This window comes from Ercella succinigenes, from assembly GCF_900002895.1.
Window position 1 is genome coordinate 1 of the sequence record NZ_CDHP01000013.1, and the last position, 54353, is coordinate 54353.

Sequence of the window (54353 nt, forward strand, 5' to 3'; positions counted from 1 at the left end):
GACAAAGAATGAGTGATAGCAGAATTTATCACCACAACGGTAGTTTGAGTAATACGTATAGTCGTGATGCAGAAACGAAGCTTTACCACACTTGGGACAGCTTGGATATTTTCTTTTGCCAGACCTATGTCCGGTTACGGGATTGTCTGGAGCAAACTGCCTTTTACAAACAAGGCAACGATACTTCTGGAAACCTTGCTGATCCTTGCCAAAATAGTAAAATTTTTTCGAATGGCATCGCGGACATACGACGTTTGATGGTACAATTTTCATGAGACTTGATTCCGTCCTTTCTGGGAGAAATTGGTTTTGTGACGATTCCATTGTACCAGAGGCGTTTCAAGTCTCTTTTTTAGTTTTAAGTTAACAGACCATTATTTCTCAATTGGAGAGAAATATGACTTCACCTTCTATTGCAACATTATGCGATATTCTGGAATGTTTAGGTACTGATCTACCAAGATTTTTCCAGGAACAGGCCGAAGACAAAGTTGTTTTTACCCATGATGATTTTGCTATCAAAGAAGACTCTGAGACCGGTAGTTCAATTTGTTGGCTGATACCAAATGCTCAAAAAAATGAGATGGAGCCTATTCTTGTACAAATTAGCCCAGGAGGACAAACTTATCCGGACAATCCTCATGAAGGAGAAGAATTTGGTTACATCCTTGAGGGCGCAATTACAATTGTTCTTGGGCAGCGGCGCATCAAAGCAAAAAAAGGCGAAAGTTTTATGATAAATCCAAGCGTGCCGCATTATCTTGAAAATAAAGGAAAGAAAACAGCCAAAATTTTATGGATTTCAACACCACCAAGTTTTTAGGCTTAATCGGAGGGGAAAATGGTCAGCTTATTTAAAACTAACAGCTCTGTGAAACCTGTATCAGCTAGTAATTCTGTTCAACAATTATCAGACTCGACAGGGTCTTCACATATAATCGAAATGATTAATGTAAATAAATCATTTGGTGATAATCAGGTTTTGGATAATACTACATTTTATATTCGTAATAATGAATTTATTACTCTTCTGGGACCAAGCGGTTGCGGTAAAACCACAACGCTTAGAATTCTTGCGGGTTTTGAGCAACCAGATTCAGGTCAGGTTACTTTTGAAGGTAGTGATCTGCTTAAGCTTCAGCCGTTCCAACGCAAAGTAAATACTGTTTTTCAGCGCTATGCACTTTTCCCTCATCTTAATGTCAGAGACAATATCGCATTTGGCCTTAATCTCAAAAAACTTCCAGCCAAAGAAATTACAACCAGAATAGATCAGGCACTTAAGATGGTAGATCTAAAAGGTTATGAAAACCGCTGGATTGACCAGCTTTCAGGTGGGCAGATGCAGCGAATTGCAATTGCCAGAGCAATTGTAAACAAACCTCAGGTGCTTTTATTGGATGAGCCTCTTGGTGCTCTTGATCTTAAAATGCGAAAAGAAATGCAGATAGAACTCAAAGAAATGCAACAATCCTTGGGAATTACTTTTGTATATGTAACTCATGATCAGGAAGAAGCATTAACCATGTCTGATACTATCATTGTTATGAAACAAGGTGTTATTCAGCAAATCGGTACACCTATAGATATTTATAATGAACCTAAAAATGCCTTTGTTGCAGATTTTATCGGAGAAAGCAATATAATACCAGGTCAAATGAGCCAGGATTATAAGGTTGAATTTTGCCAAACTGTTTTTGATTGTGTAGACAAACGGTTTGCAGACAATTCTGTAGATGTTGTTATAAGACCTGAGGATATACAGATTGTAGATCCTGAAAAAGGGTTGCTGACAGGCAAGGTCACTTCTGTTGTTTTCAAAGGAGTTCATTATGAGATGGTCATAGAATCAGAATTTTTTGATTGGACAGTTCAAAGCACCGATCCTGTGACTGCTGGGGAAAAAGTTGGTTTATTCTTTGATCCCGACGAAATTCATGTAATGGAAAAATCAGATTATTCGCCAGACAGAAGAACAGCTTCTGAAAAGGCAGAAGATGACATAGAATCTTCGGAGGACAACTGGTAATGCGAATGAACAAGCTAGCATATCCTTATATTCTCTGGATGGCTGTTTTTACAATAGCCCCTCTTTTGCTTGTAGCATTTTTTGCTTTTACAACATATGACCAAATGGGTAATTTATATTTCACGACCGAAGGCTTCAGAAATATTTTTATGACAAAAGATACTGTTGCACTTGATTTCTTTTGGCTAAACAGTATTTTTTCAGTGGATTTACAGGTTCCGATATATATTAATGTTTTTGCCAAATCATTAAATCTTGCAATTATAAGCACCGTAATATGTCTTTTACTTGGTTATCCTGCTGCATATATTATGTCTCAAAAAACTCGTCAAAACAGAGGTAAAAATTTTCTCCTTTTCCTTCTTATACTCCCAATGTGGATGAATGCACTATTAAGAACATATGCATGGCTTGCTTTGCTTGAGCCAATGGGCATAATAAACAGTTTTCTGGGATTATTTGATATCGGGCCAATTCAATTTCTTTATAATGATTTCGGAATTGGTCTTGGTATGGTTTATAATTATCTGCCCTTTATGGTATTGCCAATACATTCTGTGCTGGTAAAGATAAACAGCAGTGTCATTGAAGCAGCCGAGGATCTGGGAGCAAACAAAATACAAACTTTCCGTAAAGTTATATTCCCTCTCAGTATGCCAGGAATATTCTCAGGCATTAATATGGTTTTTATGCCGGCAATGACTACTTTCCTTATCCCTGATCTTTTGGGAGGTGGCAGATACCTTCTTATTGGTAACGCGATAGAAAGACAGTACATGGTTTCAAGGGACTACACTACCGGCTCTGCCTTGTCTATTCTTCTTCTTATTTTTGTTTTGGCAAGTATGCGTGTGCTTACAAGATATGAGCAGGACAATTCTGAAGGAGGTGTATTTAAGTGAAAAAAGCATTTAAGAATTTCTATATGATTTTAATTTTTGCTTTTTTATATGCACCGGTAATAGTGCTGATTGTATTTTCTTTTAATGATGCGAAATCAAGGGCAGTATGGGGTGGCTTTACGCTGGACTGGTATCGTAAACTTTTTCAAAACTCTGATATCTTAAATGCGTTGAGAGTAACATTGGTAATTGCTCTTTTGTCTGCAGTTATTTCTACTTTTATTGCAGCTATAACATGTCTTGGTATGCAGGCAATGAGAAGAAAATTCAGAAATATTATTATGCAGATAACATTTATACCGAATATCAGTCCGGATCTGGTTACAGGCATTTCTTTAATGCTTCTGTTTTACTTTATAGGTCTGAGTACGGGCTTTTCTACATTATTGATGGCTCATATTGCTTTCAATATCCCTTATGCCATATTATCAATAGCACCCAAATTTAAACAGATCGATAGCAATCTCTATGAAGCTGCTCTCGATCTGGGCTGCCGTCCTCGACAGGCAATAATCAAAGTCATTCTTCCAGAAATTATGCCAGGAATAATCACTGCATTGATACTTACCTTTACTTTATCAATTGATGATTTTGTAATAAGTTATTTTACTGCGGGAAATCAGATTTCTACATTGGCAATTACTATTTACTCAATGGCAAGAAAAAGTGTTAATCCTCAGATAAATGCTCTTTCAGCTATTATGTTTATGACTGTACTTGTACTGCTAATAATTGTCAATATTCGCTCAGATAAAGATAACAGAACACAAAGAAAGAAAGCCAGGAGGAAGTTTTTGTGAAACGAAATTTTTTATTTTTAATTGTAATGGTAATCATCATGTCCGTTTTTATGACATCATGTGCCAAAAAAGACAGATCTAAAACCCTTGTTATTTATAACTGGGGTGAGTATATGTCAAGAGAGTCCGATACTTATACTTTGTATGGGCAGGAATATGAAATCACCGATGTAATTGCCGATTTTAAATTAGCATATCCTGAATATGATGTTGTTTACAGCACATATGATGATAATGAAAAAATGTACCCTATGATAGACAAGGAATCTTTTGACATAATAATTCCTTCTGAGTATATGGTTGTTCGCTTGATTGAGGAAGAGAAACTGCAGACTCTTGATATGAGCAAGTTGCCAAATGTAACAAAATACATCGATCCAAGACTTGAAGATATCAGATTTGATAAAGACGAGGCAATAAGCAATCAGGTTTACGATTATGCTGCTCCCTATATGTACTGTACTGTTGGTCTAATTTATAACCGCGATGAAATTGGTATGCTAAGTGATAATAATCCTGAGCAAGTATGGTCAATTTTATTTGATAATCAGTGGGAAAATAGAATCGGTATGTACAACAGTATGCGTGAATCTATCGGAACGGCTCTAAATTATCTCGGCTATAGCCTGAACACAATCGCTGCGTCTGAACTAGATCAAGCCAGACAATTATTGATAGAACAACGGCAGAGCGTAAAACCGCTAGTAGGAATTGATGACTTAAAAGATAAATACGTCTCTGGTGAACTGGTTGCCGGTGTTGCCTGGTCAGGAGATCATATTGTCTGTCAGCAAAAATTGGAGGACGGTGGAGAAGATCCTCAAATGCTACAGTTTATTTTGCCTGAAGGCTCGAATATGTCTATTGATATGATGTGCATACCGGCAAATGCTCAGAACACAGAAGCAGCACATGCTTTTATAAATTTTATGTACGATCCTGAAATAGCCTTGAAAAATGCTGTTTATGTCGGTTTTTCCAGTCCTCATACAGAAGTTTTAAAGCAGCTGCCTTCAGAAATAACAGAAAATCCAAATTACTATCCTGACGAAGACACAATGGAAAAGCTGGAAATCTATTACTCCAGTCAGGAAATAGACTCAACCTATGATCGAATCTGGCAGGCAGTATTAGCCAACTGATAATATACTTTTATAATCTTTGTACCATTGCAAAACAAAAAACTTATCTATAAAATACAATTAGAAAGAGGAATTTTGATGCAAATTAAGCTGTCATAGTTCCTCTTTTTCTGTCTTTGCTACTTTTACATTTGAAGTACATTGAAACTTTAATCTGTGCAGCAGCTTATCAAACTCCATATGTCTCCAGCCAATTATTGATTTAAGCTGATTGATTTCATTTTCGATTTTTGTTATATCACTGATAGGCTTTAACACAAATATTTTCTCATTCTTGGTTTTATCCATTGTCTCTTCATCAAGGTATAATTCTTCGTACATCTTTTCACCTGGACGCAGACCTGTATAGACAATAGGAATATCAACCTCTGGTTCAAGGCCGGATAATCTTATAAGATCTTTTGCCAGATCCAGAATTTTCACTGGTTTGCCCATATCAAGCACAAAAATTTCACCACCATCAGCAAAAACACCTGCTTGAATAACAAGTCTGGAAGCCTCCGGTATAGTCATAAAATATCTTGTTATTTCAGGATGCGTCACTTTGACACAACCTTCTTCTTTTATTTGCCTTTTAAAAAGTGGTATTACACTGCCATTGCTACCCAGAACATTGCCAAATCTAACAGCAGCGAATCTGGTTTCAGAAAATTCACAGGCCATATGTTGAATGACCATTTCTGCCAAACGCTTGCTTGCACCCATAACATTAGTAGGGTTGACAGCCTTATCTGTTGATATAAGTACAAATCTCTTAACTTTATTTCTGGCAGCCGTCAAAGCAGCATTATATGTTCCAAAAACATTGTTTTTAACAGCTTCTCCAGGGCTATCCTCCATGAGCGGCACATGTTTATGAGCAGCAGCATGAAAAACCACAGAAGGCTGGTATTCAGCAAATATTCTTTCAAGTCTTGTTCTGTCCCTGACTGATCCAATCAAAACCAGCAAATTCAAATTTTTATATTTGGATAAAAGTTGCTGTTGCAATTCATAAGCATTGTTTTCGTATATATCAAAAACAATTAGTAGTTTAGGTTTAAAAGCTGCAACTTGCCTGCAAATCTCAGACCCTATTGAACCGCCACCGCCAGTAATCAGAATGACCTGATTCTCGAGTGTTTTTGATATTTCACAATTGTCCAGTACAACCTGATCCCTGCCCAGCAAATCAGCAATATCAACATTTCTGATATCACTTATACTTACTCTGCCGTCAATCAGATCACTTAGTAAAGGAACCTGTTTAAGTTCACAGCCTGTTCTTGCACAGATGTCGATGATTTCCTTGATCTCATGATTACTTGCACTAGGAATTGCTATGACTATTTCATCTACCCTGTATTCCTTGGCAACACTAATAATTTGATTTCTATCCCCTATAACCGGAACCCCGCGTATTTTAAAACTATGTTTATCGGGATTATCATCTATGGCGGCTACTGGTATTCTATTTCCAGGATGCTCTTGTAATTCTCTAATTATCTGACTGCCTGCATATCCGACACCTACAATCATAATGCGAATCATCTCAATTTTATTTTCAGCGTACATATTATCGGCAGAACCAATATCCTCATCCATTTTTTGATCACCGGCTTGCTGATTATAATTATCAGGATGTTCTTGTTCTGAATGCCGTTGTCTGTATCTTCTGCCATAATATCTGTAGATATTTGTTTTTTTATACACCCTGTTCATCAGCAGTCTGTAAATTATCCTGATTCCTGTTACCGACAAAAAAATAATCATCCAATATATAATGAAAACAGAGCCGGGGAAAACGAAACCTCTCCAATTCAGCATGGAGGCAATCAATACTCCTTGAATCAAAGTTCCGCCAAATAAAATCAAATATTGATTTATACTGGCATAACGCCAAATATGATCATAAAAGCCGCAAAGATAAAAAACGGCCAGTGAAAGAAGTATCATGAATGCTATAATCTCAGGCGAATTGAAAAATTCTCCTATGTGATCGTTGTGATCGCTATAGTCATATTTAATAAAAAAAGCAACCCATAAAGACAAAAAAGCAAACAGGCCATCCACAAAAGCCATTAATATTTTTCTTTTGCTTATTTTTAGTCTTACTGATTTCATTCCCCGCCTCCTGAAAATCTTTTCAGATAACCTTATTATCAAGTGCTTTTTCAGCATTATTTTTCAAAAGTTGATCTGCTTTGGCCTGACCATACATTTTTTTGATTTCATGCCATGCAAGCAGATTCTGTGGTGGTCGAGAAAAATCATTATGAGCATCTGATGAAATAAAATGAACCAAGTCAGCATCTAAAAGTTGTTGTACATATTCTTTGCGCCTACTGTATCTTATTTGTTTCTCTCTAGGAATACGGGAGTCAAATACAATACTACTGGCATTAATCTGTAATAACAGTCTATCTTGTTCAACCCATTGCAACAAGGTTTCAAACATACCTTCCTGAGACATTGCACGCTCAGGATGTGCCAAAACCGGTATATAGCCGGAAAGCTGCAAATTAAATAAAAGTCTATCAAGAAGCTTATACCCTCCGCTGAGAAACCTAGGCAACTCTACCAGCAGATAATCTGTTCCAGCCATTGTGAGTTTTAATGATTTACCATGTCTTTCTAAAACATTAAGACAGTCAGCCGAAAGAATTACTTCTGCTCCTGCAAACAGTTCAATATTATATTTTTTTTGGCAAACCAAATTTTTCAGAATATTTAATTGCAACTGCCGTTTTTCAAGGTATCTTTGCAACACCTCCTGAGAACTATAATGAACAGGTTCAAAATGCGGCGTACAGACGATTTTTTTTACACCCTGTTTTGCGTAATCCTTCAACATGTTTTCAGCTACTGTCAAATTGGCAGCACCGTCATCTATGCCTGGCAGAATATGACTATGTATCTCAATCATCTTCTGATCTTAATCCTCCGGACTCATTTTTTAAGTTTACAGGAGGTTTTCTGATTATATTTGCCGTTTGCCCAGATTCACCTGTTCGGTTACCTCTGGCTTGCTCTTTTTCTCTATTGATTGAATTTTGCTGCTTTCCATTGTCTAAACGCGTAGCAACAGCAGGTTGCGGATTTCGATTAACAAAAGATTTTTGCTGTTTGGGTTTAGTATTTTTTTTGCCCCTTTGACGGGCATTTGCTTCAGCAGTATAACTTTGCGAATAATAGTAATAGTAATAATCGTCAGTTTTATCATTTACACCATTAAGGATATAACCAAGAACTTTGGCATTTATTTGTTTTAGCATCGCAGAAGCACGTTTTAACTGGGATTTATCCACCTTACCAGCCCTGACAACAAATAAGGTAGCATCTACCTTGGTTGACACAATAGCAGCATCAGTAACAGCCCCAACAGGAGCACAGTCAATCATGACAAGATCATATTCCGTCTTTGCCATATCAATTAAACTCGTCATGGTATTTGACATCAAAAGCTCAGCCGGATTTGGCGGCACCGGACCTGCAGTTAAAATATTGAGATTCTCAGTAAGTGTTTCATGTACGAAGTCTTGGTAAACACCTTGATTTAGCAAGGCGTTTGTAAGACCTCGCCGGTTTGGCAATCCAAATAATCTATGAACTGATGGTCTGCGCAAATCGGCATCAATCAACAATATTTTCCTGCCTATCTGTGCATATGAAATCGCAAGATTTGCCAAGGTTACGGATTTGCCCTCAGACTGATTTGAGCTTGTGACGACAATAGCACGCAGCTTCTGATCAATCGAAGAAAACTCAATATTTGTTCTCGCCATTTTGAAAGCTTCTGATATAAGTGAAAGCGGCTCATGATGAGTAGTAAGATCCTGATCATAACGAATCCCTCTATGCTCCATTATCTTCGCCTCCCTTCAGCTTCTGCCGGATCTTTGGCAAATTCCGGGATAACGCCCAACATAGTAAAACCGGTTATAGCCTCAACATCTTCACTCGTTTTTACTGTGGTATCAAGAAATTCAACTAAAAAAACAAGTCCCACACCAAGCATCATGCCAATTATAAGACCTATAGCAAGATTCATAGTTTTATTAGGAAAACTAGGTTTTACAGGAGGTACTGCATCATCTATGATTTGCACATTGGCGGCTCCCATTTTATCAACAACAACATCAGAAAAAACTTCTGCCACCTTATTTGCCACTATAGCAGCAAATCCGGGATCTCTATCTGTAACAGTAATAGTCAGATGACGTGTATTGTCCTTTGTTCCCACATTAATCATATCTGCCAGATTATTTCTGGTATCAGAGTCTAATCCAAGCTGTTCAGCAACAGTATTGGTAACAAGTCTGCTTTTGCAAAGCACCTGATAATCATTTACCAGCTGTGAATACAGCATAAGATCATTGTACTGCACAGAACCTGATTCCCCATCCTGACTATCCTGCCAGATATATAGTAGAACATCAGCACTATAAAGCTCGTCAACCACAAAAAATGTATAAAAACCGCTGACACCAATACTAAGAGAAGCCACAACAAGTATCAGCCATAGGCGGCGCTTTAGAATGCGCAGAATGCGCATCAGATCAATTGATTCTGTTTCCAAAAATAGTTCCTCGCTTTCAGCAATCATGCCTGATAATCTGATTACTTTATTCATATTAGATTATAAAGCATCCCCTTGATGTGTCAACCAGATTAAGCTTTAATAACAAATACAATTATAAGCATTTTAGATATACTAATTCATATACAAGTCACATTTCTTCATAATTAATCAATAATACGGACATAATAAACTGTTAGAATTTAATCATAGCAAGCAAGCTTTTCATATTACTCCTCCTCTTCATACCCTCCTTTGAAAATAGAAATCCCTTGAGTGTGGTGGCTCAAGGGATTTTCTTGTTGTATAATAGATGTATTGTGCCATGAGGCAAAAATGAAACTTATAATATGAGGTTATAAATATATGCTTCCTTTCAAAAAACTTACACTAGAAGACATTCCTGCAGTAGCCGAGTGTCTAAAATGGCAGGATTATCGTACCAGCGATTACTCTGTAGCTGGTATTTACATGTGGGAAAAATACCTTAACACTGAATATTGTATAGTAAAGAACATGCTTTATGTTAAGATGATTTCTCAAACACAAACCCCTTATTTTTGCATGCCTGTCGGCTCTGGGAAAATAGATGAAGCAATACAAGAGCTGAGAAAACATTGTCAGGAAACAGGACATGATCTTTTGTTTGCGGCTGTTCCTGAACAAGCCGTTACAATTATCGAAGAAAAACTAGGCAAACCCGCTTCCATAGATGCTAACAGAGACTGGTTCGATTATTTGTATCTTGCAGAAGATCTGGCCGCAATTAAAGGCAAAAAATTCCGTACCCAAAGGAATCATATAAATAAATTTATTCGCTCATATAGTGATTTTAATTTTGTGAAAATAGATCATAGCAACATTTCAAGGGTTCGTGATTTCTATGCCAAATATGTTCAAGATAATCCTCCTGAAAGCAGACTCTCGCAATTTGAAAGTGAGGCTGTTATTAAATATTTAAACGAATATTATGATAAATTTGCTTCATTAGGATATTATCTCGAAGTCCATAGTCAGATAATCGGGTTCTGTTTGGGTGAAATCGTAAATGACACTCTTTTTGTTCACATTGAAAAAGCATCACTTGACTGGCATGGGAGCTACCAGATGCTGGTAAATCAGTTCGCTCTTAAAGCGCCAGAAGGAATTAAGTACTTTAACCGTGAAGAGGATGTTGGCATAGAGGGTCTTAGACAATCAAAAATGTCTTATAACCCTCTTTGCCTTTTGAAAAAACATACTATGAAATATCCATTGGATGTATTGTAGTTTAATCCCAGTAACCCATCGCCAACAGAACTTTATCGATCGTTCTGGCATTCAATAATGTAAAATCATTGCTAACATAAGGCAAGTCACCATTTTCTATGCATCTTCCCAGCTGCTCTACTTCTAAAGTATAGTTGTCAGGTGTATCGACATAGCGTCTGGTGATTTTGTCACCTTGCCAAATTTCAAAATGCAATCTGCCCTCAGCATTATAAGGTACAGGTGCAAAAATAGAACCTTCAGTACCGTGAATGAAAAACCTATCAGACCTTTGCGGTGAACACATCCCTGAAATCGCACTTGCCCGGCAGCCACCGGGGAACTCAAAATAAACAGCAGCAAAGTCATCTATTTTCTGTTCTGTGAAATTGGCCAAAGCCTTAACTTTGACAGGCTCTTCTTCCAGCAAAGTCAGTATCAGACTTATATTATAACAACCAAGATCATACAGCCCGCCACCCAGAGTCTCTCTTTGAACACGAATATTGTCAGGAGTGTGAAAAGGAGTTAAAAAGGTAGTTTCAATAAATTGCGGCTTGCCTATAACGCCACTATCAAGCGTCTTTTTAATTTCTTTTATTATTGGACTATGCAAATAGGCAAAAGCCTCCATCAAGAATACATTATTATCTTTACATACCTGTATCATTTCCAAAGAATCTTTCTCATTAGCAGCAAAAGGTTTTTCACATAAAATATGTTTTCCTTTCTTAGCAGCCTTTATAGTCCATTCTTTGTGAAGATCATTTGGCAAAGGTATATAAACAGCCTCAATTTCAGGATCATCCAGCATTGAATCAAGGCTGTTATAGCCTTTTACAAAAGAGAATTCCTTACGAAAACTCTCAACTTTTTCAGCATTTTTACCTGCAATCCCGTACAGCTCACAATTTTCAGCCTTTTTCATCGCTGGTATTACATGTTTTTTGGCTATCCCGGCAGTACCCAAAACACCCCATTTAATTTTACGCATTTTATGTCCTCCATTTTATATTTCAGCTTTAAAACTAGACTTCATTTATAAATCAACAGATTATATTCATGCTATGAATTATATCACTCTTATGCATCATTATCACTTGAAAATTATTTTTTTCTCCTTCTTCTTTTCACTAAAAAGCGTAACAAAATCACCTTTATGCTTTTTAACAAAAAGATTCTGATAACTTTATACACTTTTCACAAAGATTTGCATTTTAACTTATCATGGCTATTTTTTTTAAGCTTTTAGTTTTTTGCTTGACTTATATGTGTTAGAATCTATGCTGGTATTAATTGGCGAATAGATTAAGCGACAGGGAGAAAGTCATGAACCGGGCATTTACAAAAAAAGAGCGTACTCTTCCACCATAATTCGAATCCGTTCAGCCTGAAGATCACATCCTGAAATGATGCTGATCGTTTAATACAGGCATTTTTGAATTTTGTCTGCTTGATTATTCAGCCTTTAATCAATAATTATCAGGGAGGGACTTCATAACGTGTTATACGCATTTATTATTCCTATTTTGATAGCAGTAGTCATTACCTTAGGGTTTGCTGCATACAATTTCTTTCGTATCAAAAAAATGTCTACCGGAACAGAATTGATGGGTGAAATCGCCGAAGCAATTCAGGAAGGATCAGACTCATTTATTGCACATGAGTACAAAATTATTGCAATTGCTGCAGTTATAATAGCTGTTCTCCTTGGTGTAGTAATAGACTGGTATGTTGCAGTAGCCTTCATAATCGGTACTTTTATGAGTGCAACTGCAGGTTATATCGGTATGAAAATCGCCACTTTGGCAAATGTTCGTGTTTCAAATGAAGCCCGTACAACACTTGATCTTGGCAAAACAATGAAAGTTGCACTGCGAGGGGGCAGTGTTATGGGTCTTTCAGTGGCAGGCCTTGGTCTTCTTGGTTTATTAATTGTTTATGTAATTTTCGGATTAATTATGGGGCAAGCAAGACCTGAGCAGGTGGAAGTTGTTGAAAACTGGATCGGAATTCCTTTTATCCCTTTTACAATGACAGTTACCGGCTATTCATTAGGCTGTTCAGTAGTTGCTTTGTTTGACCGTGTCGGTGGTGGTATATACACAAAAGCAGCTGACATGGGCGCTGACCTTGTTGGTAAAACAGAAGCTCATATACCTGAAGATGACCCACGCAATCCGGCTACAATTGCAGATAATGTTGGTGACAATGTCGGCGATGTTGCCGGTCTTGGCAGTGACTTGCTGGAAAGCTATATCGGAGCCATTATCTCCTGTATTGTTCTTTCAGCTTATATGTTTTTTACCAGCCTGCACGGAAGCAATCCTATAAGCACTGAGCTTTTGACAAAAATGCTGATATATCCTATCTTGTTCTCAGCAATAGGTCTGGCCGCATGTGTTATAGGAATAGCTTATGTTTTGCTGAGAAAGTCAAGCCAGAACCCACATCGTGAACTGAATATTTCTCTTTGGTCAAGTGCATTTCTGATTATTGTCGGCAGTGCTGTTTTCACATTCTTCTTTTTCGAAGGAATGGACGTAAAGACTGCAGGCTTTACACTCGGAGTAATGTCCCCCTGGATATCATCCGTTGTAGGAATTATCTCAGGAATTGCAATTGGTTATTTTGCAGAAAGATATACCAGTTATGATTACAAACACACTCAAAAAATTTCTTTCGCTTCTAAAGGCGGAACGGCTTTGACTATAACTAATGGTCTTGCAGTCGGTATGAAATCAGTATTCCTGCCGGTTGCTACACTGGCACTGGCTGTTATAATAGCAAATGCAATATCCGGCATATATGGTGTTGCAATGGCAGCTATCGGAATGCTTTCATTCCTGGCAGCAACTGTTTCAGTAGATACTTATGGTCCTATTGCAGACAATGCCGGTGGTATTTCTGAAATGAGCAAGCTTGATCCTAAAGTTCGTGAAATCACAGATAAGCTGGATTCTGTCGGAAATACAACAGCAGCTATCGGTAAAGGATTTGCCATTGGTTCAGCCGCTCTGGCTTCTTTGTCTTTGCTCGTATCGTTTATGTACGCACAGGTTGGAATCAACGATACTGTTGTTGAAGTTTCACTTAATATTATCAATTCTTATGTTCTGGCAGGCGCATTTGTTGGTGCTGCAATGCCTTTCCTTTTCTCAAGCCTTCTGATTGACGCAGTTGCCAAAAGTGCTGGTGATATGGTAAATGAGGTAAGACGTCAGTTTAGAGAAATGCCAGGAATTTTAACAGGCGAGCAAAAACCTGATTACAAACGTTGCATAACCATCTCAGCAGCTGGTGCACTTAGAGAAATGAAACTGCCTGTTGTTCTTGCAGTTGGTGTTCCTATTGTAAGTGGATTCATCTTCGGTCCAAGTTTTGCCGGCGGTCTATTGATAGGTGCAACAATTTCAGCAGTTATGCTAGCTTTGTTCTCTGCCAATAGTGGTGGTGCCTGGGACAATGCCAAAAAATTTGTTGAAGCTGGCGGTGTAGATGGCGAAGGCAAAGGAACGCCTACACATGATGCAACAGTTATCGGTGATACAGTTGGTGATCCTTTGAAAGATACTGTAGGACCATCTCTTGATATCCTGATAAAAATCATGTCTACTATCTCTTTGATAGCAGTTAGTATTTACAGTCATTTCAATCTCTTTGACTTGTTCTGAGAAAGCTGTTATTCATTTTTAATAATCTATTAAATGCCACAAACGGATAATTATGACTGTTTACAGAGTCGTCTTGCAAAAGACGGCTCTGTTTATTTGTAGGATAAGACCTGCAAAGAAATGTGCTCAAGCAAATACTAATCTATTATTTCAGCTTTCGCATAACGTATCAGCCAGATAATTTTCTTGAAAACTTTTTTGCCGGTTGCTTTCTCTATCGCAGCAGCATAGCTTTTAAGCTGCAGTGAATATCTATTTGTTAATTCCCTATTGAACAGGTCTTGTTCGCAGCTTAGGTAATCAGATTTATAATCTATAAGAATCACACCGTTATCGGTTTCAAACCAGCAATCTATCATTCCCTGTATAAGTGTTAAGTCATTGCCTTCGAAACCGCTATCCTCTTTCGAATCGTACAAAGAAGATTGCAAAAACGCGGCGTAAGATTCGCTGCCTGTCAAAGATTGTGCTTTTTCTAAAGCCTCTGCTTTTACAGCCATCGTAAAAGGCATTTCTCTATAGACTCTTTTTCCAAAACTTTGATCAGCTTTTCGCAAATCAGCAGCCAGTTCGGATTGCGCATATTTCAATAAGGCATCACTCCATTCAAGAGCCTGTGACAGATGTTCCGGATTAATCTTTCTTTGCATTGACATTTCTTTGATTTGCTGTTCAACATCGATTATCCTTGGCTTTTCTCCTAGTTTTACCAGATCAATAAATTGGAACAGGCTATGTAGTAAAGTGCCCAAAGCAGATCCTTTTAATCTTTTATCTTTTTTCTCAGACAGGATAGACTTTTTGAGAGTCAGATTTATTTCTGAAATCTGATTGCTATCATTTGCAAAAGCATTTTGACCTTCCTGCGCATGGTCTTTCAGATTTTCATCTTGCTGCTCTATCTGATCCTGCATTCTTTTCAATTCACTAACAGTTATTTTGCCGGGAAGTTCAGCAAATCTTCTATATTTATACTCAGAAAAAAGCCGTTTCTCCCAACTATCAATCAAATCAGGTTGAGAATCTATTTCAATCAAAGAAAAAAGATCAGCTTCTGAATTTTTGGTTTCATACTTTTCTGAAAAACTATTTTCCCCATCTGAATAATTGTCTGCCAAAATTGACATAGTAGGATAAAGTTCATCACGTAAAAAATCAAGGTCTATACAAGAGACTTTTACATATCTACCAGACCATTCTTTTAGATTCGAAGTTTCATTATTTTTCTCAAACCAATGTTTTATATCCATATTTTCACTATAAATGAGAGACATCAGGATAATATCCAGCCATGATGAAACCGATCGAAGTAGAGATACCGGCAAAAAGTTTGAAAATGATTTCATCTCCTCAGCCAAATTTAACATCTGGAATTTGGTTTTGGAACCAGTTTCAGGACTAATTTTAACCCTGCCGGTTAAATAAAGTCTGTCTTCTGCTCTGGTCATGCCTACATAAAGCAATCTGTAAGATTCAGATCTATCTGCTCTTTGCGAGTCTAATTCATGCCAGTAATGGATTGCAGTCAAGTGCTTTTCATTATGCAAAGGATCCGCTGACAGAGAAGATATTCCACCATGTTCACTTGCCATCAGCAGATTGGTATTGTTATTTCTGTTTATTCCCTGTGCCGTACCAGCCAGAAAAACAACTGGAAATTCCAGACCTTTACTTCCGTGTATTGTCATTATCTTAACTGCATTATCTGTGCTTTTCACCTGATCAAAACCAATATTTTTGAGCGAGTTTTCTTTTATTTTTCTTATATAGGCAGCAAAGCTAAATAAACCTTTTTGTCTGCTGCGTTCAAAACTATCCGCCCATTCACGAAACCTTTCCAAATCTTCTATACGCGAATCGGCCATAGGCAATTTGCTTACTCTTTCTATATAAGCACTTTCTGCATATATATGGCCTAGTAACTCAGACACACTCATAAACTGCTCATATTCGCGCCAGCGGTTAATAGTATTCAAAAAAGAGTTTACCTTGATCTTTAAATTATCATCCATACCTGTTTGCCGATATTCTTCAACAGCAGCAAAAAAATACTTATTAGGCCTTGTCGAATCATTTTTTTTCAACATATTAATCTTGTGGTTTTTAATAGTTATAAGTTCATTTTCAGAAAAAAACTCACCTGTAAGACCAGATCTCATTATTGTTGCTAAAGGAATATCCTGCTGCATATTATCCAAAATCTGTACTAAAGCTTCCAGTAGGCGTAATTCAGGCGAATCAAGAAATTCTCTTTCTCCAGTTGCAGTAACAGGGACGTTAAATAATTTAAGCTGCTGATAGCAAGATGAGCAAATTACGTGTGTTCGCCCTAAAACTGCGATATCTTTATAAGTATACTTACCTTCTTTTATTATATCTTTGATCTGCCGGACAATGGCAAGCGCTTCCTTTTCACCACCATCTTCTTCTAAAGCCTGATCTGTGAAATTTGATTTTCCTTTTTCATATGCATTAACCATTATGAGATTAATAGCAGGTGCATCTTCTTTTTTATCTCTTGAGGGAGTTAAAGCATGTCCCTGCGAATATTCTATCTCCCCACTTTCTTTGGTTAGAAAAGCTGTAAAAATTTGATTTATACCTTCTAAAATACCGGGAACACTACGGAAATTTTGATTTAGCAGGATCAAACTACCGCTTTTGGGATCAGAAAAAAACAATTCTGTTTTTTGCGAAAAAAGCGTTGGGTTAGCATGGCGAAAGCGGTAAATACTTTGTTTAATATCTCCAACCATAAAAACATTTTTATCTGAAATTTCTTTGATTATGGCCTCTTGTATATTATTAGTGTCCTGATACTCATCAAGATATATTTCCTTAATCTGTTCACGATAATAATCCCTTATTTCCTCAATTCTGAGCAAGCGCAAAGCAAAATGCTCAAAATCACTAAAATCTACAGCCTGTTCATCTATTTTCAGTCTTAAATAAGCTCGGTCAATTAGAATAACAAGTTCAAAAAATCTGGCAATCACAGGAAGCATTGTTTTTATATCCTGTTCTATCATTTCTATATCTGCTGCAAAGATATATACGGGCTTTTCAATAAGAGCTTCCCATGCTTTACTTAAATCGGGTTTACCGGTAAGCATGAACAGTACAGGCACCAGAAAAGAATTATAAATCTCTACGAATTCTTTTTTATCTTCACCGCGTCTTGAAAGTAAAACTACGTCTTCTATTTTTGACGCATTAAGGTAAATTCGATTCCACTTATCTCCAAAACTATCATCTAAGATTGAACGTATTTTTTTAAGATATTCAATCTGATTTTGCAATAAAGGTCTGAAATTCAGATCTTCTTTAGCTTTGTTCTTTGGTGACATTAATTTTTCATAAAAAGCACAATTTTTAAGCATATCAAGACCCTTTTCTGCAAGCTGCAGATTTTCATCCAGCATATTTAGAAAAAGGTTATATTCTTTGCACGCAGCAAAATTTTCAGACTTAATTCTTAAAATCTCAAGCTGATCTTGCAACCAGATATCGTAATCCGCCAGACTTCTTACATTATTAAGCTGCTTTATGAGCTCCTGGCGCAAAGACGAATCACTTGTACGATCAGAAAAAATATCGCAAACCTGTTGAAAATTTGCAATCCACTGACCTAAATTAATTTCTGAGCCAATAAAATTAAAAGGCTTTATCATATCCTCATGCGTAGGTATAAGATTGGAAACCTTTTTTTCGAGAATCTCTTTGCTTAATTTTGCTTGCTCAAAATCAGAAGAAAGATTGTAGAATATATTCAGAACCTCATCTACAGCCTGGTCAAGCAAAATCTGTTTCCTTGTTTCTTCCAGAACACCAAAACCGGATTCAAAAACAGGTTCATTGCTGCTGTTAACAAGCTCACTTGAATATGTTTGCAAAACCTGCCAGCAAAAAGAATGTATCGTCGATATTCTAGCTTGCCGAAGCTGCAAAAGCTGATTATTAAGAAGTTCTCTTTCTTCAGGACTGCCTCCCTTGTCAATATTGTCCTGCAGAGCATTTCTAAACCTTTGCTCAATTTTCTCACGCATATTCTGGGCTGCATAATCAGTAAAAGTCATCACAAGAATATCTGCTATCTCTACTTTTCCACTCATTGCTCTATGTCTGATACGTTCAGTCATAACAGCGGTCTTACCTGACCCCGCGGCAGCTGAAACCAGCAAATCATTCTTCTGATCAAAGTCTATTATCTTTTGCTGATCGGCTGTCCATTTCATTTAATTTTCTCCTTCATCAATTTCTCTATATAGATTAATCTTTCTTCCTTTTTTTGATTAGCGTTCATTTCTTTGATCCCAGGATAATCAGCAGGCAAATCTATTTTCTCTAAAATACGAGTCCTTCTACCGATAGTTCTATTGTCATAGCTACATAGTGATTTATAATCGCACCATTCACACAAAGTTGATTCTTTTGACATGCAGACGGGATTCGCACCTATTTTACCGTCAAAAATATCTTCTATACTTTCTGCCACTTTAGCAAATGCATATTTACCAACTAGCTCCATACTCTCATCTGGTCTTGATGATTCCTGCAGCCAATCTTTTGCAGCAATTGCTTTTTTTATCTCATCAGCAGAAGGGGCAGCAAGATGATCGGCTTTAATTATTTCAGGATTATCAAATCTGAAATAAGCTAGGGAATTGGCTTTAAGTTCAGGGTGATTTTTAAGCCAGGCGTGCATATATACCGGCAGCTGCAGAGCAAGCCCATGATATATCTTGTCATAATCAATTTTTTGCCGGCCGCTTTTATAGTCTAATATCCTGCTATGCTGACTATCTGCATGAATATCCACACGGTCTATTACTCCTCTGAAAATAAGTTCGCGATCTTTAATTACCAGTCTTAGAGGCTGTGCTTCTTCACCAGGGAATTGCCATTCCTGCACATAAGGCATATACTCCAAAGGATTTATCTGGCTTGCAGCGGCTTGTAGTGAAGCCACTGCCATTACTCTCAGCCTGCGCCCGCTGCTGGCATAAATATCCGGCTCATTATATAAAAGTAAATCCGAATTAAGGATAGCCTTCTGATAAAGGTTATCAACATACTTTTGATTAATGTTTTCACACCATTTATCATAAATATTCTGAGCTTCTTTGATATCATAAATCCCGGACTCTTTGAGATTTTGAATTTTTGCCGTTAAATCTGAAAATGCTGCCTCAGCTAAGGCATGCAGTATTGTGCCGCTATGCCTGGAATCTAATCTACCAAGATTTCTTTCCTGAAGTTCAAGCAAGCCATATGCAAAGTAAGCATATGGACATTCTCTGAATTTTTGTATACCAGAAACACTCATCATTAGCTGCTTAGGATATCTTTCCAAAACCTGCAGTGTGTCTATGGAAATATTGTCCACTGAATCCGGATGCATAGGTTCATATGCATTTGCTTTAAGATCAGTTTCATCATAACTGCAGTTATTCAAAACAGCTTTGATCAAGCTTCTTTTTTCTAAAGAAATATTGCAGCCTTCCTCTGAAAAAGTCTGATTTAAAATGGACAAATATCTCTTTGCTTTAACAAAAGAATTCCAACGCATATCTATTTCAGAATCATCAGATTTCAATATCCGCTGATTTATGCCAAGAGAATGTAATCTTTGCTGATAAACAGAACTACTATCCTGCAAACTGGGACATGAAATATAAATCATCTCCGAGGGCATTGTCAAAAGAGTATAAATTTTGAAAGCCTCGGCAGCCAAATGTTGCCTGCCTAGATTGGGAAAAGTTTTTCCGCTTACAGTTTCTATGCTTTCACGTTCATTATTTCTCAGCAAACCTTCACTAAAGCTGGAAACAGGAAAAGTCGTTTGCTGCGCACCTACGACAAACAGGATTTTTTTTGATATCTGATGTACCTGGTTGATATCTCCAGTCATAATTCTGTCTATACCAGAAGGTATTATTTTGCTAACAGACCCTGATATGCCCGAATAAAGAATATTGGTAAAGGTATCTACCGACATTTTCTGATTTTCAAAAATCAGAGCCATTTCATCCATTAATTCTATTAACGTATTCCAAGCCTGGGCAAGAGTTGAAGCAGCATGATGCTCACTGCGCTTCACCCAATTTTCTATTCTCTTTTCAATATGACTTAAAACCCCTGATTTATCAGTAAGATATTCAACCAAAAAAGCGCAGCGTTTATGAACAGTATCCAAGGCATTAAAATCATTGCAAAAATCCAATAAAGGATCGATAAAATTTCTCTTAAAATCAAGAATATTTTTAGTATCATCATTCTTTGCAGAATAATACTTCTCTAATCTGTATTTATTATACTTATTTAAGGAAAATGCCAGGCAATAGTTTTCGAATTGATCAATTTGTTCAAAACTGGCTTCAGTTAAGCCCGTTCGTAAAAGAGACATCAAACTTTCAAAGCTTTCTCTTTTACGGCACATCATCATCAGGCCTGTTACATACCTCATAAGAGAAGTTCCGCTAAGAGCACTTTGAACATCAATAAAACTATCAAGACCGTATTCTCTAAAAACAGTCTGCAGCATATACTGATATGACTCAAGATCACATACGGCTATAGCTATATCACGGTAACGATAATTTTCCTCGACAAGCAGCCTTCTTATTTCGCCCGCAACGTAAGACAATTCCTCTTTTTTGTCCTGTGCCCTTATAAGCCTTATATTGTTTTCAATCAAATCCTTATCGACCTTTTTATCTCTCGATATCATTTGTGCAAGTTGTTCAAAACTGTCATTTCGGCAGCTTTTTATATAATTTATAGTGGGACTGTATCTATTATTAATGTGCCAGGCGGTGTAACGTCCATGCCTGAAAACTACAGACCCTTTATTAACTGTTTTTTTGTCTTTAGGTATAGTATCAGCACATACTGTAATAGTTATCGAAGGGCAATAATTAATCAGCCTGTCCAGCACGCTATATTCTTGTTCAGTAAAATCCCTGGTTTCTCCAAATCCATATATCCAGATAGAAGTGTCATTCAAAAAATCAAGACGCTCAGGATTATCTGCCAGCAGAGCTTCTAGTCTGATCAAATCCTGATCACGATCGGTCAAACCTTTCTCTTTTAGATTTTTTTCACATAATTCATATAACAAGGAAAAATCATATAATTTCTGCTTTAAGGCAGTATTATCAATCATGTCTGCTGCAGATATAATATCTGCAGGCAAAAGATTGTATCGGCGGAAATCACCAATCACGGAATCAATTTCAGCTGCATATCCAGGTTTATCTGCTAAATATGCAAATTTATGAAATTTTTTCTTGTTTTTGCGAAGCAGACTTTGAATCAACATAGTTCGACCAGATGTACTTATATAATCAACTGCCAAGCCTCCTGCTTCAGCAAAAAGACGATATGCAAGTCTACGAAAAGACAGGATATCAGCCATCATCAGCCCGCCTTTACCGAAGTTTTCAATGTATCTTCTTTCCGTATCCGCTTTTAACGATTCAGGCACAATGAAAAAAGCTCGTTTATCCGGCCAATAATCGGTATGTTCAGCTATTTGTGACAAACAGGCATCAAGCAAAGCCTCTTTATGCTCACCTAAAAGCAGATTTATTTTCATAATTGATAAAGTTCTTATCTTAAAACTAAGTTATAAAAATAGAACTTTATTACACCACCTTCCTCTTCTCGTAGCTATAACCGTCATTTTATCATTTGCAAACAAATGTTTGCAAATTGATTTACTTACCAACAGAGGTTATACTGAAATATAATCTTGTAAAATATTATTACTTATTCCCAAGGAGAATAGATATGCTGCAATATAATAGATATGTATCAGTTTTTAAGGCACTCTCTGATGAAACTCGTTTGAAAATTATTGATTTATTGTCAGGCGGTGAATATTGCGCCTGTGAGCTTCTTACAGCTTTTGAAATTACACAGCCAACTTTATCCTATCATATGAAAATTCTTAACGAAAGCGGATTAATTAATTCAAGACGAAGCGGTGCATGGACAAAATATTCGTTAAAACCGGAAAATATCGAGGATCTTAAATTATTTATTGATGAACTCATGATTCAACCGACAAATCATGTTATAGCCAGATCAGAAAACAGTGGTTGTGACTAATCAAATTGTTTTCCCTAATGTTTATAGATAATCATCAAAAAACAATCGGTTCTTTGATTTTTACAATAAAAAATACACCTCTGGATGCTAGACTCTTAATCTAGTATTCAGAGGTGTTATTTAAATCAGGAAAACTGATTTTATAATATCAGTCTGCTTATTTCACATCATAAATTTCCTATAAATAGGGACTTCAAAATCATGAAACCTGTGATTGCTCAGAAATTTTTCTTCTGGAATTTATTTTGCCTCGACCGGAATAATTACTGGCTTTGCCCGCTGGACGTCTATCACCAGATGCCGCACGTTTTGAGCCATAGTTATCTCTGCTTTTCCCCGCAGCTTGACTCTTTCCTGAAGATCGTCTGCCATAGCTTCTGGAAGAATCTGAAGATCCCGCTCTGTTATCTGTTGTTGAACGCCTGTTATAACCACCCTGACGACGCATTGGTCTATTATTGGATCTGCTTATTTTACTGAGCTTATCATAGGGAACAACAGGTTCAATCTCTTTTGCCTGTAAAACACTGTCACCCATTGATTGTCTTAACAAAGCTGCAGTAATTTCTGCAAGTTCGATTTCAGGGTTATCCAAAAGATATTCCATAATTAATTCTTTATATGTTTCAAGAGCCTGGCTTTTTTTAGCACTAACCTTGGCAGCTCTGCTAAGCATGCCGGCGGCTCTTGTATTGATAAGTTCTTTTAGGCTTGGAATCTCCATTGTACTTATGGTTGATTGTGTTCTATGTGCAAAGTTACGTAAAAGTACAAGTTCATGTCCCACAACAAAAGTAATAGCTGTACCATCACGTCCGGCACGACCTGTTCTGCCTATTCTATGAACGTAATACTCCTCATCTTGAGGAAGATCATAATTGACAACAATCTCAATATCATCAACATCTATTCCTCTGGCAGCAACATCTGTGGCAACCAGAAATTTCACATCGCCTGTTTTAAAACGGTTCATAACACGGGTACGAGACATTTGTTTCATATCGCCATGCAAAGCTTCAGCAGATAAACCTCTTTTTTGCAAAACAGCATAGACTTCATCCACACGCTTTTTTGTATTACAGAAAATCAGACCCAGTTTAGACTGCTGAGACTCTAATAGTCTTATCATTACTTCCTGCTTTTGATTTTCTCTTACCTCGATATAACGTTGTTCAATATTAAGAACAGTACGTTGTTTGGGTTCAATCTGAACATGAACGGCATCATTCAGATATTCATTTGTGATTTTCATAATGCCAGCCGGCATTGTCGCTGAAAAACATATTCTTTGAATATGTTCAGGTGTAGCTTGTAAAACCATATCAATATCTTCTTTGAAACCCATATTAAGCATTTCATCAGCTTCATCAAGGATCAAACCACGCAAATTGCCAAGGCGAATTGTTTTTCTTCGCATATGATCAAGAACTCTGCCAGGAGTACCCACAACAATTTGCGGTCTTCTCTTTAGAGCAAGTATTTGTCTTTCTATAGGCTGTCCGCCATAAACAGAAAGAACTCTTAATCCCTCTTTATATTTTGCAAGCTCATGCAGTTCATCTGTTATCTGCATAGCAAGTTCGCGGGTAGGAGATAAAATCAAGTACTGCACATGTGTATCTTCTATATCTACCTGTTCAATTACAGGAATTCCAAAAGCACATGTTTTACCTGTACCTGTTTGCGCCTGACCGAGAAGATCGTTTCCATTCATAAGTGGAGGTATTGACTGTGACTGTATCGGGGTTGCTTTCTCAAAGCCCATATCCTGCAAAGCACGCAGAATTTCGGCTGATAGTGATAATTCTGAAAAGGATAAATTATTCAATTTGCACCAAACTTTCTTTTTTTCGTAAAATAGACAATCGGTTGATTGTAACACGGATCAGCAGCTCTTGCAATAACTTTTTTTCTAAATGTTATTAATCAGTGATAATGTCATGGTATAACTTTAGCGGGATAAATAAATTAACTCTGTGATTTTATATTTCTGACCAAACCTTAATTAATCTTTGAGCCGCCTCCTCTATTTCTTCGATATTTAAATGGGCAAATCCCAGAATAATAATAGGTTCTTTTGCTGGCGAATCTTTAAAATCTGCATAATAGTATTTTGACAACCCATAAACCCCTATTTCATGCCTGGCGGCAGCATCAATAAATTCTTTTTCAGAATGTCCCGAAATAATTTTTAGAAGAACATGCAAGCCGGCCTTGCTCTGAATAATCTCGCAAAATGCACTTGCTCTTTGACTTCTGAACAGATTAGTAAGTTTTTCCTTTCTCTGCCTGTAAATAAGGCGCATGCGGTTAAGATGACGCTCAAAGTAGCCATGATCTATAAATCTGCTAATAGTAAGTTGTTCGAAACCGGAAACCGTCGAAGAATAAAATCCCAAACTATTTTTAAACCGGGATAATAAGGCAGGTGGTAAAACCATATAACTCAGACGCAAAGAAGGCGCCATGCTTTTTGAAAAAGTACTTATATATATGACTTTTCCCTGTTGATCAAGTCCTTGTAATGCAGGAATAGGCCGGCCGTGAAATCTAAATTCAGAGTCAAAATCATCCTCGATGATATAGTGTTTATAGCTTTTATTTGTCCAATTCAGCAATTGATGCCTTCTTGTTGCTGTCATTACAGTGCCTAACGGGAAATGATGTGAAGGAGTAACATATACTATATTGGCATTGCAACTTTCCAGATCATTTATAGATATCCCCTGATCATCAAGTTTGATTAATTCGCATTGAGTTTTTAAACAGCTTAATATCTTATATGGTTTGCTATAACCAGGATATTCAAGAGCATATACATTATCATTTCCAAGAAGCTGCACAAGAAGACCAAATAAATACTCTGTTCCTGCTCCGACAACAATTTGCTCAGGATTACACTTAACATGCCGATAATCATTAAGATATTTAGCAATACTGCATCTTAACCCGTAATCACCTTGCGTTTCTGTCATATTAAGCAAAGCAGTTCCCTCGGTTCTTAATATCGCCCTTGAAAGCTTGCTCCAAACAGAAAAAGGAAACTCTGAAGTATCAACTGCATCGGTTCTAAAATCATATTTAAAAGCCTTTGTTTTATTAACAGATTCAGGAACTGTGCATAAAACAGAATTCACCGAATCTTGTGATATAGGTTCAGCAAAAGGATCTATCTCACAGATATAATACCCAGAACGCGGTTTTGCATAAATATAGCCTTCCGAAACCAGCTGATCATAAGCGGTTTCTACTGTATTTACACTTATTTTCAGATGATTTGCCAATGCTCTTTTGGAAGGCATTTTTGTATTGCTGTTCCATCCATTTGATTTAATTTTATTTTTTATATAATTGTAAAGTTGTTCATACAAAGGTTCATTCTCGGTAAAATCTATCGTAAACATATTAAACACAAACCTGCCACTTTTACGTGGGCTCTAATTCTCCTGTAACCCATCCTGCAACCTCGCTCAAAGCTGGGTGAATTATCATTGATTGATCTATTGCTGCTGTTGTATTTGCATCCGGACACAAACCTGGCCGCAATCTTTTATTAGTATCAAAAATTTGACCGTCAACGACCTGTCCATGTGGCATATCAGTTTCCTGCTCCTGACATCCTGCTCCCGCGTTCATCAGATATACATATGGCTGGATTAAAATAGCTGCATGAGAACCTATTATATGAACCCCGAGAATTTTATAATTTTCATCAGTAATTAACTTTACAAAACCGTCCTCGTCATTCCGTTCATAGCCCATAGCATAGCCACTGGCAACAGCTGAATATGGATTTTTGCCTACCAATACTTTGTGACCGGCTTGAATAGCCTGTTCCTGAGTAAGCCCCACATGTGCCACCTGAGGGTATGTAAAAATAGCCCAAGGCACATTATTATAATAGGCTTGGCGTTTTTCAGTTTGCTTCCCAAAAAGATTATGAACCAGAACCTCTACTTCATAATTAGCTTTATGTCTAAACTGATATTTGCCATTGATATCTCCAAGAGCCCACACCCGATCCTGAGTTGTTTGTAAAAACTCGTCTGTTTTTATCCAGCCTTTGGCATCAGTTTCTATATCTGTATTCTCAAGATGAAGAAAATCACTGTTTGACCTTAGACCTGAAGCAATCAGCAGCTCGTCACCTACAATTTCTGAAAAATTACCATGTTTATTTTTTATATTTATAATTTTCCCCTTAGCATCTTGGGAAATATTTTTAATTTCACAAGAGGTAAAAATACTAACACCATTTTTTTCCAGTTGCTTATGCAAAAGATCACTTATTTCAGGTTCTTCCTGATATGCGATTCTATCTTTTACTTCAATTAAATTCACTTTTGTTCCCAAAGCAGAAAAAATATGTGCAAATTCTAAGCCGATTGCACCGGCGCCTATAATATTAAGTGTTTTCCAAGGTTTCACAGGATATTTATCACCAAAAAAGCTTTCAGCAGTTATATATCCTACATCTTCCAAACCTTCGATCGGTGGAATAAAGGAGCGTGCACCGGCAGCAATAATAATTTTGTCTGCCTGTATAAGTTCTGATGCTCTATCATCATCGTATTCAACTGTAACCGTATTTTTATCTACAAAATGAGCACAACCTTTATATAGATCAAGCAAAGGTGTTTTTTCTAATTTCTTTTCAATCAAGGCACTCTGATTTATTTTATTCCATACCCTTTTTGAAACAGTATCCCAATCTATACTCTGTCCTTCTATTTTAAAGCCAGTTATTGCCGCATGTTCGAGCTCACGTCTAAGGTCAGCAACATATACCAGTATCTTTGATGGAATACATCCCTTAGTCAAACAGGTTCCACCCAGTTTACTTTTTTCTATAAGAGCACACTTAATATTATTTTGCATCGCCGCATCTGCAACAGAAATACCGGCTCCGCCTCCTATAACCAGAAGATCATAATTTTTCATTATCGCCACCTCTTGGATTCATTATACAGCAAAAAAATCTTAAAGCTAAATTGCAGGATTTTCGTATATGCGTTCACTCAAGAAAAGATTAACAAGTTCAGGGTCGAACTGCTTTCCAGATTCTTCTTTTAATTCTATAAGTGCCTGCTCAATAGATTTTGCAGCTCTATAAGGACGTTCACTTGTCATGGCATCAAAAGCATCTGCCAGATGGATAATTCTACTAACCAAAGGTATACTTTCACCCTTTATCTTACGAGGATAACCATTACCGTCCCATCTTTCATGATGTGCAAGCACAAGATCCGCTACATCTGCCTGCTGGCTTACAGAGGCCAGTATTCTATATCCTGTTTCTGCATGTCTTTTAATCAGACTCCACTCTCTGTCACTTAAAGTATCCTTCTTGTTGAGAATCTCAAAAGGTATAGCTATTTTACCTATATCATGATAAAGGCTGGCTTTTTTAATTTTTTCTATTCGTCTATCCGACCAGCCTAAGCTTCTGGCTATTTGTACACATAATCTACTTGTATTTTCACCATGTTTACCTTCATACGGCATATTACTCATTATCCCTATTATTGTTTGTAAAACTTTAAGTCTCATCGCAGGACTTTCAACAAGTTTATGCTGATACATCCACTCTTCCGCTTCCTGTATAAGCTCTCGAACTGAAATTCCCATTTCCTTCCTTGTTGACCAGCCCATAGAAAAAGAAAGTTCAAAAGGACCGAGCTTTACTTTTGAAGCAGCTTTGTGCAATCTGTCTACAACAGTCTCAACATCTTTTGCCTGAGTCTGGGGCAAAAGAAAAACAAACTCGTCTCCACCTATTCTGCAGACTATATCATCTGCTCTACTGCATTCAGCTATAGTTTGTCCGGCAAAATGAAGTAATTGATCACCCAAAGAATGTCCAAAAGCATCATTTACCAATTTCAAACCATTGACATCTATCATTATTACTGAAAGAGGCAAATTTCTTGCATTGTCAAGTCTATGCAGTGAGTGGTTAAAATAATGTCTATTATAAAGTCCCGTAAGCTGATCATGAAAACTAAGGTAGGCAACCCTTTCCTGATTGCTTCTTTCCTCAGTAACATCCTTTGAAGAGCTTACAATATATTCTTCTTTGTCCATACATACAGGATTCAAGCTGATCTGGAAAACCTTATTACCATTTGGAACTTCAGCTTCCAGCTCATAAGTAATAGGAACCTGAGCCAAAGTACAATCATCAAGACGGCGAATCATCTCTGCCGCTTTATCTGGAGAAAATATTGAATCAGGACCTTTATTGATAAGAGAATTATGTTTAATACCTGTCATCAATTCAAAAGCCTCATTGACTCTCACATAAATATATTTTTGATCGTCTTGTCTTCTCAATAAAGCTAAAGAATCCTGTGTGCTATTAAAGATTATTTCATTCTCAGCCATCAAACGTCTAATTTCATTTTCCCTGTTACGTCTGATTAAAAGCTGACTTAGTTGACGTGCATAAATTCTTACAGCATAATGCTGATCAAATTTTTTGCCTACAGGCATAAGCAATGTGAAATTGCCAATAACGGTACTTTCGTCCATTAACCTGACCAGTACAACTTCACCTACGTCTAAATTTTTTTCCAGTGCCATCATATCTTTTGTTTTTACAGGAATAGCAACAAGCCTGCTAATCGACTCAAAAACACTGACTATCGAATATACAGAACCATCTGACTCGCTGCGATCCTGTAAAATTTTTTTCTCGGGCAATTTATCATCTATGTTCCATTTATAACCTACAAGGTTTGGTATTTTGAGAATTTGAGCAATTTTTTTCTCTTGAACATCATCCCCGGCAATAGCTACCGTAGTCTGCCAAGAAGGTTCTTTCTGATCGACCAGATTCATTGCCACATAAGCAGCCTCAGAAATTTCCTTCATATAAAATACAAGACGCTGATAATTTATTTTATCAAAAGAAAGCTTGATAAAATCTTCAGATATCATTACCAGAAGCTCCAAGGCTCTTTGCTTTTTTTGTTCTCTATTATTGTTGTTATTTCCCAAAAAAACTTACCGCCTTTTATTATTACTTAATAAGCACAATCAAACCCATAAAAGCTACCAAGGTCAAAATTATATGAATTGAAATTGTATTGAGAACCATTTGCTTATCAGTCTCCTTCTTACCTGCCATGTATATAGGTATAACAAAAGGTGGTGGCAGTAAAAACAAAGTATAAAGAGCAATTTCATACGAAGAATCAAGATCCAGAAGATTACTGATAATAGTTTTATTTATCACAAAAGCAATTATCAAAAGTATAGTGATTCTACTTAGTGCAGTCAATAAAGGCTCTTTTATACGCCTGATATCAACTCTTAATTCAAAACCAATGGCAAGACATATCAAGGGCATAGTAAGTCCACCAATAAGATTAAGGGTTTCAACAATAGCTTCTGCTCCGGCATTTCCCTGCATCATAACAGATAAACCAATCAAACCAGCAGCAATACCTAAAATAATAGAAATAATTACAGGAGACTTAATAAATGAAAAAATTAACTGCTTAAAATTTGTGTTTTCACCGTTAGTTCTTTTTAGTACGCTAACTAGAATAAAAAAGACAAAAGTGACTTGACCAATGTCCATAATAGCCAGCTTATACATTTCAGCAGCTCCGTAAACAGCAACGAAAATAGAATACCCCATCATTCCTGTTTCAAAACCACTATAAAGAGACGGCCAATAAGCATTGTTAATGCCAAGAGGTTTTCTTAAAAAAGATGTTATTAAAAGCAAAATAGCACAAGAGAAAAACACAGCAATTACAATCAGAAGATATCTTGCTTCAAAAGCGGTATTAGCAAAAGCCGAAAAAAGCAATGCCGGCAATGTTAAATTAACGACAAGTTTTTTAATATCATCTATTGTTTCTTGTTTTACAACCTTAAACCTTCGCAAAAAATGCCCCAGCAATATCAATAATATTACCGGCAGCACCTTTGAAATTATTATAATAGCTTCGCTCATACAAATAATACCCTTTACCTGGCAAATTCTTTTTTATCACATATTCAAGCGCTTAATAATACAGCCAAAACAAACCAAAAATAATTATATATCCGCATTCCCAATTATGGTAATGCCTAAGGAGTCTCTGTCATTCATCAAATCGATATTATAAGGTTCAACTGCTTTGCCGTGCTCACGTATTATCCTTACAACCGGTCTAAGACATGAGCCTTGATGATTTTTTAAAACAATGCCTGTCGTATCATTGCTTAAGTTGACAGTAGTACCTGGAGAATATGGCGATATTCTATCTAAGAAAGCTTTTAAGACATTCATATCAAAAGCAGAATCTGCACCTGCCATGATAAACTCAATAGCTTCCGAAGGCGGTAATGCAGGTCTATAAGGACGGTCAGAAGTTAAAGCATCAAACACATCGGCAATTGCAATAATTCTGCCAAATTTAGAGATTTCGGTTCCAGCCTTACCCTGTGGATACCCTGATCCATCATGGCGCTCATGGTGGTCAAGAATCGCATCAAGTGTTGTATCATTGAATGCATACTTATCCTTAAGGTATGAAAAACCTCTCTCGGAATGGCTCTTCATTAAATCAAATTCATAATCATTCAAACGACCAGGTTTATTAAGAATCTCCTTAGGAATAAAAACTTTACCAATATCATGCATCATAGCAGAAACACCAAGTGTATGCAGCAAATTACGATTCATATTCATTGCTGTTCCAACCAGAACCGAAAGAACCCCTACATTAACCGAATGATAATATGTGTAGTCATCAAAAATCTTTAAATCCAAAAGATTAACATTCAGACCCTTGTTAGATAAAACAGCACTTAGGATCTCATCTACCAGAACATGGATTGTATCAAGTTTATCTACTGCATTTGGACGTTTACCTGCAACGCCTTGATGAAGTTCTTTAATTGCTCTTACAGAGTTTGCTCTCAAAGTATCCGATATGATATCGTCTATTAAAATATCTCTTGAGTACTGATCATCTATATATATACCTGAAAAACCCAGTTCCTTTATTTTTTCAATATAAGCCTCTTGTATAACAGCTCCTCGATTTAAAAGAAGCTCGCCATTTCTACCGGCAATACGCTTGCCGCAAATCATGCCCTGCTTTAAACAGTTAGTCGGAACATATCTCACAAATATTTCTCTCCTCGTTTTTCCGCAAACATCTTGAGAGTAAAATATCATGCCTAATAAACGTGCAGCGGATTTAAACTACAGCAGACTCTGAGGCATAATTTCAAACTTCAAAGCCCACTGAAATAATATTCTAACACGTTAATTCGCAAATAAACAATACGTATATGCTACGAAAATACCAGAAAAGATGGAGAAAAATTAAGATTTAATTGCAGTTTTCATTTATATTACATTTTCGCTCTTGATTTATCTCATTTTAGACAAATTAAACACTGCAGTAAGCTCATCGGCTACTCTATAAAACCTTGTTGCCTTTACCAATAGATTTCACCAGCATAGTACCATCTATAGGATCAAAAACTACTGTACGTCCATAATTGGCACCTGTATCTTCTGCCACCAATCTAATCTTAAGCCTGCTCAATTCTTTTTTAACTGTCTCTACATTACGATCACCTATGCTCACACCACTCGTTGCAAACATATTGGCTCCCCCTGCTATTTTAGCCGTAAGCCGGTAGCGGATACAACCTAATTGTTCCATCGTTTCCACCATTACAGAAATGGCACGATCAGCAAATTTAAAATTATCGGCGTCTGTACTATCACGAAAAGCTTCCGGCAATAAAATATGAGATAAACCGGCAACCTTTGCCGAACTGTCATATAAACAAATGCCCACACAAGAACCTAGAGCATATGTTACTAAAGTATCTGGCGGGACAGCAGTACTCTGATCTGAAATCCCTACAATTATCATCTGACCCATTCTACGCAACTCCCAGGCTTTCTAACATAGTCTTTAATGATTTTATTTCCGGCATAATAAGCAGATGACTTCGAATGGTATCCTCACTGCTGATAAAATCTTCCTCTATCAACAAAAGCTTGTCTCCCATGCTGCCAAATTGTGCAGCAGGATAACTCAGGATTGCACCAACCATGTCGATCGCTATTTGCGGTGTGGTTAATTCTATATCCAGATTAGTCATGGTAGCAATAGCATTTACATAAGAACCTGCTAATATATTACCGATTTCCATAATCGCAGATCTTCCCAGCTCAGAGATTTCTGAAAAGTCATTAATTTTTTCATCCAGCAAAACCTCTATTAATTTGCAGACAAATTTTTTCTCCAATAAAAAAAGCATCATACCTTCAACATCTTTTGCCATGTTTACAAGAATACCTACAACCTGATTCTCAGGACCTCCCAGCAAACCTGACATTTTGCTGACATCCATAATCCTCAGATCAGGGACCGACATATTCACTCTGTCGGCAAGGATATGAGAAAGCGCAGTTGCGGCATTACCTGCTCCAACATTGCCTATTTCAGATAACACGCTTAATTCAAAATCATTAATCTGATCATAATGTTCCATATATCCCACCTCCTGAAATAGAATTTTATCATAAATAGGTCAGTATCAAAAGATATTTTGTCTGTCTTTCGCCATTTATTCTTCAATATTACCAATATTATTGCATCAATACTTAAAAGCTTATTTATTATTAAGATTTTCAAAACTTTTCTAATCTGTTATGATAATCATTGTTTTGTAATTCTTATCAGACAAAAAGGAGTTATTTTACTTTGGATATTGTTAGCTGGAATGTAAATGGAATTAGAGCAGCAGCACGTAAAGGGTTGATAGAATATATGCTTGAAAGGCAGGCAGATGTTTACTGTTTTCAGGAAATTAAAGCTTACCCCGGTCAATTACCCCCAAAGCTTTTGGAAATAGATTCCTATAAAGCTTATTTCTGTCCTGCCCAAAGAAAAGGCTATAGCGGTACTGCAATTTATAGCAGAATAGCACCAAAAATGATCCGTCTTGGTCTTGGAAGAACAGATTTCGATCTGGAAGGCCGCATGATAGCCCTTGATTTCGGTAGTTTTGTGCTGTATAACGGCTATTATCCAAACGGTTCAGCCCGCGATGAAAGACTAAAATACAAATTAGAGTTTTATGATCATTTCCTGAACAAGCTCCAACAGGAACTAAGGCATGGTAAGGAAATTATTTTATGCGGTGACTTCAACACCGCTCACACAGAAATTGATTTAGCAAGACCGGAAGAAAACAGAAAAAACTCTGGTTTTTTACCAGAAGAAAGAGCTTGGCTGGATGAGCTTATAAATGCAGGCTTCACCGATGCCTTCAGGTTATTTAACAAAGAAGGCGGTAATTACACTTGGTGGGACATGAAAACAAGAGCCCGGGCAAGAAATGTCGGCTGGCGTATAGACTACTTTTTTGTTAGCAGCGGTCTAGAAAATAAAATTATTTCAGCTGAAATAGAGCCAGAAATTGAAGGATCAGATCATTGTCCAATAAATCTCAAAATATGAACAAAGGTCATTTATAACCAGGCAGCTTACCGCGTTCTATTTCTTTTAGGAGATCTGCAGCGTGATCTGCCGGCTTTACCTTCCTATAAATTCTGATCAGCTTACCTTCTTCATCATACACAAAAGTACTTCTTTCAACCCCCATATATGATTTGCCAAACATTCTCTTACTAACCCAGACATTATATAATTCGCATAATTTCCTATCCTTGTCCGATAAAAGAGTAAAATCAAGATTGAATTTGTTTTTGAAATTTGTATGACTATCTGGACTGTCCGGACTTACCCCTACTATTCTGTAACCATACTTTTCAAAAAATTCTCTTTTATACTCAAAAGCAACCGCCTGATTTGTACAACCAGGAGAACTATCTTTAGGATAAAAATATAAAATAAGCTTTTTGCCTTGTGATATTTCAGAAATCGAAACCTGACTTCCCTGATCATCAGCCAAATAAATATCCGGTAATTTATCTCCTATTTGCATCATAAAACACCTCAGCTTTATTAACCCCTCTTGTAAAATCATTGCAGAACACCTGGTTCATGAATATTCACACAATGAGATATTAACAAAGCTAAGACTATATTGCTGTAACAGCTGACGCAAAAATCAATTGCTATTTTTTCTTTCTAAAGCAGCATTAACAAAACCGGCAAAAAGAGGATGCGGCCTGTTGGGTCGGGACTTGAATTCCGGATGGAACTGGCAGGACACAAACCAGGGATGTTCCGGCAATTCTATCATTTCGACAATTCTATTATCAGGCGAAGTACCACTTATTATCATACCGGCAGCAGTTAAAGAGTCACGATAATCGTTATTTACTTCATAACGATGACGATGACGCTCATAAATCAGATTTTCACCATATGCCTGATAAGCCTTGGAATTGTCTTTCAATGCACAGGGATATTGTCCAAGTCTCATTGTACCGCCAAGCAGCTCAACATTTTTTTGTTCCGGCATCAAATCAATAACAGGATACCTGGTACCTGAATCTATTTCTGCACTGTTAGCATCTTTATAACCAAGAACATTTCTGGCAAATTCAATAATAGCAATCTGCATACCAAGACAAATCCCCAGATAGGGAATTTTATTTTTTCTGGCATAAGCAGCAGCAATTATTTTACCTTCTATCCCCCTGGTACCAAATCCTCCAGGCACAAGAATACCGTCAACATCACCAAAAAAACCAGAAGCGTTATTATCATTTACTTCATCAGAATCCACCCATTTTATTTCAACTTCTGACCTTGTATTAATGCCACCATGAGTTAATGCCTCTACCACACTTAAATAAGCATCTCTTAATGCAGCATATTTGCCAACAAGAGCAATTGTAACTTTATTGTGTGGATTCTCCAGTGCCTCTACCATATTATGCCAGTCTTCCATTTCCGGAACAGCAGCCTTAAAACCAAATCTGCGGCAAACGATCTCTGCCAGACCTTCCTTCTCCATAGCTAAAGGAACTGCATAAAGTAAAGGCAAATCAAGATTTTCTATTACACAATCCTGTGGCACATTGCAGAATAAAGCAATTTTGGCTTTCAGCTCTTCACTAATGCCAATTTCTGATCTACATACAATAATATCCGGTTGAATGCCCAAACTTAGCAGATCTTTTACAGAATGCTGTGTAGGCTTGGTTTTTTGCTCTTGAGAGGCTGCCAGGTATGGTACTAAAGTAACATGAATAAACAGGCAGTTGTCTCTGCCTACATCGCTGGCAAATTGTCTGGTTGCCTCAATTATAGGAAGACCTTCTATATCACCAATAGTTCCTCCTATTTCTATAAGCGCAACATCATATCCTGTTTTACCTTTTTGTATACGATCTTTTATTTCATTGGTAATATGCGGGATAACCTGAACAGTTCCCCCCTGATAATCACCCTTACGCTCTTTTTGAATAACAGACCAATATATTCTTCCGGAAGTCACATTACTGTTTTGCGACAAACTTTCATCAATAAAGCGTTCATAATGTCCCAGATCCAGATCCGTTTCGGCTCCGTCATCAGTTACAAATACTTCTCCATGCTGATAGGGATTCATAGTGCCAGGATCAACATTTAAATAAGGGTCAAACTTCTGCATAGTGACTCTAATGCCTCTGGCTTTAAGTAATCTACCTAATGAAGCAGCAGTTATTCCTTTTCCCAAACCAGAAACAACCCCACCTGTCACAAAGATGTATTTCATATAATCCTCCGATATTTATAGATTTTCATGAAATGCTAATCCACCTTGATTAACGCATTTATAAAGACAAAATGCCATGAAGAAAAAACAAGTATATCATTCATTTTTTATTTGTTAACGGATAAGATTATACATGTTTCAAGTGCAATATGCAATTGAAAAACAACAATCCTGCATGTGTTAAAAAGTGAATGATTAGGATAAAATATTTGTTAATATAGAAACAAATTATTTGACTATATATACCGATCAGATACCATAAATTGGAGGTTTATTATGAAATTTGATTTAATCATCAATTCCCTTTTCGAATTACAAGATTCTGACTACAAAAAATTTACTCAGAAGCTGATTCCTGGTATAGACAAAGATCTGATAATAGGAGTTCGTGTTCCCGCACTAAAAAAACTTGCCAAAGAATTGTATAGAAGCAATCGTGAATTGTGTCTGGATTATCTGGAAAATTTACCACATAGATATATTGAAGAAAATAATCTGCATGCTTTTCTGATCGAAAATCTTTCTGAATATGAGCTTACATTAAAAATGACAGAAAAGTTTTTGCCTTTCATAGACAACTGGGCAACCTGTGATCTTTTCTCCCCACGTGTTTTCAAAAAACATCCAGAAGAGATGTACCAAAAAATTCTTATTTGGCTAAAATCAAAGAAGACCTATACTGTACGTTATGCAATAGGCTTGTTGCTTTCCAATTATCTGGACAAAGAATTTAAATCGACAATATTAAGACTTGTGGCAGATGTGGATTCGCAAGAGTATTATATACGCATGATGATAGCCTGGTTTTTCAGCACGGCACTTGTAAAACAATATGACACTACAATTCTGTATATAGAAAACAAAAGTTTGGAGCCGTGGACACATAATAAAGCCATTCAAAAATCGATTGAAAGTCGAAGAATAAGCGAAGAGCGCAAAAATTATCTGCGGAGCTTGAAAATAAAAACTCATAAATAATATTTTCAGACTTCAATTATCATGCTTTATTTTGTAAACTGCTTTTCTCGCTTGTTCGGTCAATTCTGCTGGAACGACAAAATTAAAAGTGCCGGTGTTACTGCGGTATGCTCCAATCACCTGGTAACTGCCGCTTATCATCCCGGCTGTCATATTGTTATCAGTAATAATCTCCTGAAATTTTATATCAATGAGTTTCGTACCAAATCCTGTCCAGGCATGGAATTCTCCTGCGGTATAAACACCATGCTCCGCCAGAACAACAAGTCTACTGCCATGCTTTAACTTTTGCAGACGGTAAGCAGTAGTTATTACGGCAGCCAGGGAAGAAAAAATTGCAATACCTAACATAATAAGTAAAAAGACAACTTTTTCTTCCACCAAAAACATACCGGCAATAGCTATGAAGACACAAAAAAACAAAATAGTAATTAATGCGATGAAATTCATCCCTTTAATTTCTGACGCAGTTTTATCGGCACTCAAATTATAGGAATTTCTATCTGCCACAAATGATAAAAGTGGAAAGCCCATTGCTTTTTTATACTTTTGTTCTTGTCCGGCATATACAATTAAAATAATAACCGATAAGATAAGCACAAAAGCACCCATTACAACAAGTCCATATCCATCCATGTCATTCAATCTTTTAAGACAATGGTTACCAAACAAAACCACCAATAGACCAAAGATAGCCAACAGTCCTGAAAACAAGTAGACTTTTTTATAAAGCAAGGGCAGTTTTCCCATATACTATTCCCCTGTAATTCTGATATTTTAGCTTATTCACCCATCATTCCCACTCTATGGTAGAAGTAGGTTTAGGCGTTAAATCATATAACACTCTGTTTACACCTGTAACTTCATTTGTAATGCGACTTGTAATAGACTGCAGCACTGCCCATGGAAGTTCAGGCACCTCTGCGGTCATTGCATCTATGGTATTAACAGCCCGTACAATAACAGGCCACTCAAAACTTCTTTTGCCGTCTTTTACTCCAGTAGAACAAAAATCTGGAACAACAGCAAAAAACTGCCAGATATTTTTTGCCAGATCATTTTTTTCGAGTTCCTCATGCAAAATCGCATCAGATTCTCTGACGGCTTCTAAACGATCTCTTGTAATTGCACCAAGACAACGCACTCCCAGACCAGGACCTGGAAAAGGCTGACGATGAACCATGCTATCAGGCAAACCGAGCGCGGAACCTACAGCTCTAACTTCATCTTTGAACAACATTTTGACAGGTTCTACCAATTCAAACTTCAAATCCTCCGGCAAACCTCCGACATTATGATGGCTTTTAACTGCTTTTACAGTTTTTGTACCGCTTTCTATAATATCAGGATAAATTGTGCCTTGTCCAAGATAATCTATACCTTTAAGCTTTCTAGCTTCTTCTTCGAAAACTCGAACAAATTCCTCGCCTATTATCATCCTTTTTTGTTCAGGATCATTTATATTTGTAAGTTTATCAAGGAAGCGGTCAACCGCATCAACGTAAATCAGATTAACACCGAGCTCTTGTCCAAAAATCTTAATTACCTGTTCTGACTCACCTTTACGCATAAGTCCATGATTGACATGAACGCAAGTCAAACGGTCCCCGATGGCTTTAACCAGAAGTGCTGCAACCACCGAACTGTCTACACCACCAGATAAAGCAAGCAGAACTTTGCCATCTCCTACCTGTTTGCGTATAAGATCAATCTGATCCGAAATAAAATTCTCAGTATTCCAGTTAGTTTGAGCAGAACATGTTTTGAAAATAAAATCGGAGATTTCTTTTTGCCTTTCTCCGCTATCTTCCGACCATGCTTTAGCACCATTATGATCTACCTGTAAAATAGGTAATTCACTATTATATACAGCTTCCGAAGCATCTATACTAATCCCCTCAACAACTCTGTTCAAGCCGCCATTTAGAATAATACCGCGAATATTCGGCAGTGCAGAAATTTCCTGCTCTGTAATATCATGCGGATGAATCTCACTATAGACACCCATTGCACGTATCTCACGTGCTAATCTGGCATTTTCATCACTCCCCAGATCCAGTATTAGTATCATGTCTTGTTTCATTTCACTTGTCCCCCATATAACTTATATAAAATGACTATTTTTCAATTCCTACAATGAATTAATTAATTGTAGGAATTAATAACTACTTTCCAAGTCCTTGATTTTTTTGTAATAGGCTTCGTTTACAGGAACAGGAACATTATGTCTTGATGCTATTTCAATGACAGTTCCGGCAAACAAATCTACTTCAGACAACCTTTTGGCCAAGGCATCTTGCCGCATCGAAGGATAGCCGTCAGGATTTAATGTGTATAAAATTTTAATATACCTATCATAATCGCTTTTGGTAAGCGAAACACCTTCCTTCTGTGCAATAGCAATTACTTCGTACATTGCCGCAGACATAGTTTCAAATATTTCCTTATTTTTCAAGACTCCCTCATAAGTTGTATCGTAAACCATACAGGTTTGATTAACACCAACATTAAGCAAGAATTTTGCCCATAAAGCGTGTTGAATGTCCTCTTCTACAGTATAAGGGATCTGGACTGCGTCGAATAATTGAACAACTGACTGCAGCGCCTCTTGCTGCTGTGGTTTAGCAGTTCCAATCTGTAGTTTTCCTTGCTTGGTATAATGCAGTCTATTATCTTCACGCATAGCATCCATACCTATAGCTACGCAGGGTACCAGATTTTTATCTCCATAACGCTCTGCAATTATTTTTTCACTACTAATGCCATTAAGTAAGGAAACAATTACCGTATGACTGCCCACAATACTCTCAATTATATCAAGAGCAGAAGTAAGGCCATTGTACTTTGTGGCAATTATAATCAAATCTGCTTTTTCAGCATCTTTATAATCCTTTGTAACAAAGGTTTGCTCTTTCCCGTTTATATAAAAACTCTTGTTTTTGTTTTTTTGGAATCTATCTGCATCCATGATATAGCAGAAATTTTCTCTTCCCAGATACCCTTGAAGAAGCTCTCCATACATTAATCCCAGAGCTCCCATTCCTACAACAGCAACTTTTTGAATAATCACAACAACTCTCCTGTGTATATTAATAAAACTTTTATTTCAAATCCAGCCCTTATCTCGCCAGTACTGATTATCTGCGGACAAAGTTTTTTCTTTTTTGGCAAGGTTTTTATGTAGATTTCTACTGATAAACCAAATTAATCTTACCTTCAAGCTTTTTCGAACGCGAAAAGAACTTATATATTTCCTTGCCAGTTGATTTATTTTTTTTTCAAACTTTAATCTCCTTTTTTCGGATATTTCTTCCCAAACAACTCCTTCCATAAGACCAATCCCTCTCATTTTAACATGAGATACTCCCAGCCAGTTAAGGCTGGTTTTAATATCTTTTTGTGCAGAACCATTTGGAGCACCAATACTATTGCTTATGATAACAGCTTTTTTGTCCAGCATAGCCTCATCAGGCCTATGGACTGTCCAATGGCAGCAAAAATGATCAAGCAAAGCTTTTACCTGCCCGGGAACTCTCAGAGCATAAACAGGAGTTGCAAAAACTATAAGATCAGCTTCAATTATCGCATTCCAAATTGGCATTGTTTTTTTAGAATGGGGACATTTTAATTCGCTGATAAGGAAACAATTTTTGCACCCGCAACAAAATTCCGGCATATCCTTAGGAAGATAAAATTCAGTAATTTCATTTCCTGTTCGCAGATTATCCAGAAAGATATTCTTTATTCGGTATGTAACACCCTTGATTTCTGTTCCCGTAATGACTGTAATTTTCATATGTTTTCCTTCCGTGCCGGTAGTTTGCCAAAACAATATCGTTTTTTCGTAACAACATTCGCAAAATACTCTCCAGGAAACATTATACACGGATTACAGATTTCTTTACCAGTAGAATCACTTAAGCGATTCTGCTATTTTCAGCAGTTCTTTTTTTTCTACGGTTCCCGAAATGGTAAAGCCGTATGAGTCACTACTGAAAATTATAGTATTATACCCTTTATTTTCATAATATATTGCTTCAAGTTCATTGACAAAAATCTTCTCAATTATTGTATTTTCAGTATCAATTCCCAAATGGGTATTCCCTAGAATATACTGATCATAGGTAATAATTGAGTCTTCCTCATTTTTGTATTCGCAATAATACGACAAGATAAGCTCCTCTTTATATACCATGCTATATCCTTCCGGTATATACTCAGGCACAATAATCTCTGCCAATATCGGCGTGCTATCTTCCGGAATTTCTTCTTTGTTAAAAATAACAGATGTAAATTTATCATAAGTTTCAACTATAAATTTAACAAATGGTTCTCTTAGTGCTTTCACACTAAACACGGTAGTTGTCATCATTAAAAGTATAATTAATACTAGACAGGCAATTTTTTTGCCAACCGAATTAATCAAAAAATAATAGGATCTTCGCTGATCCCTGATTAACTTATTCATTTTGCGCTCAAATTTTTCGGAAAAAACTACTTTCTGCAATTTTTCCTCACTAGGGAGCGTGGCCAAATATCTTTCTTGTTGAAGACGCAAAGCTTCTTTAAGATTTTTTCTGCCCAATTCTGAATAATTCATACACTTAATTCTCAACCTTCAAAATGTCTGCAATAATTTTCCTGGCACGTTCCAAACGCTTTCTGACCGCACTATTGCTTACATCTAAAAGATCGCCAATCTCCTTATCGCTATAATCGTGTAGATATTTCAAAAGCATGACTTCTCTGTAAATATCAGGAAGTTCATTGATTACCGAAACGATAATCTCAAGATCAAGGTTCGCAAAATCAGGAGCGTCAGTAACCAGACTATCTGCATACTCGTCAAAACTTTCTGCATACTCTTTTTTTCTTTTGCGATACATGTCTTTTGAAACACTCTCAATAACTATAACGATGAAACTCTTGGTTTTGTGACAAAAAATATCACCAAATTTATTTATATATTTTGTCAGCTTTATAAAAGCATTATGAACAGCATCCTCAGCAAGATATTCATCGCGTAAAATCCCTTGAGCAATATACTTCATCAATTTACGATAAGCATAGTATAGTTGCTCAAATTTTTCCTTATCTTCCTGAGACTCTATTAGACTAAGGTATATACTTAACATAATTCACCTATTATATCTGAGTGATAATAAACAGGTAATATTGTAGCACTTTTTACACGAAATCGCTCAGTTAATAGACAATTAAATTAGCTTTGTTGGTTATATATATTTTAAATCAAAAAAAGCAACTTTTTTTAATTGCGCAGGCACTGGAATGTGTTAGTATTAAAGAAAAATCCAAAAATAATTTGATTAAAATTTGGTCATTGAAGAATAGAATACATTTGCAGGTATTTATTAACTTGCACAGGAGCATGATGTGATTAAAATCATTTTAAGCATATATATTTTTGCCAGTGTTATTTTACTGTCTATCATGTTTGTCTACTCTTATGCAAGAGGCAAGTCAGCTTTTGGCAGAGCTTTTGGTTTGCTTGCTTTAACCGCAGACATATACATGCTAGGGTATCTTTTAGAAATAAATGTTGAATCATTAAGCGACCGAATGTTTTGGAACCAGATTCAGTATTTCGGCATTCCTTTTTTCCCTGTTTTTTGGTTATTAGTCTGCTTGCTTTTTACCGGTCGTCTCCAAAAAGCCTGGGGATCTATAACGGCTGCAATATTTGCAATTCCTGTAATAACATTTTTTTTACGATTAACCAATTCTATGCATGGTTTATATTACTCTGGAGTTGGACTGAAACAAGTTGGCGATATTACCTTCGTAGTTTTAGACAAAGGCCCTTGGTATTATGTCCAAATGACCTATATTTTAGTTGTTCTTATTATGTGCACAGCATTCTATCATCGTAAACTTATAAAAAGCAGCAATTTGGAAAAAAAACAGTTTAGATTGCTTTTTATAGTATCGCTCATACCTTTTATTTCGCTTTTATTAATCGTAATTGATCCTGGCAAACAGGGAATAGATTATACTGCTCTCGTTTTGCCTCCATGTGCCCTGCTCATTAATTATGCTCTTTCACGTTATAATTTTTTGGAGTTAAAATTATTGGCAAGGGAAAAAGTTTTTGAAGAAAGCTCAAAAGGCTTAATTCTCATGGATAAACAGAATACTATCAAAGACTTTAATGAAGCCAGCGTTCGATTTTTTTCTTGGTTTAATATAAAACTTGACTATAAAGATTTAAATACGATTTTAGCCAGTCGAAAAGATATACTACAGAGTGTTTATGCCAAGGAGCAAAGTATATATACCGTAAAAGTGGAGGACGAAAATCATTTTATAGCGTTTTCCTCAAAAAACATCGGTAAAAGCAATGAAATTGCAGGCATTTTATTATCTATAGAGGATGTAACTGTAAGAGAAAATTTGACAATGCAATTAAAGCAAATGGCTCAAACAGATGGCCTAACAGGAATAAATAATCGCCGTAGCTTTGTTGAAGAGTCTGAAAAAGCAATCGAACGGGCAATACGTTATGATGAGTCAATTTCTTTGCTAATGATGGATATCGATCATTTCAAAATAATCAATGACACTTATGGTCATACCTGCGGAGATAGTGTTTTAACGGCTATTGCCCAGCTTATTAGATCTACCTTGCGTTCAACTGATATCTTCGGCCGAGTTGGCGGTGAAGAGTTTGCTGTGCTTATGATAAATACAGATATTAATGAGGCTTTTTCCAAAGCAGAACAACTACGTCATCTGGTTGAGAAGCTGAAAGTAGATTGGTCAGGCAATGAAATCAATTTAACCATCAGCATTGGGGTGGCAGGATTTTCAAAACACACGCAAACTTTGGATCAACTGGTAATCTGTGCAGATGCCGCCATGTACAAAGCCAAGGATAAAGGTAGAAATCAAACAGTGGTCTATGGAAAGTATTGATTTTCCCTAATCATTAGCTAATGGTATAATTGATTTGATTGCACTTTTTTGCAATCGAAACCATATCCGCTAAAAGGAGGAAAAGCTTAATGGAAGACTTTGACAAAAATGTCAAACCGAAAATCCCTGCAGCTCCGGCAGGCTTAATAAAGAAAATTGTAATCGCTGTCATTGTAGTTGCAATTCTTGCTATTGGGTCTACTATGTTTTATACAGTCGAAGAGCAGGAACATGCTGCCATTTTAACATTTGGCAAATTAACAAATGAACAAGTGGATGCCGGATTATATTTCAAGGCTCCCTACCCAATCCAAAGAATAGTTAAAGTACCAGCCAAATTAACTCAGAAAATTGAAATAGGTTTTCGTACATCGAGTGATGGAACCGTCATTTCTGTAGAAGACGAAGCACTTATGATCACAGGTGATGAAAATATTGTGCATGCTGATGCTATCGTAGAATGGCGCATTAGTAATGTGAAAGATTATCTTTACAATATTTCAAATGGCGAAGAGTTTTTGCAAAATGCCACTACGGCGGCAATTAGAAGCGTTATCGGGTCTGCTAACCTTGACTTTGCCATAACAGATGGTAAAACAGAAATCGAAGCAAGAGCAACTGAACAATTACTGGAACTGCAAGATCGTTATCAGTCAGGAATTCATATTATTGCTCTGCGTTTCCAAGATATTGAACCACCCAGTGGCGAAGTGCAGGCAGCATTTAAGGATGTAACAAATGCTAGAGAAGAGCAAAACACAAAAGTAAATGAAGCTCGCCGTTACGAAAATGAAAGAATTCCTGTTGCCCGAGGCGAGGCACAGGCACTGCTCGAAGCAGCAGAAGCCACAAAAGAAGAAAGAATATTCGCCGCCACAGGTGATGTTGCAAAATTTAATGCTATTTACGAAGAGTATCAAAATAATCCAAACATTACAGAATATCGATTAGTAGTCGAAACACTTGAACAGATCTACCCCAATGCCAAAATCATTATAACGAATGAAGATGGCAACACGGTTCAGTACCTCCCATTAAATGAATTACTTAACCGTAATACACAGGGAGGTGTCACAGAATGAAAAAGAAAAGCAATAAACTTTTGACAATTGCAGCTTTTGTAGTTTTGTTAATTATTCTTATGCTAAATTCGATATTTGTTGTCAGAGAAGGTGAATTCCGCGTTATTCTACGCTTCGGAGAAGCCGTTCGCATTTATGACGAACCTGGCCTGCAGCTTAAAATACCGTTTATTGAATCCAACACATCCTTGCCAAAATATCAGATGATATACGATAGTGCGGCAACTCCTATACTAACTTTGGATCAAAAGCCGATTATTGTAGATAACTATACTGTTTGGAGAATCAACAATGCCCAGCAATTTTTAAGGACATTACAGACAATCAGCTCTGCTGAACAAAGGCTTGATGCCGCAGTTTATAACGCTGTTCGCAGACGTTTATCAGCTACAGAATATGGTGATATAATCAGCGCTGAGACTGCAAGAGGCAATTTAAATGATGAAATCCAACGTGAAGTTATGCTTGCCATGGAAGGCGGTAATACAGGAATACAAATTATCGATGTCCGCATCAAAAGAACCGACCTTCCTGAAGAAAATAAAGATAGTGTTTATAACCGTATGATTTCAGATCGTAGATCTATAGCTGCAAGTTATCTTTCACAAGGTGACGAGGAAGCCCGTCGTATTACATCTGCCGCTGATCGTACTGCTAATATTATCATTTCCGAAGCAGATGCACAGGCTAAGCAAATTATGGCTGAGGGGGAACAGGAAGCAGCCCGTATCTATAACCAAGCCTACGGAGCAAACCCTGAATTTTACAAATTATATCGCACACTCGAAAGTTATAAGAAATCATTTAACGGAGAACCCGTCATCATGTTGCCGATAGATTCTCCTTATGCCCAATTGCTGATGGGATTAAATGAACAAAGCCAGACAAGTACCCAGACCCCTGACCCTGAAGTGCCTGAAACAGATGAGTAGTCTGCCAATTCAATAAGAGCAAACAGTTAAATTTAAGGACTGTTAACAATCAGTAATTTGATTCCTCCAAAGTAGAAGTTCTAAGGAAATTTAGATAATCTATTTTGGAGGTTTTTCTATCTCAAAAACGGTTATTACGTATATTTCTCTGATACTGTTTAGGTGTAACTCCTATATAGGCCTGACAAGGAAAAGCCGATACTCCATGCTTAATGATTTCTTTTCTTTGATCATTTAAAGGAATTACAGTAACTGTTGATAACATATCTGTCTACCTTCCTTGTCTCTCATTCATCGCAAATCTACCAAACGAATTATGTCGCAATAATTATATTTAATGTCGCATATTAAGAAGACCTAACGCATTCTATTCGTTATAATTATACTTGTGATTAATAAGTATAATCAAACAAAAAGGAGAAATTATGCAATACAATCATATCGTTTTTGATCTAGATGGAACACTTATAGACACCGAAAATGCTGTTTTGAAAACCTGGCAATACACACTTGAAACATATGGTTTAAAGTATTCTATTGAAAAATTGAAAATAGTGTTAGGAATTACAACGCTTAATGCTCTTGAACTGCTTGATGCCTCGGTAGATCAGAATTTTGAAAATAAGTGGATGCAGTGTTATAGCAAATTTTCAGATCAGACCACTTTCTTTCAAGGCACAGAAAATATGCTGCTTTCTATGAAAGCAAGCGGATTGCATCTTGGAGTTGTTACTTCCCGAAAAAAATTGGAGTTAGAAAACTATTTTCGCAAATTCAATCTTGAAAATATATTTAATCTAGTTGTTTGTGCAGACGATACGCTAAATCACAAACCAAATCCTGAACCTCTTCTTTATTATGCAAAAGAATCCGGCGCAAACCCTGATAAATGCCTTTATATTGGTGATATGCCAACAGATATTCAATGTGCAAATGCGGCTGGTTTTGCTTCTGGATTTATGAACTGGAACCAGTCATCTGTTTTGGTTCCTGATGCAGACTATACTTTTTCTTCGCCTGAGGAACTATTAAAATTTTGCGATCGATAGAATAAGTCAGCGATTTATTTTCCAGCTTCTTACAACTTTTTAAATGATTAAAACGGCTGCAGTTTCTCGAACTTGCAGCCGTTCAATAGTTGCTATTCTACAATTCTCCATGTTTCCATCAGGGCAGATTCAACAATTCTCTCACAAATAACCAGTTCTCTTGCACCTGCTTCAAAGGTCGGAAAGTCAATCGAACCGCAGCCACCGTCTAGTATATATCTGTATATCTTCTTGAAAAGCTGCTTGGATGTATCTGCAAACCCTTCATTGTGTCCGCCCGGATAGCTGATTATGTTTCTGGCTTCCTCCAGCATCAATGACGGATCTTTCATGAGCAACTGATTGGCGCCGTCTCTGTTGCCAATCCAAAGCTCATTACAGCGCTCAGAGTTAAAGACCATCGATTTTTTACTGCCATATATTTCTAAAAACAGCCTGTTTTTTCGCCCTGCCGCCACCTGATTTACCGTAAGGCTTCCATGTGCCTTTCCATCAAAATTAATCAACACTGTCGCATAATCCTCAGTGTTAATATCAATATCCGCATAGTCCTCTGGTTTGAGCATTTTCCCTGAATACGTCTCTACCGGTTTCAGTGGTTTTTTTCTGACAGGGTGAAACGTCGCAAAATCTGCACATACTTTCTTGGTTTTTAATCCAGTGACAAACTCCACCAAATCAAACCAGTGAGATCCTATATCGGCGATTGCACGGCTTTCTCCGCTGTACTTAGGTTCGAGGCGCCAGTTATAATCGGTCTGATAGAATAGCCAGTCCTGTTGATAGGAACCATTAACCGCAAAAATTTCGCCCAGTTCACCGCTTTCAATCATTGCTTTTGCCTGATGCATAATCGGATAAAATCTGAGATTAAAGTGAACAGAATTGGTAAGACCTTTTGCCCGCGCAAGTTGGATCAGTGTCTGTGCCTCTTCGCTTTTCATCGCTAAAGGCTTCTCACAGACAACATGCTTACCTGCTTCCATAGCTTCTTTTGACATTTGGTAATGCAGGTGATTCGGCGTACAAATATGAACAACGTCAATATTCTCGTCGGCCAGCAGCATACGATAATCTCCGTACGCTTTGGGAATATCTAGTTCTTTTGCTTTTGCCACTGCTGTTTTATCATCCACATCCGCAAGTGCAATCACATCGGCCAACCCAGTACGTTTAACAGCCTCTATATGTACAGGCCCGATAAACCCAGTTCCAATAACTCCAATTTTTAATTTTCCCATCAAAACATCCTCCGTTTTAATCATTTTGCAAAAGCCAAACCAACGTTACCAATTCCTATCAATGCAGCCTCTTGAACATTATACAACTGGATCTCCATACCATTTGAATGTTCTGATATATTTTTCTTCACCATTTCCTGAAATCCTTTTAGTCCATAAAAGGTTGCACCTTCAACAATGACGCATATCGGGGTTTCAATCGGTTGATATATTTTTTTTGAAATAGCGAGTATTTTTATACTTACTAGCGCGGCCGCTCTTTCTATCAGGCATTTTGCAAAAAAGAAAAGCATATCCCTATCGTTCTCACTTGAATAAATCTGGCTGTATATCCCGCTTGTACGGTCTTCAAAAAACGAACTTAAATCCTTTGTTCCTAGCGTACTGTGCTTTTGAAGTTTTTCACAAAACCCCTTAGAAAACAGATGACTATCACAGGCCTTCTGTATCAAATAAAAGAACAATTTTCCCAAATACTCGCCGGAAACCATCTTTTCCAAAACAGCTGTATTCGGCATACTGGTGGTAGCATCGAATTCCTGATCTATTATACTGATCGTTGAGGGCACATAGCTGCCTGACTCAACATTGATAAACATAGTCTTAGTTGCTGCATCATCTATCTTTTTTATGTTTTCTGCCTTTTCAATATAGCAAGCATTTACCCCGGTTCCCATCACAACTCCAAAGTAATTCTGAAAAGCGTCTTCAAGCTGCAGCATCGCCCCTGCAACACCAACCGTATCATTGATTAATATTACCTTGACATCTTCACCAGTTCTTTGTTTGATTGCCTTCCTCAGACTGCTTGCCAGTGGTTTTCCGCTGATATCGGTTATCTCAATTTCTTTTGACAAGTCTGAAACACTACCATCCATATCATTGTTATGGTTGATCTGATGAGCAAATGAAAAGCATATGGTTTTGCTGTAACATAAATAAGGTTCAATATTATCCACCAGATTATCGATAAACGCATAGAAGCTTACCGGCTCGTCTTTTCCCAATATAGGCGCTTTTTTAATCTTGATGATTTTTGTTTTAAGGCCTGTAAGCTCTAATAACGCGACTCGAAGATTGGTTCCGCCTACATCAACAGCAATCGCCTTGCCCCCTTTTTCTGGATGCAGCCTGCCCTCGATATAAGTCGGCACCATAGGCAAACCTTTATCCGAGATAAGTCCCAGTTCCATTTGACTGATGAACCGTTTAATTTCTTTTTCAAAATCGAAGTCTTTGTACTCCAAACCGTTTTCTTCAAGAAAACGTAGTGCTCGATCCAAAATATCGCCCAATTTTCAAGCTCCCCTTTAACTTTATTGCAATTTTGTGTCAGAATGATTGTCACTTATTGCTCGCCATTAAAGCGTCGCACCGCCTTTGCAAGAGCAGCAATGTTTTCGGCGGGCACTTCCGCCGTTATATTGTGAATCGTATTGAACACAAAACCGCCGTCTTTGGCAAAAATGTCACAGCATTCAAGTGCCTCCGCTTCGACTTCCTTGGGTGTACCGAATGGAAGTGTTCTTTGAGTATTAATACCGCCACCCCAGAAAACGATATCACTGCCAAACTTTTTTTTCAGATGATGCCTATCCATGTTATGTGCACTCCATTGAACCGGATTTAATATGTCGAATCCCGCTTCAATCAGGCAGGGAATCAGTGGCTCTATTGATCCGCAAGAATGCTTAAATGTCTTCCAAGTAGTGTTTTTATGAATCCACTTGTTTATACGCTTGTAGTGCGGCATATACAACGCTTCGAAAGTTTCAGCGGAACAAAATGGTGCGTTTTGCGTTCCAAAATCATTTCCGCAAATATACGCAACCTGAACGCTTTGTCCGACAATATCCCATACCTTTTGCAGGTTTTCAATCGCTACATCGATCTGATATGTAAAAACTTGATGTAGAAAATCTTGCTGTGTAATCGTGGCCATATACCACTCGGAAACATCCCTTATTCCTTTTGGTTTTTTTAATGACATTGCTGGAACCAGACCAATGTCGCCAATTCCGGTGCCACCGAAATTACCTACAACCGCATTCGAGCAGTCAGCCTTCTTTTCCACTTCTTTTCTCAAATAATGAAGCGTTCTCTCATCAATATGTGCAAACTCCTCGGTATTATCTTCGACTTTGAGATTGTCTTCGTCAAAATTTGTATCTCTGATACACGCATCAAAGAAATATCCGCCTTTTGCAATTGCTGCTGACGGCTCATAGTTTTTATCTCCTTGCGCATATACACGTATAACCCCTTCAGTTTCATCAACAACAAAGTCTTCACTGACCAAAACAATCTGCCCCCATGGTGTTTTCCATTCTTTGAATTCTTCATTAAAATTGCCAAACAGAGTGTTGGGGTTCCACAGCAGATCAGTATCAATACCCATCGCTTCTTTCAAATCATCTTCTACTAAACCCAACATTTGAAAAGGTTCAATAACCGTTACTGGTTTTTTCTCCAACCCGTAATACTCTCTTAAAGCTTCCAGCGGCTTTACATGGATACCACTTGTGGGCGAAGACCCTATGTCCAACGGCACTTTGCCGGCCTTGTGATTGATTGCATCAATCACCCTTTGTTTTGAACTCATTGCAGTACCTCACAGTCTTTAAGTTGCTTTTGCCTGAATTCTAGAAAGTTCCTTTTTTCAACTTCTCGTCAATAAATCTTTTTGCTCTTGGGATATCTCCCGCATCAAGATGTTCAATAATCAGCGGCATATTTGAATGGTCCTTTGACAGACGCTCAAAATAAAGATCATAGTTCAGCACACCAAGACCTGCCGCAGGAAGCTCCACAGCACCACTTCCTCTGAATGTTTTATCTTCTTTTGCGTCTATAGTGGAATGTTTCTCTTCGGCGGATTGAGCCCTCTTACAGTCCTTCGCATGTGCAATTTTCATAAAAGGCGAAAGTTCGTCAAAAATCCTGTTGAGTTCACTATCTACATTGTCGATGTTACTATCGCAAAAATAGTTGGTCGGGTCGCAGACCAGTCCCATATTCTTTGCATTCACATCTTTGAATAGTTGTCTTACCTGTTCAACGCTTCCTATCACATTGTTAACATAGTTTTCGATAATAAATTCAGCGCCCCAGTCAGCAGCATAGTCTGTCAGCTCTCTTATAATTTCGCACGTTTGCTGATAGACCTTGTCAGTTGCGTTATCATCATGCCATACCCAGTCACTTTCTGCGTTATATGTGCCTGTTTCGCTGGCCACGTATGAAGTTCCCAGTGCTCTGGCAAATCTAAACATTGTTTTAATATACGCAATGTTTGCTTTTCGCTTGTCTGGATCAGGATGAATAAAGTTTGTATATGCAGAGAGAGCAACTATGGGCAAATTTGCATCTCTGAACGCATCGCTGACTCTTTTGCATTTATCTAATGTTACCTCATCTCTGACAACATCGAAGTCTTTAAAAGACAGGTCAAGCTGAACACATGAAAAACCATCTTGCTTAATCTTCTTAATCGTATCGTTAAGTGTATTGTTATAATATCCTGTAAATATACCTACCTGTAACATCACAAACCTCCTAGCCCAAAACATCTTTGAGATACACCACTTTTTCAAATTCGATTGATTTATAACAAGCATCCACACAAGCAATGGTTTTTATGTTGTCCTCCGCAGAAATATCTGGCTCACCATTGGTTTCAATTGCGTTTAACAAACCCGCCATTGTTCCGGCAAAAGCGTCAGGAAACCATACCGTATCCCACTTTGGCTCAATCCATTGATTGGGAAACTGACTGCATGTCATCTTAAAAGTACTAGGGCTGCGTTCAGGATAAAGCGGCCAACCGATTGTACCTGTCGCTATTCCTTCCATACCCTCGACGCGCCACTTTATATACATATCTTTTTCACATTTTTCATTGGGGTATGCCCAAACATCATCAAGGCTTGTAGCCATCAGACCACTTTCATACTGGAATGTATATTGCGTGATTCCATCGCAGTGAGGAAAATTGCTTCTCGGATCAGTTCTGCAAACGCATGTGATTTTTTGGGGATCCCCAAAAAGATACCGAAATATATCTATATGGTGTATGCCCATACCAAATATTTCCAGTTTATCATACGCTTTTAAAAATTCTTGCCAATGCGGAATCGCCCTCATTTCAATCGTTGCTAGGACAATATCACCAAGATAACCACTATCTATGACATATTTTAGTGCTCGCATAGACTGGTCATATCGCATATTGGAATTTACAGCCACTTTTTTGCCCGCTTGTTTACAAAACTGCATAATATCCTTTGCTTCTTCTAGACTCATCGCAATCGGTTTTTGACATAATATTCCTTTTATGTGCGGATACTTGCAGGCTTCCTTTACTATTTGTTTTTGCAGATGCGGAGGATATGCAATATCCAGAACATCAATCTGCTTATCACAGAGCATTTCCTGCCATGTATCATAGACTTTTCCCACACCTCTTGCCCTAGCCACCTCTTCGGCTTTTTTTTTCGTTCGGGATGCGATAGCATATGGACTAAAGCCGACATTTTTGTATGCTACGAGATGACAGTCACTCATGATAAATCCTGCACCAACACAGCCAATCTTGTAGTCTCTTTTGTATGGAAGTGATGGAAGTGTCGCTGCTTCAATTTCCTTGATTAATCCAGCTAAATTGGTCATTTAATTATCCTCCTATCCTCCAAATTGCACAAATTAACAAAGAACACTAACAATATGAGATATTCAGCGTTTACCCTACAGCTTTTATAAAAACGATTACGAACCACTTATATACTATTCGTTGTCGTAAAACCTCTTGTTTTTTTTATCTCTTTGCTTTGTTGACGAAACTTTGATGGGGAAACCCCAAAATACTTTTCAAAAGTTTTTGTATAGTGACTCGAGTCAATAAAGCCCCAATCGGTGGCAATTTTTTTAATGTGTTCATTTGTATCAGCTAACTCAATTGCAGACTGCTTGATACGGTGACCAAGGGCAAATTTTGCGAATGTTACACCTGTCACTTTTTTAAACAACCTCGAAAAATGACTCGTACTCATCATTGATCTTCTGGCAGCTTCACCTACTGTGACCATACCATGTGTACTGAATATGAGGTTTACCACTTGTCTAATCACATCATGTTCTACAATATCACCGGAATGTTGGTGCAGTTTTCCATACAAATCCATATTACTTTCAACCATATACAACAGTATCTTCGTCAGAATGTTGGCTTTCCATGCTAACGATATCTCTGATCTGTGCTTCACAACTTTCTTGAGCTCATTACACGCATCAAGTATGGGTTGCCTGTATTTTTCATCGATACTAGGGATGGAGCTGCTGTCCTGTGAGAATATTTTTATCCAGTTAAACCCCATAGGTAAAATTTTGCCAATACTTTCTGGAGACAATATAAAGACAACCATTTCACTGGGGATTTCCTCCAGTTCAAATCCGTGCGGTTCCCATATACCAGTTACCCAAACCTCACCCGGCAACAAAGTCTTTTGCTTACCCTTATACTTCCTCGTCACTGTACCTTTCACTACAATTCCGACTTCGTATTCGTAGTGAATATCGTAAAAATTTTCGCTTTTGTCAGAATAAAAGTCATTGATAACTAGAATAGGCTCGGTAGGTGATACATTAAAATTTTTCTTATGAAATTTGTTTGCATCAAATTGATTATCACTCATAGTCACACTATTCCCAATAACATTTTTTTACAAGATTTGTTTCATTGTGTATTGTTTCAAATATTTGTTTTTAGTATATCTCAATATAATAATTAATCAAATGTGTTTCAATCTAAAAAGTTGCAATTTACAATTTTTTTTTTGAAAAATTGTACTTTCAGAATTCATTCAATATAATTTTTTGGTCACTATAACTTATTGCCTGATTGTTGAATTTTGCGCCTGTTTTTTATCTTTGTGTATTTGTGTTTCTTTTTTGTATATATGCCTATAATTTCTGGTTAA

45 protein-coding genes are annotated in these 54353 nt (G+C 37.2%); 14 read left to right on the forward strand and 31 right to left on the reverse strand.

All coding sequences use genetic code 11. The annotated features are described in order from the left end of the window. A partial coding sequence (locus AC0KSB_RS04260) for a transposase (RefSeq protein ID WP_472306976.1) occupies window positions 1–273 on the reverse strand: 273 nt, incomplete at its 3' end. Window positions 274–397: 124 nt separating this feature from the next. On the opposite strand from AC0KSB_RS04260, the gene AC0KSB_RS04265 reads away from it, so the two are divergent. From AC0KSB_RS04265 to AC0KSB_RS04285, 5 genes are all read left to right on the forward strand, one after another. After that, the gene (locus AC0KSB_RS04265; protein ID WP_472306977.1) at window positions 398–823 is read left to right on the forward strand and encodes a cupin domain-containing protein; all 426 of its coding nucleotides are present in this window, start codon (window positions 398–400) and stop codon (window positions 821–823) included. Between the two features lie 120 nt (window positions 824–943). Then, window positions 944–2029 (forward strand): ABC transporter ATP-binding protein, encoded by a 1086-nt coding sequence (locus AC0KSB_RS04270; protein WP_472307019.1) that lies wholly within the window; start codon window positions 944–946, stop codon window positions 2027–2029. Next, the gene (locus AC0KSB_RS04275) at window positions 2029–2931 is read left to right on the forward strand and encodes an ABC transporter permease (RefSeq protein ID WP_472306978.1); all 903 of its coding nucleotides are present in this window, start codon (window positions 2029–2031) and stop codon (window positions 2929–2931) included. The genes AC0KSB_RS04270 and AC0KSB_RS04275 overlap by 1 nt, the downstream gene beginning before the upstream one ends. A 23-nt stretch (window positions 2932–2954) precedes the next feature. Continuing rightward, the gene (locus AC0KSB_RS04280) at window positions 2955–3731 is read left to right on the forward strand and encodes an ABC transporter permease (RefSeq protein ID WP_472307020.1); all 777 of its coding nucleotides are present in this window, start codon (window positions 2955–2957) and stop codon (window positions 3729–3731) included. Further along, window positions 3728–4873: an ABC transporter substrate-binding protein gene (locus AC0KSB_RS04285; RefSeq protein WP_472306979.1), complete on the forward strand. Its 1146-nt coding sequence runs from the start codon at window positions 3728–3730 to the stop codon at window positions 4871–4873. Before AC0KSB_RS04280 ends, AC0KSB_RS04285 begins: the two co-directional genes overlap by 4 nt. Window positions 4874–4966: 93 nt before the next feature. Here AC0KSB_RS04285 and AC0KSB_RS04290 read toward each other — a convergent pair whose 3' ends face one another. Genes AC0KSB_RS04290 through AC0KSB_RS04305 form a run of 4 tightly spaced genes read right to left on the reverse strand, consistent with a single transcriptional unit; the run spans window position 4967 to window position 9485 of the window. Beyond that, the gene (locus tag AC0KSB_RS04290; RefSeq protein ID WP_472306980.1) at window positions 4967–6976 is read right to left on the reverse strand and encodes a polysaccharide biosynthesis protein; all 2010 of its coding nucleotides are present in this window, start codon (window positions 6974–6976) and stop codon (window positions 4967–4969) included. A gap of 22 nt (window positions 6977–6998) precedes the next feature. After that, window positions 6999–7778, reverse strand: coding sequence for a tyrosine-protein phosphatase (locus tag AC0KSB_RS04295; RefSeq protein ID WP_472306981.1), 780 nt, complete (start codon window positions 7776–7778; stop codon window positions 6999–7001). Next, window positions 7771–8718: a CpsD/CapB family tyrosine-protein kinase gene (locus tag AC0KSB_RS04300; protein ID WP_472306982.1), complete on the reverse strand. Its 948-nt coding sequence runs from the start codon at window positions 8716–8718 to the stop codon at window positions 7771–7773. The genes AC0KSB_RS04295 and AC0KSB_RS04300 overlap by 8 nt, the downstream gene beginning before the upstream one ends. Continuing rightward, window positions 8718–9485 (reverse strand): YveK family protein, encoded by a 768-nt coding sequence (locus AC0KSB_RS04305; protein ID WP_472306983.1) that lies wholly within the window; start codon window positions 9483–9485, stop codon window positions 8718–8720. Before AC0KSB_RS04305 ends, AC0KSB_RS04300 begins: the two co-directional genes overlap by 1 nt. A gap of 312 nt (window positions 9486–9797) precedes the next feature. Between AC0KSB_RS04305 and AC0KSB_RS04310 the strand changes: the two genes are divergently transcribed. Then, entirely contained in the window at window positions 9798–10700 is a 903-nt protein-coding gene (locus AC0KSB_RS04310; RefSeq protein WP_472306984.1) for a DUF2156 domain-containing protein, read from the forward strand. Window position 10701: 1 nt separating this feature from the next. Here the strand turns inward: AC0KSB_RS04310 and AC0KSB_RS04315 are convergent, their stop codons facing one another. Next, a complete protein-coding gene (locus tag AC0KSB_RS04315) occupies window positions 10702–11673 on the reverse strand; it encodes a Gfo/Idh/MocA family protein (protein ID WP_472306985.1) in 972 nt (323 codons plus the stop codon). Between the two features lie 508 nt (window positions 11674–12181). Here AC0KSB_RS04315 and AC0KSB_RS04320 point away from each other — a divergent pair. Then, window positions 12182–14353 carry a sodium-translocating pyrophosphatase gene (locus AC0KSB_RS04320; protein ID WP_472306986.1) on the forward strand — a complete coding sequence of 724 codons (2172 nt, stop codon included), beginning with the start codon at window positions 12182–12184 and terminating at the stop codon, window positions 14351–14353. Window positions 14354–14490: 137 nt separating this feature from the next. Here AC0KSB_RS04320 and AC0KSB_RS04325 read toward each other — a convergent pair whose 3' ends face one another. After that, the gene (locus tag AC0KSB_RS04325) at window positions 14491–18588 is read right to left on the reverse strand and encodes a UvrD-helicase domain-containing protein (RefSeq protein ID WP_472306987.1); all 4098 of its coding nucleotides are present in this window, start codon (window positions 18586–18588) and stop codon (window positions 14491–14493) included. Then, a complete protein-coding gene (locus AC0KSB_RS04330; RefSeq protein WP_472306988.1) occupies window positions 18585–21950 on the reverse strand; it encodes a PD-(D/E)XK nuclease family protein in 3366 nt (1121 codons plus the stop codon). The genes AC0KSB_RS04325 and AC0KSB_RS04330 overlap by 4 nt, the downstream gene beginning before the upstream one ends. A gap of 194 nt (window positions 21951–22144) precedes the next feature. Here AC0KSB_RS04330 and AC0KSB_RS04335 point away from each other — a divergent pair, with 194 nt between their 5' ends. Continuing rightward, window positions 22145–22465 carry an ArsR/SmtB family transcription factor gene (locus tag AC0KSB_RS04335; protein WP_472306989.1) on the forward strand — a complete coding sequence of 107 codons (321 nt, stop codon included), beginning with the start codon at window positions 22145–22147 and terminating at the stop codon, window positions 22463–22465. Window positions 22466–22664: 199 nt separating this feature from the next. Here the strand turns inward: AC0KSB_RS04335 and AC0KSB_RS04340 are convergent, their stop codons facing one another. The 8 genes from AC0KSB_RS04340 to AC0KSB_RS04375 all read right to left on the reverse strand — a co-directional run bounded on the left by AC0KSB_RS04340 (window position 22665) and on the right by AC0KSB_RS04375 (window position 32980). After that, a complete protein-coding gene (locus tag AC0KSB_RS04340; RefSeq protein WP_472306990.1) occupies window positions 22665–24347 on the reverse strand; it encodes a DEAD/DEAH box helicase in 1683 nt (560 codons plus the stop codon). A gap of 100 nt (window positions 24348–24447) precedes the next feature. Next, window positions 24448–25869: a MocR-like pyridoxine biosynthesis transcription factor PdxR gene (gene pdxR, locus AC0KSB_RS04345; protein ID WP_472306991.1), complete on the reverse strand. Its 1422-nt coding sequence runs from the start codon at window positions 25867–25869 to the stop codon at window positions 24448–24450. A gap of 22 nt (window positions 25870–25891) precedes the next feature. Beyond that, a complete protein-coding gene (locus AC0KSB_RS04350) occupies window positions 25892–27406 on the reverse strand; it encodes a dihydrolipoyl dehydrogenase family protein (RefSeq protein ID WP_472306992.1) in 1515 nt (504 codons plus the stop codon). A gap of 45 nt (window positions 27407–27451) precedes the next feature. Further along, window positions 27452–29464, reverse strand: coding sequence for an HD domain-containing phosphohydrolase (locus AC0KSB_RS04355; RefSeq protein WP_472306993.1), 2013 nt, complete (start codon window positions 29462–29464; stop codon window positions 27452–27454). A 22-nt stretch (window positions 29465–29486) separates the two neighbouring features. Beyond that, window positions 29487–30431, reverse strand: a complete 945-nt coding sequence (locus tag AC0KSB_RS04360; protein WP_472306994.1) for an AEC family transporter — start codon at window positions 30429–30431, stop codon at window positions 29487–29489. An 84-nt stretch (window positions 30432–30515) separates the two neighbouring features. Beyond that, the gene (locus AC0KSB_RS04365; RefSeq protein WP_472306995.1) at window positions 30516–31592 is read right to left on the reverse strand and encodes an HD-GYP domain-containing protein; all 1077 of its coding nucleotides are present in this window, start codon (window positions 31590–31592) and stop codon (window positions 30516–30518) included. Window positions 31593–31890: 298 nt separating this feature from the next. Next, window positions 31891–32364, reverse strand: a complete 474-nt coding sequence (locus AC0KSB_RS04370; RefSeq protein WP_472306996.1) for a chemotaxis protein CheD — start codon at window positions 32362–32364, stop codon at window positions 31891–31893. A 1-nt stretch (window position 32365) separates the two neighbouring features. Beyond that, a complete protein-coding gene (locus tag AC0KSB_RS04375) occupies window positions 32366–32980 on the reverse strand; it encodes a chemotaxis protein CheC (RefSeq protein WP_472306997.1) in 615 nt (204 codons plus the stop codon). Window positions 32981–33192: 212 nt separating this feature from the next. On the opposite strand from AC0KSB_RS04375, the gene AC0KSB_RS04380 reads away from it, so the two are divergent. Beyond that, window positions 33193–33951, forward strand: coding sequence for an exodeoxyribonuclease III (locus AC0KSB_RS04380; protein ID WP_472306998.1), 759 nt, complete (start codon window positions 33193–33195; stop codon window positions 33949–33951). 7 nt (window positions 33952–33958) lie between these two features. On the opposite strand, the gene AC0KSB_RS04385 is transcribed toward AC0KSB_RS04380, so the two are convergent. Beyond that, window positions 33959–34441, reverse strand: a complete 483-nt coding sequence (locus AC0KSB_RS04385; protein ID WP_472306999.1) for a peroxiredoxin — start codon at window positions 34439–34441, stop codon at window positions 33959–33961. A gap of 123 nt (window positions 34442–34564) precedes the next feature. Next, window positions 34565–36163 carry a CTP synthase gene (locus AC0KSB_RS04390; RefSeq protein ID WP_472307000.1) on the reverse strand — a complete coding sequence of 533 codons (1599 nt, stop codon included), beginning with the start codon at window positions 36161–36163 and terminating at the stop codon, window positions 34565–34567. A 276-nt stretch (window positions 36164–36439) separates the two neighbouring features. Here AC0KSB_RS04390 and AC0KSB_RS04395 point away from each other — a divergent pair, with 276 nt between their 5' ends. Beyond that, window positions 36440–37141 carry a DNA alkylation repair protein gene (locus AC0KSB_RS04395; RefSeq protein ID WP_472307001.1) on the forward strand — a complete coding sequence of 234 codons (702 nt, stop codon included), beginning with the start codon at window positions 36440–36442 and terminating at the stop codon, window positions 37139–37141. A gap of 12 nt (window positions 37142–37153) precedes the next feature. Here AC0KSB_RS04395 and AC0KSB_RS04400 read toward each other — a convergent pair whose 3' ends face one another. From AC0KSB_RS04400 to AC0KSB_RS04425, 6 genes are all read right to left on the reverse strand, one after another. Next, the gene (locus AC0KSB_RS04400) at window positions 37154–37891 is read right to left on the reverse strand and encodes a hypothetical protein (RefSeq protein ID WP_472307002.1); all 738 of its coding nucleotides are present in this window, start codon (window positions 37889–37891) and stop codon (window positions 37154–37156) included. 43 nt (window positions 37892–37934) lie between these two features. Then, entirely contained in the window at window positions 37935–39224 is a 1290-nt protein-coding gene (gene guaA / locus AC0KSB_RS04405; protein WP_472307003.1) for a glutamine-hydrolyzing GMP synthase, read from the reverse strand. A gap of 75 nt (window positions 39225–39299) precedes the next feature. Next, window positions 39300–40211, reverse strand: coding sequence for a ketopantoate reductase family protein (locus AC0KSB_RS04410; protein WP_472307004.1), 912 nt, complete (start codon window positions 40209–40211; stop codon window positions 39300–39302). Between the two features lie 36 nt (window positions 40212–40247). Continuing rightward, a complete protein-coding gene (locus AC0KSB_RS04415) occupies window positions 40248–40937 on the reverse strand; it encodes a flavodoxin family protein (RefSeq protein WP_472307005.1) in 690 nt (229 codons plus the stop codon). A gap of 117 nt (window positions 40938–41054) precedes the next feature. Next, entirely contained in the window at window positions 41055–41741 is a 687-nt protein-coding gene (locus AC0KSB_RS04420; protein ID WP_472307006.1) for a DUF4367 domain-containing protein, read from the reverse strand. 4 nt (window positions 41742–41745) lie between these two features. Beyond that, the gene (locus tag AC0KSB_RS04425; protein WP_472307007.1) at window positions 41746–42276 is read right to left on the reverse strand and encodes an RNA polymerase sigma factor; all 531 of its coding nucleotides are present in this window, start codon (window positions 42274–42276) and stop codon (window positions 41746–41748) included. Between the two features lie 259 nt (window positions 42277–42535). Here AC0KSB_RS04425 and AC0KSB_RS04430 point away from each other — a divergent pair, with 259 nt between their 5' ends. The 3 genes from AC0KSB_RS04430 to hflC all read left to right on the forward strand — a co-directional run bounded on the left by AC0KSB_RS04430 (window position 42536) and on the right by hflC (window position 46088). Continuing rightward, window positions 42536–44074, forward strand: a complete 1539-nt coding sequence (locus AC0KSB_RS04430; protein WP_472307008.1) for a histidine kinase N-terminal 7TM domain-containing diguanylate cyclase — start codon at window positions 42536–42538, stop codon at window positions 44072–44074. A gap of 89 nt (window positions 44075–44163) precedes the next feature. Further along, on the forward strand, window positions 44164–45156 hold the full coding sequence (gene hflK, locus AC0KSB_RS04435) for an FtsH protease activity modulator HflK (RefSeq protein WP_472307009.1): 993 nt from the start codon (window positions 44164–44166) through the stop codon (window positions 45154–45156). Then, a complete protein-coding gene (hflC, locus tag AC0KSB_RS04440; protein ID WP_472307010.1) occupies window positions 45153–46088 on the forward strand; it encodes a protease modulator HflC in 936 nt (311 codons plus the stop codon). The genes hflK and hflC overlap by 4 nt, the downstream gene beginning before the upstream one ends. 121 nt (window positions 46089–46209) lie before the next feature. Here the strand turns inward: hflC and AC0KSB_RS04445 are convergent, their stop codons facing one another. Continuing rightward, window positions 46210–46353 carry a hypothetical protein gene (locus tag AC0KSB_RS04445; RefSeq protein WP_472307011.1) on the reverse strand — a complete coding sequence of 48 codons (144 nt, stop codon included), beginning with the start codon at window positions 46351–46353 and terminating at the stop codon, window positions 46210–46212. Between the two features lie 160 nt (window positions 46354–46513). Between AC0KSB_RS04445 and AC0KSB_RS04450 the strand changes: the two genes are divergently transcribed. Continuing rightward, on the forward strand, window positions 46514–47137 hold the full coding sequence (locus AC0KSB_RS04450; protein ID WP_472307012.1) for an HAD family hydrolase: 624 nt from the start codon (window positions 46514–46516) through the stop codon (window positions 47135–47137). 92 nt (window positions 47138–47229) lie between these two features. Here AC0KSB_RS04450 and AC0KSB_RS04455 read toward each other — a convergent pair whose 3' ends face one another. From AC0KSB_RS04455 to AC0KSB_RS04480, 6 genes are all read right to left on the reverse strand, one after another. Further along, the gene (locus AC0KSB_RS04455) at window positions 47230–48378 is read right to left on the reverse strand and encodes a Gfo/Idh/MocA family protein (RefSeq protein ID WP_472307013.1); all 1149 of its coding nucleotides are present in this window, start codon (window positions 48376–48378) and stop codon (window positions 47230–47232) included. 20 nt (window positions 48379–48398) lie between these two features. Further along, entirely contained in the window at window positions 48399–49673 is a 1275-nt protein-coding gene (locus AC0KSB_RS04460; RefSeq protein WP_472307014.1) for a hexokinase family protein, read from the reverse strand. Between the two features lie 53 nt (window positions 49674–49726). After that, window positions 49727–50980, reverse strand: a complete 1254-nt coding sequence (locus tag AC0KSB_RS04465; protein ID WP_472307015.1) for a uroporphyrinogen decarboxylase family protein — start codon at window positions 50978–50980, stop codon at window positions 49727–49729. A gap of 40 nt (window positions 50981–51020) precedes the next feature. After that, window positions 51021–51923 carry a sugar phosphate isomerase/epimerase family protein gene (locus AC0KSB_RS04470; protein ID WP_472307016.1) on the reverse strand — a complete coding sequence of 301 codons (903 nt, stop codon included), beginning with the start codon at window positions 51921–51923 and terminating at the stop codon, window positions 51021–51023. Window positions 51924–51933: 10 nt separating this feature from the next. After that, complete coding sequence (locus tag AC0KSB_RS04475; RefSeq protein ID WP_472307017.1) at window positions 51934–53046, reverse strand: Gfo/Idh/MocA family protein; 1113 nt, start codon at window positions 53044–53046, stop codon at window positions 51934–51936. A gap of 107 nt (window positions 53047–53153) precedes the next feature. Next, complete coding sequence (locus AC0KSB_RS04480) at window positions 53154–54068, reverse strand: helix-turn-helix domain-containing protein (protein WP_472307018.1); 915 nt, start codon at window positions 54066–54068, stop codon at window positions 53154–53156. Between the last annotated feature and the right edge of the window lie 285 nt (window positions 54069–54353).

Coding starts and splice junctions, on each gene's coding strand:
- AC0KSB_RS04265 (WP_472306977.1), top strand. CDS start 398: ATGACTTCACCTTCTATTGCAACATTATGCGATATTCTGGAATGTTTA.
- AC0KSB_RS04270 (WP_472307019.1), top strand. CDS start 944: ATGATTAATGTAAATAAATCATTTGGTGATAATCAGGTTTTGGATAAT.
- AC0KSB_RS04275 (WP_472306978.1), top strand. CDS start 2,029: ATGCGAATGAACAAGCTAGCATATCCTTATATTCTCTGGATGGCTGTT.
- AC0KSB_RS04280 (WP_472307020.1), top strand. CDS start 2,955: ATGATTTTAATTTTTGCTTTTTTATATGCACCGGTAATAGTGCTGATT.
- AC0KSB_RS04290 (WP_472306980.1), bottom strand. CDS start 6,976: ATGAAATCAGTAAGACTAAAAATAAGCAAAAGAAAAATATTAATGGCT.
- AC0KSB_RS04295 (WP_472306981.1), bottom strand. CDS start 7,778: ATGATTGAGATACATAGTCATATTCTGCCAGGCATAGATGACGGTGCT.
- AC0KSB_RS04300 (WP_472306982.1), bottom strand. CDS start 8,718: ATGGAGCATAGAGGGATTCGTTATGATCAGGATCTTACTACTCATCAT.
- AC0KSB_RS04305 (WP_472306983.1), bottom strand. CDS start 9,485: ATGAATAAAGTAATCAGATTATCAGGCATGATTGCTGAAAGCGAGGAA.
- AC0KSB_RS04310 (WP_472306984.1), top strand. CDS start 9,798: ATGCTTCCTTTCAAAAAACTTACACTAGAAGACATTCCTGCAGTAGCC.
- AC0KSB_RS04315 (WP_472306985.1), bottom strand. CDS start 11,673: ATGCGTAAAATTAAATGGGGTGTTTTGGGTACTGCCGGGATAGCCAAA.
- AC0KSB_RS04325 (WP_472306987.1), bottom strand. CDS start 18,588: ATGAAATGGACAGCCGATCAGCAAAAGATAATAGACTTTGATCAGAAG.
- AC0KSB_RS04330 (WP_472306988.1), bottom strand. CDS start 21,950: ATGAAAATAAATCTGCTTTTAGGTGAGCATAAAGAGGCTTTGCTTGAT.
- AC0KSB_RS04335 (WP_472306989.1), top strand. CDS start 22,145: ATGCTGCAATATAATAGATATGTATCAGTTTTTAAGGCACTCTCTGAT.
- pdxR (WP_472306991.1), bottom strand. CDS start 25,869: ATGTTTACGATAGATTTTACCGAGAATGAACCTTTGTATGAACAACTT.
- AC0KSB_RS04350 (WP_472306992.1), bottom strand. CDS start 27,406: ATGAAAAATTATGATCTTCTGGTTATAGGAGGCGGAGCCGGTATTTCT.
- AC0KSB_RS04360 (WP_472306994.1), bottom strand. CDS start 30,431: ATGAGCGAAGCTATTATAATAATTTCAAAGGTGCTGCCGGTAATATTA.
- AC0KSB_RS04370 (WP_472306996.1), bottom strand. CDS start 32,364: ATGGGTCAGATGATAATTGTAGGGATTTCAGATCAGAGTACTGCTGTC.
- AC0KSB_RS04375 (WP_472306997.1), bottom strand. CDS start 32,980: ATGGAACATTATGATCAGATTAATGATTTTGAATTAAGCGTGTTATCT.
- AC0KSB_RS04385 (WP_472306999.1), bottom strand. CDS start 34,441: ATGATGCAAATAGGAGATAAATTACCGGATATTTATTTGGCTGATGAT.
- AC0KSB_RS04390 (WP_472307000.1), bottom strand. CDS start 36,163: ATGAAATACATCTTTGTGACAGGTGGGGTTGTTTCTGGTTTGGGAAAA.
- AC0KSB_RS04395 (WP_472307001.1), top strand. CDS start 36,440: ATGAAATTTGATTTAATCATCAATTCCCTTTTCGAATTACAAGATTCT.
- AC0KSB_RS04400 (WP_472307002.1), bottom strand. CDS start 37,891: ATGGGAAAACTGCCCTTGCTTTATAAAAAAGTCTACTTGTTTTCAGGA.
- guaA (WP_472307003.1), bottom strand. CDS start 39,224: ATGAAACAAGACATGATACTAATACTGGATCTGGGGAGTGATGAAAAT.
- AC0KSB_RS04415 (WP_472307005.1), bottom strand. CDS start 40,937: ATGAAAATTACAGTCATTACGGGAACAGAAATCAAGGGTGTTACATAC.
- AC0KSB_RS04420 (WP_472307006.1), bottom strand. CDS start 41,741: ATGAATTATTCAGAATTGGGCAGAAAAAATCTTAAAGAAGCTTTGCGT.
- AC0KSB_RS04425 (WP_472307007.1), bottom strand. CDS start 42,276: ATGTTAAGTATATACCTTAGTCTAATAGAGTCTCAGGAAGATAAGGAA.
- hflK (WP_472307009.1), top strand. CDS start 44,164: ATGGAAGACTTTGACAAAAATGTCAAACCGAAAATCCCTGCAGCTCCG.
- hflC (WP_472307010.1), top strand. CDS start 45,153: ATGAAAAAGAAAAGCAATAAACTTTTGACAATTGCAGCTTTTGTAGTT.
- AC0KSB_RS04445 (WP_472307011.1), bottom strand. CDS start 46,353: ATGTTATCAACAGTTACTGTAATTCCTTTAAATGATCAAAGAAAAGAA.
- AC0KSB_RS04450 (WP_472307012.1), top strand. CDS start 46,514: ATGCAATACAATCATATCGTTTTTGATCTAGATGGAACACTTATAGAC.
- AC0KSB_RS04455 (WP_472307013.1), bottom strand. CDS start 48,378: ATGGGAAAATTAAAAATTGGAGTTATTGGAACTGGGTTTATCGGGCCT.
- AC0KSB_RS04465 (WP_472307015.1), bottom strand. CDS start 50,980: ATGAGTTCAAAACAAAGGGTGATTGATGCAATCAATCACAAGGCCGGC.
- AC0KSB_RS04470 (WP_472307016.1), bottom strand. CDS start 51,923: ATGTTACAGGTAGGTATATTTACAGGATATTATAACAATACACTTAAC.
- AC0KSB_RS04475 (WP_472307017.1), bottom strand. CDS start 53,046: ATGACCAATTTAGCTGGATTAATCAAGGAAATTGAAGCAGCGACACTT.
- AC0KSB_RS04480 (WP_472307018.1), bottom strand. CDS start 54,068: ATGAGTGATAATCAATTTGATGCAAACAAATTTCATAAGAAAAATTTT.